General features: G+C 62.3%; 53 protein-coding genes and 2 pseudogenes (1 of these 55 running past the window's edge). 31 read left to right on the plus strand and 24 right to left on the minus strand.

Annotated features, from left to right (window positions below; all coding sequences use genetic code 11):
* Positions 1-49: 49 nt before the first annotated feature.
* Positions 50-2,047, minus strand: coding sequence for a methyl-accepting chemotaxis protein (locus AC13QO_RS00005; RefSeq protein ID WP_285191864.1), 1,998 nt, complete (start codon positions 2,045-2,047; stop codon positions 50-52).
* Positions 2,048-2,464: 417 nt separating this feature from the next.
* Between AC13QO_RS00005 and rpmH the strand changes: the two genes are divergently transcribed.
* From rpmH to yihA, 4 genes are all read left to right on the plus strand, one after another.
* Positions 2,465-2,599, plus strand: coding sequence for a 50S ribosomal protein L34 (gene rpmH, locus AC13QO_RS00010; protein ID WP_008524438.1), 135 nt, complete (start codon positions 2,465-2,467; stop codon positions 2,597-2,599).
* A 21-nt stretch (positions 2,600-2,620) separates the two neighbouring features.
* Positions 2,621-3,022, plus strand: a complete 402-nt coding sequence (gene rnpA / locus AC13QO_RS00015; RefSeq protein ID WP_285191866.1) for a ribonuclease P protein component — start codon at positions 2,621-2,623, stop codon at positions 3,020-3,022.
* Positions 3,022-4,815, plus strand: a complete 1,794-nt coding sequence (gene yidC, locus AC13QO_RS00020) for a membrane protein insertase YidC (RefSeq protein WP_285191867.1) — start codon at positions 3,022-3,024, stop codon at positions 4,813-4,815. Before rnpA ends, yidC begins: the two co-directional genes overlap by 1 nt.
* Positions 4,816-4,955: 140 nt before the next feature.
* Entirely contained in the window at positions 4,956-5,609 is a 654-nt protein-coding gene (gene yihA, locus AC13QO_RS00025; protein WP_085776766.1) for a ribosome biogenesis GTP-binding protein YihA/YsxC, read from the plus strand.
* A 163-nt stretch (positions 5,610-5,772) separates the two neighbouring features.
* Here the strand turns inward: yihA and AC13QO_RS00030 are convergent, their stop codons facing one another.
* Both AC13QO_RS00030 and AC13QO_RS00035 read right to left on the minus strand, forming a co-directional pair.
* Complete coding sequence (locus AC13QO_RS00030) at positions 5,773-6,492, minus strand: anti-sigma factor (RefSeq protein ID WP_285192125.1); 720 nt, start codon at positions 6,490-6,492, stop codon at positions 5,773-5,775.
* Positions 6,493-6,816: 324 nt separating this feature from the next.
* A pseudogene (locus AC13QO_RS00035) lies at positions 6,817-7,227 on the minus strand (hypothetical protein); the annotation flags it as partial.
* Here AC13QO_RS00035 and argB point away from each other — a divergent pair.
* The gene (gene argB, locus AC13QO_RS00040) at positions 7,169-8,056 is read left to right on the plus strand and encodes an acetylglutamate kinase (protein ID WP_011423809.1); all 888 of its coding nucleotides are present in this window, start codon (positions 7,169-7,171) and stop codon (positions 8,054-8,056) included. The pseudogene AC13QO_RS00035 and the gene argB sit on opposite strands and share 59 nt — an antisense overlap.
* 30 nt (positions 8,057-8,086) lie before the next feature.
* Here the strand turns inward: argB and AC13QO_RS00045 are convergent, their stop codons facing one another.
* Complete coding sequence (locus AC13QO_RS00045) at positions 8,087-8,932, minus strand: oxidoreductase (RefSeq protein WP_488539618.1); 846 nt, start codon at positions 8,930-8,932, stop codon at positions 8,087-8,089.
* A gap of 123 nt (positions 8,933-9,055) precedes the next feature.
* On the opposite strand from AC13QO_RS00045, the gene AC13QO_RS00050 reads away from it, so the two are divergent.
* From AC13QO_RS00050 to AC13QO_RS00065, 4 genes and pseudogenes are all read left to right on the plus strand, one after another.
* Positions 9,056-9,952: a LysR family transcriptional regulator gene (locus AC13QO_RS00050; RefSeq protein WP_488539619.1), complete on the plus strand. Its 897-nt coding sequence runs from the start codon at positions 9,056-9,058 to the stop codon at positions 9,950-9,952.
* Between the two features lie 68 nt (positions 9,953-10,020).
* Positions 10,021-10,125 (plus strand): annotated as a pseudogene (locus AC13QO_RS00055) (acetylglutamate kinase); the annotation flags it as partial.
* Positions 10,126-10,772: 647 nt separating this feature from the next.
* Positions 10,773-11,042 carry a VOC family protein gene (locus AC13QO_RS00060; protein WP_488539620.1) on the plus strand — a complete coding sequence of 90 codons (270 nt, stop codon included), beginning with the start codon at positions 10,773-10,775 and terminating at the stop codon, positions 11,040-11,042.
* A 207-nt stretch (positions 11,043-11,249) separates the two neighbouring features.
* On the plus strand, positions 11,250-12,398 hold the full coding sequence (locus AC13QO_RS00065) for an alpha-hydroxy acid oxidase (protein ID WP_488539621.1): 1,149 nt from the start codon (positions 11,250-11,252) through the stop codon (positions 12,396-12,398).
* 64 nt (positions 12,399-12,462) lie between these two features.
* On the opposite strand, the gene AC13QO_RS00070 is transcribed toward AC13QO_RS00065, so the two are convergent.
* Positions 12,463-13,233, minus strand: coding sequence for an isocitrate lyase/PEP mutase family protein (locus AC13QO_RS00070; RefSeq protein WP_488539622.1), 771 nt, complete (start codon positions 13,231-13,233; stop codon positions 12,463-12,465).
* Positions 13,230-14,303, minus strand: a complete 1,074-nt coding sequence (locus AC13QO_RS00075) for a bifunctional transcriptional activator/DNA repair enzyme AdaA (protein WP_488539623.1) — start codon at positions 14,301-14,303, stop codon at positions 13,230-13,232. The genes AC13QO_RS00070 and AC13QO_RS00075 overlap by 4 nt, the downstream gene beginning before the upstream one ends.
* A 104-nt stretch (positions 14,304-14,407) precedes the next feature.
* Between AC13QO_RS00075 and AC13QO_RS00080 the strand changes: the two genes are divergently transcribed.
* Together AC13QO_RS00080 and AC13QO_RS00085 are read left to right on the plus strand one after the other, a co-directional pair.
* Complete coding sequence (locus AC13QO_RS00080) at positions 14,408-15,124, plus strand: pyrimidine 5'-nucleotidase (protein WP_285191873.1); 717 nt, start codon at positions 14,408-14,410, stop codon at positions 15,122-15,124.
* Between the two features lie 106 nt (positions 15,125-15,230).
* On the plus strand, positions 15,231-15,848 hold the full coding sequence (locus AC13QO_RS00085) for an EF-hand domain-containing protein (RefSeq protein WP_085776757.1): 618 nt from the start codon (positions 15,231-15,233) through the stop codon (positions 15,846-15,848).
* 56 nt (positions 15,849-15,904) lie between these two features.
* On the opposite strand, the gene AC13QO_RS00090 is transcribed toward AC13QO_RS00085, so the two are convergent.
* Complete coding sequence (locus AC13QO_RS00090; RefSeq protein WP_285191874.1) at positions 15,905-16,786, minus strand: LOG family protein; 882 nt, start codon at positions 16,784-16,786, stop codon at positions 15,905-15,907.
* Between the two features lie 194 nt (positions 16,787-16,980).
* Here AC13QO_RS00090 and dapD point away from each other — a divergent pair, with 194 nt between their 5' ends.
* The 3 genes from dapD (at position 16,981) to AC13QO_RS00105 (ending at position 19,719) form a co-directional block, all read left to right on the plus strand.
* A complete protein-coding gene (gene dapD, locus AC13QO_RS00095) occupies positions 16,981-17,841 on the plus strand; it encodes a 2,3,4,5-tetrahydropyridine-2,6-dicarboxylate N-succinyltransferase (RefSeq protein ID WP_085776755.1) in 861 nt (286 codons plus the stop codon).
* Between the two features lie 101 nt (positions 17,842-17,942).
* Positions 17,943-19,136 carry a succinyl-diaminopimelate desuccinylase gene (gene dapE, locus AC13QO_RS00100; protein ID WP_488539745.1) on the plus strand — a complete coding sequence of 398 codons (1,194 nt, stop codon included), beginning with the start codon at positions 17,943-17,945 and terminating at the stop codon, positions 19,134-19,136.
* Positions 19,123-19,719, plus strand: coding sequence for a hypothetical protein (locus tag AC13QO_RS00105; protein ID WP_210629418.1), 597 nt, complete (start codon positions 19,123-19,125; stop codon positions 19,717-19,719). The genes dapE and AC13QO_RS00105 overlap by 14 nt, the downstream gene beginning before the upstream one ends.
* A 21-nt stretch (positions 19,720-19,740) precedes the next feature.
* Here AC13QO_RS00105 and truA read toward each other — a convergent pair whose 3' ends face one another.
* The 6 genes from truA to AC13QO_RS00135 all read right to left on the minus strand — a co-directional run bounded on the left by truA (position 19,741) and on the right by AC13QO_RS00135 (position 24,371).
* On the minus strand, positions 19,741-20,538 hold the full coding sequence (gene truA, locus AC13QO_RS00110; protein ID WP_488539624.1) for a tRNA pseudouridine(38-40) synthase TruA: 798 nt from the start codon (positions 20,536-20,538) through the stop codon (positions 19,741-19,743).
* Complete coding sequence (fmt, locus tag AC13QO_RS00115; protein ID WP_488539625.1) at positions 20,538-21,473, minus strand: methionyl-tRNA formyltransferase; 936 nt, start codon at positions 21,471-21,473, stop codon at positions 20,538-20,540. The genes truA and fmt overlap by 1 nt, the downstream gene beginning before the upstream one ends.
* 20 nt (positions 21,474-21,493) lie before the next feature.
* Complete coding sequence (locus AC13QO_RS00120) at positions 21,494-21,916, minus strand: PIN domain-containing protein (protein WP_488539626.1); 423 nt, start codon at positions 21,914-21,916, stop codon at positions 21,494-21,496.
* Positions 21,913-22,197, minus strand: coding sequence for a FitA-like ribbon-helix-helix domain-containing protein (locus tag AC13QO_RS00125; protein WP_085776750.1), 285 nt, complete (start codon positions 22,195-22,197; stop codon positions 21,913-21,915). Before AC13QO_RS00125 ends, AC13QO_RS00120 begins: the two co-directional genes overlap by 4 nt.
* Positions 22,198-22,260: 63 nt before the next feature.
* Positions 22,261-22,776: a peptide deformylase gene (gene def, locus AC13QO_RS00130; protein WP_488539627.1), complete on the minus strand. Its 516-nt coding sequence runs from the start codon at positions 22,774-22,776 to the stop codon at positions 22,261-22,263.
* 98 nt (positions 22,777-22,874) lie between these two features.
* Positions 22,875-24,371, minus strand: coding sequence for a methyl-accepting chemotaxis protein (locus tag AC13QO_RS00135; RefSeq protein WP_488539628.1), 1,497 nt, complete (start codon positions 24,369-24,371; stop codon positions 22,875-22,877).
* Between the two features lie 181 nt (positions 24,372-24,552).
* Here AC13QO_RS00135 and AC13QO_RS00140 point away from each other — a divergent pair, with 181 nt between their 5' ends.
* From AC13QO_RS00140 to AC13QO_RS00150, 3 genes are all read left to right on the plus strand, one after another.
* Complete coding sequence (locus tag AC13QO_RS00140; RefSeq protein ID WP_488539629.1) at positions 24,553-25,776, plus strand: DNA recombination protein RmuC; 1,224 nt, start codon at positions 24,553-24,555, stop codon at positions 25,774-25,776.
* 79 nt (positions 25,777-25,855) lie between these two features.
* A complete protein-coding gene (locus AC13QO_RS00145) occupies positions 25,856-26,755 on the plus strand; it encodes a ribokinase (protein ID WP_085779939.1) in 900 nt (299 codons plus the stop codon).
* A gap of 240 nt (positions 26,756-26,995) precedes the next feature.
* Positions 26,996-29,350, plus strand: a complete 2,355-nt coding sequence (locus AC13QO_RS00150) for a methyl-accepting chemotaxis protein (protein WP_488539630.1) — start codon at positions 26,996-26,998, stop codon at positions 29,348-29,350.
* Between the two features lie 73 nt (positions 29,351-29,423).
* On the opposite strand, the gene ptsN is transcribed toward AC13QO_RS00150, so the two are convergent.
* The 7 genes from ptsN to lptC form a co-directional block, all read right to left on the minus strand.
* Positions 29,424-29,888, minus strand: a complete 465-nt coding sequence (gene ptsN, locus AC13QO_RS00155) for a PTS IIA-like nitrogen regulatory protein PtsN (protein WP_011423788.1) — start codon at positions 29,886-29,888, stop codon at positions 29,424-29,426.
* Between the two features lie 73 nt (positions 29,889-29,961).
* Positions 29,962-30,537, minus strand: coding sequence for a ribosome hibernation-promoting factor, HPF/YfiA family (gene hpf, locus AC13QO_RS00160; protein WP_085776747.1), 576 nt, complete (start codon positions 30,535-30,537; stop codon positions 29,962-29,964).
* Positions 30,538-30,788: 251 nt separating this feature from the next.
* Complete coding sequence (locus tag AC13QO_RS00165; RefSeq protein ID WP_488539631.1) at positions 30,789-31,733, minus strand: DMT family transporter; 945 nt, start codon at positions 31,731-31,733, stop codon at positions 30,789-30,791.
* An 88-nt stretch (positions 31,734-31,821) separates the two neighbouring features.
* Positions 31,822-33,381 carry an RNA polymerase factor sigma-54 gene (gene rpoN, locus AC13QO_RS00170; protein WP_488539632.1) on the minus strand — a complete coding sequence of 520 codons (1,560 nt, stop codon included), beginning with the start codon at positions 33,379-33,381 and terminating at the stop codon, positions 31,822-31,824.
* A gap of 144 nt (positions 33,382-33,525) precedes the next feature.
* Positions 33,526-34,302, minus strand: a complete 777-nt coding sequence (gene lptB, locus AC13QO_RS00175) for an LPS export ABC transporter ATP-binding protein (protein ID WP_085776744.1) — start codon at positions 34,300-34,302, stop codon at positions 33,526-33,528.
* Positions 34,303-34,339: 37 nt separating this feature from the next.
* Positions 34,340-34,972 carry an LptA/OstA family protein gene (locus AC13QO_RS00180; RefSeq protein WP_085776743.1) on the minus strand — a complete coding sequence of 211 codons (633 nt, stop codon included), beginning with the start codon at positions 34,970-34,972 and terminating at the stop codon, positions 34,340-34,342.
* A gap of 15 nt (positions 34,973-34,987) precedes the next feature.
* Positions 34,988-35,653, minus strand: coding sequence for an LPS export ABC transporter periplasmic protein LptC (gene lptC, locus AC13QO_RS00185; protein WP_097599436.1), 666 nt, complete (start codon positions 35,651-35,653; stop codon positions 34,988-34,990).
* Positions 35,654-35,876: 223 nt separating this feature from the next.
* Here lptC and sppA point away from each other — a divergent pair, with 223 nt between their 5' ends.
* The 3 genes from sppA (at position 35,877) to AC13QO_RS00200 (ending at position 37,618) form a co-directional block, all read left to right on the plus strand.
* Positions 35,877-36,827 carry a signal peptide peptidase SppA gene (gene sppA / locus AC13QO_RS00190; protein WP_097599437.1) on the plus strand — a complete coding sequence of 317 codons (951 nt, stop codon included), beginning with the start codon at positions 35,877-35,879 and terminating at the stop codon, positions 36,825-36,827.
* Positions 36,828-36,856: 29 nt separating this feature from the next.
* The gene (locus AC13QO_RS00195) at positions 36,857-37,156 is read left to right on the plus strand and encodes an integration host factor subunit beta (RefSeq protein ID WP_003544934.1); all 300 of its coding nucleotides are present in this window, start codon (positions 36,857-36,859) and stop codon (positions 37,154-37,156) included.
* A gap of 129 nt (positions 37,157-37,285) precedes the next feature.
* Positions 37,286-37,618, plus strand: a complete 333-nt coding sequence (locus tag AC13QO_RS00200; protein ID WP_488539633.1) for a lipopolysaccharide assembly protein LapA domain-containing protein — start codon at positions 37,286-37,288, stop codon at positions 37,616-37,618.
* Between the two features lie 19 nt (positions 37,619-37,637).
* Here AC13QO_RS00200 and AC13QO_RS00205 read toward each other — a convergent pair whose 3' ends face one another.
* Positions 37,638-38,072 (minus strand): GNAT family N-acetyltransferase, encoded by a 435-nt coding sequence (locus tag AC13QO_RS00205; RefSeq protein ID WP_085779938.1) that lies wholly within the window; start codon positions 38,070-38,072, stop codon positions 37,638-37,640.
* Between the two features lie 58 nt (positions 38,073-38,130).
* Complete coding sequence (locus AC13QO_RS00210) at positions 38,131-38,586, minus strand: SRPBCC family protein (RefSeq protein ID WP_488539634.1); 456 nt, start codon at positions 38,584-38,586, stop codon at positions 38,131-38,133.
* A gap of 104 nt (positions 38,587-38,690) precedes the next feature.
* Here AC13QO_RS00210 and AC13QO_RS00215 point away from each other — a divergent pair, with 104 nt between their 5' ends.
* The 6 genes from AC13QO_RS00215 (at position 38,691) to olsB (ending at position 45,165) form a co-directional block, all read left to right on the plus strand.
* Complete coding sequence (locus tag AC13QO_RS00215; RefSeq protein ID WP_183700505.1) at positions 38,691-39,281, plus strand: NUDIX hydrolase; 591 nt, start codon at positions 38,691-38,693, stop codon at positions 39,279-39,281.
* A gap of 105 nt (positions 39,282-39,386) precedes the next feature.
* On the plus strand, positions 39,387-40,484 hold the full coding sequence (locus tag AC13QO_RS00220; protein WP_488539635.1) for a class I SAM-dependent methyltransferase: 1,098 nt from the start codon (positions 39,387-39,389) through the stop codon (positions 40,482-40,484).
* A complete protein-coding gene (locus AC13QO_RS00225; protein ID WP_488539636.1) occupies positions 40,481-41,341 on the plus strand; it encodes a TrmH family RNA methyltransferase in 861 nt (286 codons plus the stop codon). The genes AC13QO_RS00220 and AC13QO_RS00225 overlap by 4 nt, the downstream gene beginning before the upstream one ends.
* Complete coding sequence (lspA, locus tag AC13QO_RS00230) at positions 41,338-41,841, plus strand: signal peptidase II (RefSeq protein WP_085776735.1); 504 nt, start codon at positions 41,338-41,340, stop codon at positions 41,839-41,841. The genes AC13QO_RS00225 and lspA overlap by 4 nt, the downstream gene beginning before the upstream one ends.
* Positions 41,842-41,896: 55 nt before the next feature.
* Positions 41,897-44,179 (plus strand): hybrid sensor histidine kinase/response regulator, encoded by a 2,283-nt coding sequence (locus tag AC13QO_RS00235; RefSeq protein WP_488539637.1) that lies wholly within the window; start codon positions 41,897-41,899, stop codon positions 44,177-44,179.
* 110 nt (positions 44,180-44,289) lie between these two features.
* Entirely contained in the window at positions 44,290-45,165 is an 876-nt protein-coding gene (gene olsB / locus AC13QO_RS00240; protein WP_285191898.1) for a l-ornithine N(alpha)-acyltransferase, read from the plus strand.
* A gap of 225 nt (positions 45,166-45,390) precedes the next feature.
* On the opposite strand, the gene AC13QO_RS00245 is transcribed toward olsB, so the two are convergent.
* Positions 45,391-47,673: an NADP-dependent malic enzyme gene (locus tag AC13QO_RS00245; protein ID WP_488539638.1), complete on the minus strand. Its 2,283-nt coding sequence runs from the start codon at positions 47,671-47,673 to the stop codon at positions 45,391-45,393.
* A 113-nt stretch (positions 47,674-47,786) separates the two neighbouring features.
* On the opposite strand from AC13QO_RS00245, the gene mutS reads away from it, so the two are divergent.
* The 4 genes from mutS (at position 47,787) to murJ (ending at position 55,426) form a co-directional block, all read left to right on the plus strand.
* Positions 47,787-50,513 carry a DNA mismatch repair protein MutS gene (gene mutS / locus AC13QO_RS00250; protein ID WP_488539639.1) on the plus strand — a complete coding sequence of 909 codons (2,727 nt, stop codon included), beginning with the start codon at positions 47,787-47,789 and terminating at the stop codon, positions 50,511-50,513.
* An 11-nt stretch (positions 50,514-50,524) separates the two neighbouring features.
* Positions 50,525-50,800 carry a hypothetical protein gene (locus AC13QO_RS00255; protein WP_085776730.1) on the plus strand — a complete coding sequence of 92 codons (276 nt, stop codon included), beginning with the start codon at positions 50,525-50,527 and terminating at the stop codon, positions 50,798-50,800.
* A gap of 125 nt (positions 50,801-50,925) precedes the next feature.
* Positions 50,926-53,829 carry a [protein-PII] uridylyltransferase gene (locus tag AC13QO_RS00260; RefSeq protein ID WP_488539640.1) on the plus strand — a complete coding sequence of 968 codons (2,904 nt, stop codon included), beginning with the start codon at positions 50,926-50,928 and terminating at the stop codon, positions 53,827-53,829.
* A 10-nt stretch (positions 53,830-53,839) separates the two neighbouring features.
* Positions 53,840-55,426, plus strand: a complete 1,587-nt coding sequence (murJ, locus tag AC13QO_RS00265) for a murein biosynthesis integral membrane protein MurJ (RefSeq protein WP_285191902.1) — start codon at positions 53,840-53,842, stop codon at positions 55,424-55,426.
* A gap of 213 nt (positions 55,427-55,639) precedes the next feature.
* Here the strand turns inward: murJ and AC13QO_RS00270 are convergent, their stop codons facing one another.
* A complete protein-coding gene (locus AC13QO_RS00270) occupies positions 55,640-56,068 on the minus strand; it encodes a YcbK family protein (RefSeq protein WP_488539641.1) in 429 nt (142 codons plus the stop codon).
* Positions 56,069-56,255: 187 nt separating this feature from the next.
* On the opposite strand from AC13QO_RS00270, the gene AC13QO_RS00275 reads away from it, so the two are divergent.
* Positions 56,256-56,450: the 5' portion of a VOC family protein gene (locus AC13QO_RS00275; RefSeq protein ID WP_285191904.1), read on the plus strand. It continues 213 nt past the right edge of the window; the window shows 195 of its 408 coding nt (coding positions 1-195); the start codon lies at positions 56,256-56,258; the stop codon falls past the right edge of the window.

A 56,450-nucleotide genomic window follows, 5' to 3' on the forward strand; every position in this document is an offset into this window, starting at 1 on the left:
ATGCCGCGCCGGCCTCCTCCATCTCAACGTCGCACCTGTTGGAAAAGTCTCAGAACTCTTCCCAGCTCTGCTCGGCTGCAGCCGCACTGCCGCCGAAGGCGCGGGCGACTTTGGCGATCGCGCGGCGGGCGGGTGAGGCGACCGGCTGCCTGTGCGGCTCGTTGCGCACAAGCGCCACGGGCGCCACCGCATCCGAAAGCTTGAAGCGGGCAATGAGGTGCACCAGCCCGTTGGCTTCGGCTGAAAGCCGGTGCGTGGCGGCAGAGGTTTCTTCCACCATTGCAGCATTCTGCTGGGTCACCTGATCCATCTGGTTGACGGCGGTATTGACCTCCTTGAGACCGGTCGACTGTTCGACCGCGGCCGTGGCGATCGAATGGATATGGTCGTTGATGGCGATGACGCGGGCGCCGATTTCCGACAGTGCCTCACCGGTCGCCTGGACGAGTTTGACGCCGACCTGCACCTCATCACCCGATTTGGTGATCAGTGCCTTGATGTCCTTGGCAGCGGTCGCCGAACGCTGGGCGAGTTCACGCACTTCCTGCGCGACCACCGCGAAGCCCTTGCCGGCCTCGCCGGCGCGGGCGGCCTCGACCCCGGCGTTCAGCGCCAGGAGGTTGGTCTGGAAGGCGATCTCATCGATAACGTTGATAATCTGGCTGATTTCGCGCGAGGCCTGCTCGATGCGGCCCATGGCCTCGACGGCGTTGCGGACGACGACGCCGGAGCGGCCGGCATTTTCTTTGGCTTCTGAGACCATGACGGTCGCTTCATGCGCCCGCTCGGTGGAGTTCTGGACGACGGCTGTGATCTCGTCGAGCGCCGCGGAGGTCTGTTCGAGGGCCGCCGCCTGCTGCTCAGTGCGCTTCGACAGGTCGTCGCTGGCATTGCGCAGCTCGGATGTGTTGCCGTTCATCGCTTCGGTCGTCTCGCGCACTTCGCGCATCGTCGCCTGCAGCGTTACGAAGCTGTTGTTGACGTTCTGCTGCAGCTCGGCGAATGCTCCCTGGAAATTGCCGTTCATCGTCTGGGTCAGATCGCCTTCGGCAAGGCTTGCGATGACGCGGCGGGTCTCGCCGATCCCGGCATCGACGCTCGACAGCAGCGTGTTGATATTGCCGGCGAACCGGTTGAGGTTCTCGTCCTGATAGTCCTTGTCGATGCGATGGCTGAAATCGCCGGCCGCAGCCGCGGCCACGACGACCGACATGCTCGACTGCAGATCGTCGCTCTTGGCGCGCATCGCCGCCTCCTGAGCGTTCAGGCGCTTGACGGCAAGGCCGTTCTCCTTGAAGACCGCGACAGCGGCGGCCATCTCGCCGATTTCGTCCTTGCGGCCGGCAAAGGGAACCTCGGCGTCGAAGTTGCCGTTGGCGACCTCCTTGATCGCGTGGGTGACACGCTTGATCGGGCGGCTCAGATGGCTGGTGCCGATATAAAAGCCCATGCCGATGCCGACCGCGATGCCGATGCCGGTAATGCTGAGCACGAGCATCAGGACCCAGGAGCGGAAACTTTCGATATCGGCGTTGACGGCGTCGAGAGCTGCCTTGTCGGTAGCGACGACCGCGTCGATTTCAGCCTGGAAGGCCTTGCGATTGGCGCGATTGGCCTCGTTGTTGCCCTGCTGGCTGGCGGCCTCGGGCCCGACTTCGGTGCCGAGGCGGGCCGTTTCCGTGCGGAAGGTGCGGAATTCGGCGGCGCGAGAGACGAGCTTGGCGAAGTTGGCCTTCTCGCCTTCGGGAACGAGCGGCGCCCAGCCGGCGATGACCTTGTCGATCTCATCGAGAGCGGCCGTGATGCCCTTGGCGAAGTTCGGCGTATCCTTGATCGTCTTCGCCGCATAGATGCCGCGCGACTCCATGACGACAGCGGTGACGAAACGGTTGAGGCGCTCGCCGGCATAGGCGCGGGCGGCGGCCTGCTCGTAAGCAGTGAGGTTGCGGCTGTATTCGCGCATGGCGGACAATGCCGTTGCGCCGATCAGAAGGGCGACGGCGCCCATTACGCAAACCAGCAGATTAATCTTGCCGCGGATCTTCAATGCAATGCCTCCTAGCTCCCATCACTGCCTGGAAAGCCAGTTCCCGGCTGATGGTGCGAATATCCGCGAAATTCCTTAAAGTTACATTTCTAATGTTTACGATTATGGCCCCTGAATATTAGCCATGCCGGCGTCCGCCCCGGGCGCAAGTCGCTGAAAAGCATGACTTTCCGTCGCGGCGGCGATCAAGCACAACCTTCTGGAGCAGAGAAAACTTATTAACACTTACATGCGAAAACCACGCGCAGGCCAGCATTAGCGGTGAAATGATCTGTTATAATTGACTTTGGCAGGCTTCATCCGTATAAGCCGCCGCACGTCCGGTCACCTAGGCCTTCATGGCTCGCCCGTTCGAAAAACAACGCTCCTTGCATCATGCAAATTCAAGAAGGGCCGCACTCCGCGGTGTTTAAATAAATGAAGCGTACTTACCAACCATCCAAGCTTGTTCGCAAGCGTCGCCACGGCTTCCGTGCGCGCATGTCCACGAAGGGTGGCCGCAAGGTCATCGCTGCCCGCCGCGCGCAGGGCCGCAAGCGTCTCTCGGCTTAAGGCCGGGTTGCCCGATAAGAGATGGCGGGCGAATTGACGACCAGTGAGAAGAAACACGCTGTCGGGCGGCTGAAGAGCCGCCCGCAGTTTCTTGCCGTGCGCGAGGGCGAAAAACGCCGGGGAGGACTCTTCCTTCTCGAAGTGCTCGACCGGAAGGAACCCGACAGCCAGGCGCGTGTCGGTTTTACAGTCACCAAAAAACATGGCAATGCCGTAGAGCGAAACCGCATGCGCCGCCGCCTGAAAGAGGCGGTGCGGCTTCATGCGGGGTTTGCAATGAAGCCCGGACACGACTATGTGGTTGTCGCGCGCAGGGACGTGCTCAACGCGTCCTTCCAGGAATTGGCCGCGGAATTGAAATCCCGCGTGGAAACCAGGCCGAAACACCGGCGCCCCGGAGACGGACGCCCCAGGAACCTATGATGGAAAACAACCGCAATTATTTCATTGCGATCGCTCTCTCGGTGCTGATCGTCCTCGGCTGGCAGTTTCTCTATATGAATCCCCGCATCGAGGCCCAGCGCAAGGCGCAGGAAGCGCAGAAGGCGCAGCAGCAGACCGAGCAGACGCAGCAGCCTGCTGCTGCCGGCGGCGCACCGGCGCAGACGACCGGCGCGGCTCCGTCCGGCCAGGCGGCCGCGACGGCGACGCGCGAGCAGGCGCTCGAAAAGACCCCGCGCATCGCCATCGACACCCCTGCCCTTTCCGGCTCGATCAACCTTGCCGGCGCCCGGCTCGACGATCTGAAGCTCAAGGGCTATCACGAGACCGTCGACGACTCGAGCCCGACCATCACGCTGTTCAGCCCGGCCGAAACCAAGGATGGTTACTTCACTGAGCTCGGCTATATCGGCAGCGACGCAACGGGTGCGGTCCCCGGTCCCTCGACGCTGTGGACGGCGCCGGAGGGCGCCAAGCTCACCGAGAAGACACCGGTGACGCTCTCCTATACCAATGACAAGGGCCTGACCTTCACTCGCACGATTTCCGTCGACGACCGCTACATGTTCACCGTCGCCGACAAGGTTCAGAATTCGAGCCAGGCTCCTGCCTCGCTTTCCTCCTACGGCCGCGTGACGCGTTACAACAAGCCGACGACCCCCTCCGTCTACGTGCTGCACGAAGGGTTTATCGGCGTCATCGGCGACGACGGCCTGATCGAAAGCAAATATAGCGCGGTGGAGAAGGAAGCCGTGGCCCCGGCGAAATCCACCGGCGGCTGGCTCGGCATTACCGACAAATACTGGGCGGCGACGATCGTACCGCCGCAGACGTCAGCCTATGAGGCACACTTCTCGTATTTTTCCGACGGTCAGCCGCGCTATCAGGCAGACTATAAGGACGATGCCTTCACCGTTGCGCCGGGCCAGTCGGTTGAGCTCAAGAACCTCGTCTTTGCCGGCGCCAAGGAAGTGCCCGTCATCGACGGCTACGAGGCCTCCTATTCGATCCCGAAGTTCGACCGGCTGATCGACTGGGGCTGGTTCTATTTCATCACCAAGCCGATGTTCAAGCTGATGGACTTCTTCTATCGCTTCTTCGGCAATTTCGGCGTGGCGATCCTCTGCACGACGATCGTCGTCAAGGCGCTGTTCTTTCCGCTCGCCAGCAAGCAGTACGCCTCCATGGCGAACATGAAGCGCATGCAGCCGAAGATGGAGGAGCTGAAGGCGAAATTCGGCGACGACCGCATGGCGCTGCAGCAGGCGACGATGCAGCTCTACAAGGACGAGAAGATCAACCCGATCGCCGGCTGCTGGCCGGTGGCGCTGCAGATCCCGATCTTCTTCTCGCTCTACAAGGTGATCTACATCACCATCGAGATGCGGCACGCGCCGTTCTTCGGCTGGATCAAGGACCTTTCGGCGCCCGATCCGACGACGATCGTCAACCTGTTCGGCCTGCTGCCCTTTGAAGCGCCGACCTTCCTGCATCTCGGCGTCTGGCCGCTGATCATGGGCGTCACCATGTTCCTGCAGATGCGCATGAACCCGACGCCACCCGATCCGACGCAGGCGATGATCTTCAACTGGATGCCGCTGGTGTTCATGTTCATGCTGGCAAGCTTCCCGGCCGGCCTCGTCATCTACTGGGCCTGGAACAACACGCTCTCGGTGATCCAGCAGTCGGTGATCATGAAGCGCCACGGCGTCAAGGTCGAACTCTTCGACAATCTGAAGGGCCTGTTCCGACGAAAGACGGCACCGTCGAAATGATGCTTTCAAGCCCCGCTTCGGCGGGGCTTTTCATTTCCGGCCAGCTTGTGAAGCAAGACGCTGGCCGTCTGAAAGCTTGACATCCGCCGCCAAAACCACGAAGCCGACAGAAGACTGAACCCGGAGATTGCCGAGCCCGCATGCCCGAACACGAAAAGCCACTCTTCGGCCACCCATGGATTTTTATCCGCGGCGTCCCGTCGCTCAACTTCCTGCCGCCGGAAGGACCGCCGGAAGTGGCCTTCGCCGGGCGTTCGAACGTCGGAAAATCGTCCCTCATCAATGCGCTGGTCGGTCAGAAAGGTCTGGCGCGTACCTCGAACACACCGGGGCGCACGCAGGAACTCAACTACTTTGTACCGGACGGATATTCCGGCGAAGCGGGCGACCTGCCGCCGACGGCGATCGTCGACATGCCGGGTTATGGCTATGCGCAGGCGCCGAAGGAACAGGTCGACAAGTGGACGAAGCTCGTCTTCGATTACCTGCGCGGCCGCGCGACGCTGAAGCGCGTCTACGTGCTGATCGACAGCCGCCATGGCATCAAGAAGAACGACGAGGAGGTTCTGACCCTGCTCGACAAGGCGGCCGTCTCGTACCAGGTGGTGCTGACCAAGACCGACAAGATCAAGGCGCCGGCCGTGCCGAAGCTTCTGGCCGACACGGCGGAAAAGATCCGCAAGCGCCCGGCCGCCTATCCCTACGTGCTGTCCACCTCGTCCGAAAAAGGCGACGGGCTCGATGACCTGCGCCAGGCGATCGCCGAAACCGTCGGCATTGCAGGTTGGAAATAAAAGCGGCGCTGCGCAGAGCCCCCGATGCCTCTGCCATACGGATAGTTTTACATCGTCGGCAACAGCACCTTATCGACGACGTGGACGACGCCCTCGTCCTTGCCCTTCCTTGTCCTTGATTATCTTGGCGACGGTCCTGGCCATCGCATCGCGCGAGGCATCGTTATGGCCGGTGCACCTTGCCGCTCGCAATGACCGGACCGGTCACCTGTCCGCTCGGGGAGCCGCCGAAAGGCTCTAGGCTGACGGCAAGGGTTGCGCCATCGGCGACATTATTGCGCAGATCGGCGGGAATGACGAGTTCGCCGCTTTCGCCGGGCTGGAAGATGCCGAGCGATTTCGGCGCGCCGCTGCCCGGCACCAGCCAGAGTTCGAGCGATTTCTCCTCCGGCTTGCCGGCGGCGACAGGCACGATCTTCAGCCGGCCGCTCTGGATCTCATAGGAGGCGCGGAGATTGATCGCGTTGTTTTGGCCCGAAAGTTCGGCTGCCAGCGGTGCCGGCCCCTGCGGCTGCGGCACAAGGCCGGAGGCGAAGATGACGGCACTGACGGCAACGACGATGCAGGCGAACGCCAATGAGCGCCAGAAGATCGCCGAATTCCACAGCCCCTGCGAAAAGGATGCGGGTTTTCCGGCCTCGCCGAACAGCCGGGACTCGATCTGCTTGAAGGTTTCCCGGCTCGGCGCGACGCCGTCATATTCGTCGTTGAAGGCGGAAAGGTTGGTTTCCCAACGGCTGACGATCGCCGCAAATATCCGATCGCGGCGCATGCGCTCTTCCACCACCCGGCGATCCTGCTGCGATAGGACGCCCAAGACATATTCACCGGCGAGGACCTCGTCGCGGGAGCGGTTTCCCTTGCTTTTGTCGGGCGATGTCATCGTTCCATGCACTCTCTCAGTTTCAAGAGGCTGCGCCTGAGCCAGGTCCGCATCGTGTTCAGCGGAACGCCGAAGTGATCCGCCAGTTCCTGATAGCTCCAGCCCTTCGACATAAGCCCGTTTCATGGCGACCGCACGATCAGCTTCCAACTCTTCCATGCAGGTGTCAATCCGCCTTCCTCCATCCTTCGTCACCGTCTGTCTTTCCGGGTCGGGTTCGGAAGCGGCAAGGTCGTAAACGCTCTCGAGTTCGTCGGTGACGGGCTTGCGCGCACGCCGCAGATCGATCGACCGGTTGCGGGCAATTGCGGCCAGCCACGCCGAGGACGATCGCGGCTGCCTGGAAGCTTCGAGCGCGTTGCCAGATGCTGATATAGACTTCCTGCAGGCATCCTCGGCCTCCGTGCGGTCCTTCAAGATGCGCAGGCAGATTGCGAAAAGTTTCGGTGCAGTCTGGTTGTGGAGGGCAGCGAATGCCAGGCGATCGAGCGCGACGCGGCCGATCAGGTCCTTGATCTCATCGCCTTGCATGAGTTCCCCATATCGTGCTTCGCTCAGCCGGCGGGTCCAACTCCTTTGGCTCCGTGCCACATACGAAAAACTATTGCGGTCTGGATTATTCCCTCTGTCAGAAACTTGCGATAAAAGGCCCGCGATCAACTCCTGCGGGGTCCCCATGAACGAGTCCGAAAGCGAAATCCAGGCACGTCTTCTCGCCCAGGCGCTGCCTTTCATGCAGCGTTATGAAAACAAGACGATCGTGGTGAAGTACGGCGGCCATGCGATGGGCAATCCCGAGCTCGGCAAGGCCTTTGCCAGCGATATCGCGCTTCTGAAGCAGTCGGGCGTCAACCCGATCGTCGTCCACGGCGGCGGCCCGCAGATCGGCGCGATGCTGACCAAGATGGGCATCGAATCGAAATTCGAAGGCGGGCTTCGCGTCACCGACCAGAAGACGGTCGAGATCGTCGAGATGGTGCTCGCCGGCTCGATCAACAAGGAGATCGTCGCTCTGATCAATCAGACCGGCGAATGGGCGATCGGCCTTTGCGGCAAGGACGGCAACATGGTGTTCGCCGAAAAGGCGCGCAAGACCATCAAAGACCCGGATTCCAACATCGAGCGGGTGCTCGATCTAGGCTTCGTCGGCGAAGTGGTCGAAGTCGACCGCACGCTGCTCGATCTGCTCGCCCGCTCCGAGATGATACCGGTTATCGCGCCGGTGGCGCCGGGCCGTGACGGCGCGACCTACAATATCAACGCCGACACTTTCGCCGGCGCCATAGCCGGCGCGCTCAACGCCACCCGCCTGCTGTTTTTGACCGACGTCCCCGGCGTGCTCGACAAGAAGGGTCAGCTCATCAAGGAACTTTCCGTCGCCGAAGCGCATGCGCTGATCGCCGACGGCACGATCTCGGGCGGCATGATCCCCAAGGTCGAGACCTGCATCGATGCGATCAAGGCCGGCGTGCAGGGCGTCGTCATCCTGAACGGCAAGACCGCCCATTCCGTCCTGCTCGAGATCTTCACCGAGCACGGCATCGGAACGCTGATCGTGCCCTAATCGAACAGGGCGCCTGCAGGCGCCCCTTTCTCATGCTTCGGCAAAATCCGTCGAAAGCGTGAGGTTTTCCCAGGCGTCGATTTCCGCGCTCAAGCTTTTCAGCTTGTCGCGGATGAGCGAAAGGGCATCGGCTCCAAGCACCAAATGGACAGGTGGTTTTTCTGCCTCGACCAGCGCCATCACGGCTGCTGCTGCCTTACGAGGATCGCCCGGCTGTGTGCCGTTCTTTTCCTCACGTGCCCTGCGGATCGGATCGAATAGCGCATCGTAATCGGCAATGTTCCTGCCGCTGCGCACCATGGAGCGGCCCGCCCAATCGGTTCGGAACGAGCCAGGAGCCACCGCTGTGACCGAGATGCCGAAGTCTTTCACTTCTTTTGCAAGAACCTCGCTCACGCCTTCCAGCGCAAATTTGCTGCCGCAATAATATGCGATGCCCGGCATGGTGATGAAACCGCCCATGGAGGTGATGTTGATGATATGGCCTGCCCGTCGCCGGCGCATAAACGGCAGGACAGCCTTCATCATTCCGACAGCCCCGAAGACATTAACTTCGAATTGCCGGCGCATCTCCTCGATGAGCGATTCCTCCAATGTTCCCTCATGTCCGTAGCCGGCATTGTTGATGAGAACGTCCACGGGACCGACTGATTTCTCGATATGCATAACAACCGGTTCAATCGCCTCGACATCGGCGACGTCGAGCTGAACGGCGATGGCACGACCGGGCGCCAGATTTTCGAACCGTCTCGCGGCTTCGATGTTGCGCACCGTGCCAACGACTCTGTACCCCTTTGCGAGTGCGGCTTCCGCGAAGGCTCGGCCAAGGCCCGAGCTGACACCGGTAATCAGCCACTGCTTTCCAATTGCACGCATGTTGAACTCCTGAATCGCTATAATCGCGCACCGGCAAGGCGAGTGCGCTGCGGTTATGTGGACAGGCGAAAGGAGTATTTCCAATATATTGCACAGGCGATGTTGATATCTTAAAGGTATGACATGGAGCTGCGTCACCTTCGTTATTTCATTGCCGTCGCTGAAGAACTGAACTTTACGCGGGCGGCGCGCAGGGTTGGCATCGGACAGCCCCCACTGAGCAACCAGATTCGCGATCTTGAAAATGAGGTTGGCACGTCGCTTTTCCGGCGCCTTCCGAGCGGCGCCGAACTGACCGAGGCGGGTAAGGCTTTTCTGCCTGAAGTTCGCGCCATCCTGTTGCAGGCGGAACAAGCAAGGCAAAGCGCTCTGCGGGCAGCGCACGGCCAGCAGGGTCGGCTGCGGGTGGGGTTTACCAGTTCAGCGGTTTTCAATCCGATCGTGCCTGCCGCGATCAACGTCTTTCGCGAGAAATATGCAGCGGTCGGGTTCAGCCTGGAGGAAGCGCCCACTGCGCGATTGCTGGAACGGCTGAATGCGGCCGAACTCGACGCCGTCTTCATCCGTCCGGGCAGTGGCGACCCGGCGCAAGCCAGGTCTCAGCTTCTGGCCGAAGAGCCGATGGTCATCGCCCTGCCGTCCGGACATGCCAAGTCAAAAGCGCAGGCATTGCGGCTCGACGAACTTGCGGAAGAAAGCTTCGTCCTCTTTCCGCGCGAGGCAGGCGCCGGTTTTTTCGACGACATTCTCGCCGCCTGCCGACGAGCGGGATTTGAACCGGTTCTTGGCCAGCCGGCGCCACAAATCACGGCGATTCCCAGCTTGATCGCCGTCGGCCTCGGCATCTCGATCGTACCGGCGGAGATGACCAAGATCAATGTCCCCGGCGTTCGTTACATTGCGATCGCCGGCGACGCGCCAAAGGCACGATTGGCCCTCTCGACCCGGCGTGACGAGCGCTCGCCTGTCGTTCGAAATTTCGTCGCACAAGCCATCAGCATGCAGCGGAGCTTCGCCTAGCAAAAGCCAGCTGCGGCGCAAGTTCGCCGCCGTCAACGACCTCAGGCCGCACGATCCGAAGGTCAGTCAAGGCCGGCGTGCAGGGCGTTTTCATCCTGAACGGCAAGAGCGCCCATTCCGTCCTGCTCGAGATCTTCACCGCGCACGGCATCGGGACGCTGATGGTTCCCTGATCGAGGCTGCGCCCCTTGCCGCACGAGAGGCGCATCTTTCTACACGGGCACAGCGCCTGCCCAACTGGTCCCTCCTGTCGCGCTTTTATCCGGCGATCAGACCGGCATGGGATCCCCGCCTATCAAGGCGACTCTTCGCGCGGGCGAGCGCCTGGCTTTCCTTTTTAATCGGCCGACCGACCGGGCAGACCTCCTGAACGAAACCGTTGAGCGTATTGACCAGATTGTTCTCGATGAGCACAGGGAGCAGCGCTGCGGCGTGTCCTTCGAAGCTTCGCCCTGTGGGCTGCGCGCCTCAGAGGGACGTCGGTGGATGCCGCGCCGAAGCACGGAGGAGCGCGGTGGCACAGCATGAGCCGCGTCAGAGGATAAGCGCAATACCCCAAGAGAGCCTCACCCTCAGGTGCCCCGCAGGGGTCTCGAAGGGCGGGGCGGGTGCGCTGCCAATCGATGAATGCAGGAGCAGCGCTGGCGCATGTCCTTCGAGGCTCCGGCCTTCGGCCTGCGCGCCTCAGGACGAGGTCGTTGAAGGATGCCCCGCGCCGAAGCAAAGAGGTGTTGAAGGATCGCATCCCATGCAATAACTGGCATTGAAGCGCGGCAAGGCAGAGCCAATGCGGGTGCGCCCTCAGCAGAGGATATGGATCATGCGCCTCAATCAGGTGACCGTTACGATGCCTGACCTCGATGCGGGCTGGCATTTCTACTGCGTCCTCGGTCTTCGCCCCGTTGTCGATGCGCGTCCCCGGTATGCGCGTCGTCTGCCCCGATGGGGACAGCACTTTTTCGCTTCACCAGGGCGAGAAAGGCGGCGGCGGGACGACGGTCTATTCGAGTGCGAGGATCTGGACGAAACGGTCGCCAAGCTTAGCGCAGCCGGACTTCGGTTCGCAAGCGGGCCGGAGGACAAGAGCTAGCTGTGGCATGAGGCGGAGCTGTTCGATCCCGGCGGCAACCGCGTCGTTCTCTATTTCGCCGGATCCAACCGCGTAGATCCGACATGACGGGTGGGATGAGCGGCCAATCTTCGCGCCGAGAGGTCGCAAATCGTACAATGAAGCCTTGGCAAGATTTCGAATCGTGCTTTAGGTTGCGCCCCGAAAATCAACGGCTCGAGCAAAAAGATGCGCCTTACAGACTGCTATAACTTCCACGATTTCCGGCGCATGGCCAAGCGGCGTCTTCCAGGGCCGATCTTCGACTATATCGACGGCGCCGCCGATGACGAGGTGACGTATCGGCGCAATACCGCAGCCTTCGACAATTGTGATCTGGTGCCCGATGTTCTCAAAGGGGTGGCCGAGGTCGATATGTCGGTGACGGTCATGGGGCAGAAGCTCGCCATGCCGGTCTATTGCTCGCCGACGGCGTTGCAGCGGCTGTTTCACCACAAGGGGGAACGGGCGGTCGCGGCGGCGGCGGCGAAATACGGCACGATGTTCGGCGTCTCCTCACTCGGCACGATCAGCCTGGAGGAGGCCAGGCAGATCAGCGACGGACCTCAGGTCTATCAGTTCTATTTCCATAAGGACCGCGGGTTGAACCGCGAGATGATGGCGCGGGCGAAAACGGCGGGCGTGCAGGCGATGATGCTGACGGTCGACAGCATCACCGGCGGCAACCGCGAGCGCGACAAGCGCACCGGTTTTTCCATTCCCTTCAAGCTCAATCTCGCCGGCATGATGCAGTTTGCGATCAAGCCCTCCTGGGCGATCGGCTGGCTGACGCATGAGGGTTTCCGGCTGCCGCAGCTCGAAAACCATGTCAAGATGGATGGCGGCGCGCTGTCGATCAGCCGCTATTTCACCGAAATGCTCGATTCCTCCATGTCGTGGAACGACGTGGCCGACATGGTGCAGGCCTGGGGTGGGCAATTCTGCCTGAAGGGCATTATGTCGGTGGAGGACGCCAAGCGCGCGGTCGAGATCGGCTGCACCGGCATCGTGCTGTCCAACCATGGCGGCCGCCAGCTCGACGGCTCGCGCAGCGCCTTTGATCAGCTGGCCGAGATCGTCGATGCGGTCGGCGACCGGATCGACGTGATGATGGATGGCGGCGTGCAGCGGGGAACCCACGTTCTGAAGGCGCTGTCGCTAGGGGCGAAAGCGGTCGGGCTCGGCCGTTACTACCTCTTCCCGCTTGCTGCCGCCGGCCAGCCGGGCGTGGAGCGGGCGCTGGAGACGATGCGCACCGAGCTCGAGCGTGACATGAAGCTGATGGGCTGCACCTCGGTCGATCAGCTGACGCGGCGCAATCTGCGCTTCCGTTCCTGAGCGGCGCAGCATGTGATTACGGGCCGCAGCCTTTCATGCGGATGCGGCCCCCGCAGCAGCCCGCTCAGAGTAGGCTGTAGATCGCCGCGGCCTCCTGCTTCAGCTTTTCCATCATCGACCGGTATGGTCCCGGGCCGTAGCTGATGCGGCCGACGCCGAGCTTTGCCAATGTTTTCACGTCAGGCGCGCCCGTCCGCATCATGATGTTGACCGGCAGCGACGAGGCTGCGCAGATCTTTTCGATCAAGGCGGGATCGATCAGGCCCGGAACGAAGAAGCCGCTGCCGCCGGCCGCGGCGTAGGCCCTGCCCCGCTCGATCGCCTCATCCACCAGGCCGGTATGTTTGGAGAGGTCGCTCTCGGCCAGGAAGAGGTCGGTACGGGCATTGATGAAGAAAGGCATGTCTTTGCTGTCGGCCATGGCGCGAATGGCGCGGATGCGGGCCGCCTGGTTTTCGACCGGATAGAGCCCCTCGCCCGCAACCACCCGATCCTCGAAATTGATGCCGATGACGCCGACCTCCATCAGCTTGGCGACATTGGCGGCCGCACCCTGAGGGTCTGCCGAATAAGCCCCTTCGAAATCGACCGAAAGCGGCAGATCGACGGCATCGGTGATGGATTTCGCCGTCTCTACAAGCACCGACATCGGCAGTTTCTCGCCGTCGGCAAAGCCATGAGCTGCGGCAACCGACCAGCTTCCGGTGGCAAGCGCCTTGGCGCCGGCATCGGCGACGGCCTTCGCCGTCCCCGCATCCCAGATATTGTAGAGGACGATCGGGTCGCCCTTCTTATGAAGCGCGCCGAATGCCTTGGCCTTTTCAGTCCAGTTCATGCTGTCTCCTCCATCCTTGTCTCCATGCTGATCTTCTCTTCGTGGCGCAGCAGCCATTGCTTGCGCCAGAGGCCGCCGCCATAACCGGTCAGAGAACCATCGGCGCCGAGGATGCGATGACAGGGCACGATGATGGCAAGCTGGTTGGCGCCATTGGCGCGGCCGACCGCACGCACGACCTCCGGCCTTTCCATCTCCCTGGCGAGATCGCCATAGGCGCGCGTCTGCCCGACCGGGATCTCCATCAGCTTTCCCCAGACATGCTTTTCGAAGGGCGTGCCACCGAGCGCCAGAGGGGTCCTGAAGACGGTCAGCCGGCCTTCGAAATAATCGCGGATTTCCGCCTCGATCTGATCTATCGCGGGGGTGCGGCCGATTGCGACGGAGGAGCGAACGCGCTTCTGCAGCGCTTCGAGTTCGCTCAGCAGCGCCTTGCGATCGTGAAATTCGAGAAGATGCAGATGCGTCTTGTCGGCGACCGCGATCATCGGCCCGAGCGGCGTATCGAACCAGTCGGCAAAAAGCAGTTCGCGATTCTGCGAGAGTGCCGGCGCCTTGCCGACGAGCCGCTGGAACGCCGCCCGGAAACCGCTCGGAGATTCGTAACCCGCGTCGAGCTGGGCATCGATGACGCGCGCCCCGTCGGCGAGCTGCCGGGCCGCTTCTCCGAGCCTGATATGACGGACGATGTCATGGAAGGTTATGCCGAGCGCCCGCTTGAAGGCGCGCCGCACGGTCGAGGGATCATGGCCGCGGCGCACGAGCTCATCCTCGCTCCAGCGAACCTCCGGCTCGTCGTCGAGCGCGGCAAGCAACAGATCGACGACCGGCTCCCTGCCCGGCTGCTCCAGCGGCCTGCAGCGCCGGCAGGGGCGGAAGCCGGAATGCATGCAGGCGGCGATCGTCTCGAAGAACAGCGTATTTTCCCGCTTCGGCTTGCGCGCCGGACAGGTCAGACGGCAGAAGATGCCTGTCGTCTTGACGCAGACATAGGCCTGGCCCTCATACTCGGCGCTGCGCGCGATCAGGGCATCATAGAGCGTGTCATCGTCGGGGCGTTCGAAAAGCATGACCGCTTTCTAACATCCCAGGCCTGCCGCGTCCGCCGAAAATCGGGCGTCTATTTTTTCTCTGTCGATTTCCTTGGGCGACCAGCCGTGCCATAAGGGCGGCCATGACCAAGATCGACCGTACGCCTGAAAAAGCCGATTTCGAACACGTGACAGACTGGGTGTTCGATCTCGACAACACGCTCTATCCCCATCACATCAATCTTTTCGCGCAGATCGACAAAAACATGACCGCCTATGTCGCGGCGCTGTTGCAGATGGAGCGGGAAGAAGCGCGCAAGCTGCAGAAGCAGTATTATCTCGACCACGGCACGACGCTGCAGGGCCTGATGATCCATCACGGCATCGATCCGAACGATTTCCTCGAAAAGGCGCATGCGATCGACTATTCGGCGCTGACGCCGCAGCCGGAACTCGGCGAAGCGATCAAGGCGCTGCCGGGGCGCAAGTTCATCTTCACCAACGGCAGCGTCAAACATGCCGAAATGACTGCCGGGGCGCTCGGCATCCTCGAACATTTCGACGATATTTTCGACATCGTCGCCGCCGAGTACGTGCCGAAGCCGGCGCAGGCGACCTATGACAAGTTTGCGGCGCTGAAGCGGGTCGAAACGAACAAGGCGGCGATGTTCGAGGATCTGCCGCGCAATCTGACGGTACCGAAGGCGCTCGGTATGCAAACCGTGCTGCTTGTGCCGCGCAACCTGGAAGAGACCGTCGTCGAATGGTGGGAAAAGACCAGCGGCGACGAGGATCACATCGATTTCGTCACCGACGACCTCGTCGCGTTTCTCGGCAAGGTGACCAGATCCGGCAGCTAAAGCCACGTTACCAAAGTTTCACCCAGCTTACCGATGTTTAACTGGGTCTTTCAGGCCCGCTGCCATAGCTTCTTTCGTGAGGGGACACCTTACGAAGGGAAACACGATGTACCGCAACAAGCTGATACTGGCAGCGCTCTCCTCCGTCCTAATCTTCGGCGCTGCAGCCGGGGCAAGCTTTGCCGCGCCGGGCGACGGGCCGCGCCCGCATCATACCGGCATGGACCGCCCGGGCCGCGACGCCTTCCTCGAAATCACCTATGTCCGCATGCTCAAGCAGTTCGACGCAAACAAGGATGGAAAGGTCTCCAAGGAGGAGGCGACGAGCGGCCTCGACAAGATTTTCGCGGCGATCGACACCAACAATGACGGGTCGCTGACGCCCGGCGAAATCCGGCAGTACCGGCAGACGCAGCTGCAGGCGATGAGAGATCAGCACAAACAGGACGCCGGCGACGAGAAGGACGCGAATGCCGCGCCCGACATGCCGGACAGCGACTCCGGGCAGCCGCCGCGCGACGGCCATGACGGTCATCGCTGGATGCGCCATGGCGGCAACATCATGCGCGCTTCGATGATCATGCATCGGATCGACACCGACGAGAACGGGCAGATTTCCAAACAGGAGGCCGTGGCCGCGTTCGACAAGCTGTTCACGCGCATGGACCGCAACAAGGATGGCGTCATCTCGATCGACGACATGCCGGATCGGCCGCTGCTGTAAGCGCGGACTTACCGTTGCCCCTGCTCTTTCCCCGTCCGACGGGGAAAGAGCATATCTCAGAGACTCTGGCCCGGTTCGCGGTGTTCGTAGAAATCCTGGACGATCTTCCACGCGGCGTCGGCCGTGTCGACGAAGCTGATCAGCTTGACGTCATCCGGCGCGATCGTGCCGAATTCCGCCAGGGCGTCGAAATTGATGATGCGGCGCCAGAAGGCCTCGCCGAAAAGGATCAGCGGCAGACGCTCCATGCGGCCGGTCTGGATCAGCGTCAGACATTCGAAGAATTCATCGAGCGTTCCGAAGCCGCCGGGGAAGACCGCGATCGCCTTGGCGCGCACCATGAAATGCATCTTGCGAATGGCGAAATAGTGAAAATTGAAGCTGAGTTCGGGCGTGACATAGACGTTCGGAGCCTGCTCGTGCGGCAGCACGATGTTGAGACCGATTGACGGCGCGCCTTCGTCGGCCGCGCCGCGATTGCCGGCCTCCATGACGCCGGGGCCGCCGCCGGTCACGATGACATATTCCTGAAAGTCGAAGCCCGCCGAATATTTCGAGCAGAGACGGGCAAATTTGCGCGCCTCGTCATAATAGACGGAGGCCGCCTCCAGATTGGCGCGCTGGATCTCGTTGCGCGCCGCCCAGGCACTCTGGCCGGGGGCGGGAATGCGGGCGCCGCCGAACATGACGACGGTCGACCGGATGCCGCGCTCGGTCAGCATCATCTCCGTCTTCAGCAGTTCGAGTTGCAGCCGGATCGGCCGCAACTCCTCACGGCAGAGGAAATCCTCGTCGACATAGGCTAGGCGATAGGCCGGCGACAGCGTCTGCGGCGTCTTCGGCACGGCCTCGGCGCGCTGCCTGTCGGTCGAGCTGCTCTTCAACGGGTCCCATACGCCGTCCTTGCGCCTAGAACCGCCGTTTCGTCCCTTCGCCATGTCGAAATGCCTTTCAGTATTGCCGGCCGTGAAACCGGATATGTCGCTATAACGCCTTGAATCCAGGTATGATCTTGTTCGAAAAATCATTCCGTTCTACGCGTGCATGCTGTAGAGCAGGACAAACCCACGCCGATCGCATGTCCGGAGACTCCGCCGTCTCCACGATAAAGATCGAAGTTTAAGGAATTCTCATGAGCGCCACCGACCTCGCATCCCTGGAAAAGACCATCGAAGCCGCCTTCGACAATCGCGATAATGTGAACGTCTCGACGAAGGGCGAGGTCCGCGATGCGGTCGAAGCGGCGCTCGATCTGCTCGATTCCGGCAAGGCCCGCGTGGCGACCCGCGGCGCCGACGGCGCCTGGACGGTCAATCAGTGGCTGAAGAAGGCGGTGCTCTTGTCCTTCCGCCTCAACGACATGGAAGTGGTCAAGGGCGGCTCGGGCAATTCCACCTGGTGGGACAAGGTCCCCTCGAAGTTCGAGAACTGGGGCGAAAATCAGTTTCGCGCCGCGGGCTTCCGCGCCGTTCCGAACTGCGTCGTGCGCCGCTCGGCTTATATCGCCCCGAATGCGATCCTGATGCCCTCCTTCGTCAATCTCGGCGCCTATGTCGGCGAAGGCACGATGGTCGACACCTGGGCAACAGTCGGCTCCTGCGCGCAGATCGGCAAACATGTGCATCTGTCCGGCGGCGTCGGCATCGGCGGCGTGCTCGAACCGATGCAGGCCGGCCCGACCATCATCGAAGACAATTGCTTCATCGGCGCCCGTTCCGAAGTGGTCGAAGGCTGCATCATCCGCGAAGGCTCGGTGCTCGGCATGGGCGTCTATATCGGCAAGTCGACCAAAATTGTCGACCGCGCCACCGGCGAGGTGATGTACGGCGAAGTGCCGCCCTATTCCGTCGTCGTCGCCGGCTCGATGGCCTCGGCCAATGCGACGATGGCAAACGGCCAGCCGGCGCCGCATCTTTACTGCGCCGTCATCGTCAAGCGCGTCGACGAACAGACCCGCTCCAAGACTGGTATCAACGAGCTGCTTCGCGATTGATGACATCGGGAGATTGATCCGGTAAACAGACGGCGTCTTTTTGCGCGAGGCGGCCCCGCCTTGCCATGTCTTTGCCATTGCCGCTGGATAATTCGACCGCCATGACCGTTACCGATCCCGTCGCCAATCTGCAGACGCTGATTCGCTGCCCCTCCGTCACACCAGCCGAAGGCGGCGCGCTGACGGCCCTCGCGGCGATGCTTGCGCCGCTTGGCTTCAAAGTCGACAAAGTGAGAGCGAGCGAAGAGGGAACGCCCGATGTCGAGAACCTTTATGCCCGCCTCGGCAGCAACGCCCCGCACTTGATGTTTGCCGGCCATACCGATGTCGTGCCCGTTGGCGATGAAGCCGCCTGGACGCACCCGCCTTTTGCCGCGGAGATATCAAAGGGCGAACTCTTCGGCCGCGGCGCCGTCGACATGAAGGGCGGCATCGCCTGTTTCGTCGCCGCCGTTGCCCGCCACATCGAAAAGAACGGGCCGCCTGCCGGCTCGATCTCTTTCCTGATTACCGGCGACGAAGAGGGCCCGGCGATCAACGGCACGATCAAACTGCTGCAATGGGCGGCGGAGCGCGGCGAATGCTGGGATGCCTGCCTTGTCGGAGAACCGACCAATCCGGACCGGCTCGGTGACATGATCAAGATCGGCCGGCGCGGCTCGCTGTCGGGCAGGATCATCGTACACGGCGTTCAGGGCCATGCCGCTTACCCGCACCTCGCCGACAATCCGGTGCGCGGTATGCTGCAGCTGACGCAGGCGCTGATGGATCCGCCTTTCGACGGCGGCACCGACGATTTCCAGCCGTCGAACCTCGAAGTGACGACGGTTGATGTCGGCAATCCTGCGACGAACGTCATTCCGGCCAAGGCATCGGCAAGCTTCAATATCCGCTTCAACGACAGCTGGACCGTCGAAACGCTGCGCGCCGAAATCCTGCGCCGGCTCGAAGCCGCCGCCGGCAATGGCCAGCTGCGTCCGGGCCGCGAGCCAGTCAAATACGATATCGTCTGGGCGGACCGGCCGAGCCATGTCTTCCTGACCCGCAACAACGCCCTGATTGCTTCACTATCGTCTGCCGTCGAAAGCGTGGCCGCCCGGTCTCCGGCGCTTTCGACGACCGGCGGCACGTCGGATGCGCGCTTCATCAAGGACTATTGCCCGGTCGTCGAGTTCGGCCTGGTCGGCCAGACGATGCATATGGTCGACGAGCGCGTTACTCTTGCCGATCTGGAGACGCTGACGGCGATCTACGAGACCTTCATCGACCGCTGGTTCGCCCATGCCGGGTCTTAGGGAAGTGCAATATTACTTGGCCGGCCTCTGGCTGCTGATCCGGATGGATCCGCGCGGCTTCCGCTTCCTCGATCTGTCGGAGCGCGGCGTCAACCGGTCGTTCTGGGCGATGGCCTGGTGCCTGCCGCCGATGGGAATTTCCTGGCTCTGGTGGCGACAGGCCTTCCTGCGGTCGATGCCGCCGGAGGCCGATGTCGACTTTGCCTTCTACATCAGGCTCGGCCTTGTCGAGGTCGCCAACTGGTTCGTGCCGCTGGTCTTTGCCGGGCTGCTGCTGCTTGCCTTCCGCATGGGCGAGCGCTTCGCCCCCGTCGTCGTCAGCGTCAACTGGCTCGGCGTGCCGCTCTCCTATATCAACGGTCTACTGCTGGCGCTGGTGTTCTTCCTGCCCGGCACGGTCGGCCTCGTCTCGCTGCTGCTGCTCGCCTTCATGCTGGCGCAGGTCTTCGCTTTGGCGCGCATTCTCAGAATGATCTGCCACGATCACGCGCTGATGGTCGGGGCGCTGACGCTGGTGCTGCTGGTGCCATCGATGATCCTTTCGGAATATCTGCAGCACTTTCTCGGCATCTACCCCGCCTGACCAGCCTCGGCGGCGGCGGAGTTACGACGGATCGTCGTTTTCGTCGCTTGGCCTTCGCCGGTCGGTGATCACCTCGGGATAATCCACCTGCATGAAATAGAGGCCTTCGGGCGGCGCCACCGGACCGCAGGCCTTGCGGTCCTTTGCCTCCAGCGCTGCCTGGACATCTTCAGGCGTCCATTTGCCTTCACCGGCGAGCTTCAGCGTGCCGGCGAAGGAACGGATCTGGTTGTGCAGGAAGCTCTGCGCCGTGGCGCGGATCTCGATCAATTCGCCGGTACGTGTCACGTCAAGCCGGTCGAGCGTGCGCACCGGGCTGTTTGCCTGGCAATGGGCGGAGCGGAAGGTGGAGAAATCGTGCCGGCCGACCAGCCGCTGGGCGGCGGCGTGCATGACCTCGTGATCGAGCGTCTTCGGCACCCACCAGGCCTTGCCAGCTTCGAGCGCCAGCGGCGCCCGGCGGCTGACGATGCGGTAGAGGTAATGGCGCCTCAGCGCCGAGAAGCGGGCATCGAAGAAGTCGGGAACGGCCTCGACGTCGAGAATGGAGACACGCTCGCCGGCAAGCCGCAGATGCGCGTTCAAGGCATTTTGCAGCTTGTAGGGCGACCAACTCTTGGAAAGATCGGCATGGATCACCTGTCCCATGGCGTGGACGCCGGAATCGGTGCGGCCGGCGCCGCGGATCGACACGGTCTCGCCGGTCAGCGACAATACCGCCGCCTCGATCGCGCCCTGCACCGAGGGTCCGTTCTCCTGCCGCTGCCAGCCGACATAGGGCCCGCCGTCATATTCGACTGTCATGCGGAAACGCGGCATCAGGAAAGCCTCGTGCCGGCCGCAAGCGGCGTGCCTCGGAGGAAATCCGCCGCGGCCATCGGCTTGCCGCCGGCCTTCTGCAGCCGTGTCAACCGCACCGCACCCGAAGCGCAGGCGACGACGAGATCGTCGGTCAGCAGCTCTCCGGCAGCGCCCTGCCCGTCGGCCAGTTCGGATCCCAGCACCTTGACCCGCTCCGGCCCGCCGCCGATCTCTAGCTCGAACCAGGCGCCGGGAAACGGCGCCAGGCCGCGGATATGGTTGTGCACATCACGGGCGTTTCTTGCAAAATCGATGCGCGTCTCAGCCTTGTCGATCTTGGCGGCGTACAGCACGCCCTCCTCCCGCTGCGGCGTCAGCGGCAGGTCGTTCATCTCCAGCTTCACCATGGCTTCCGCTATAGCCTTGGCGCCAACGAGCATCAGCTGGTCGTGCAATTCGCCCGCCGTCATGTCCGGACCAATCTCGACTTCGCGGGTCATTGCGACCGCGCCGGTGTCGAGCCCCTTGTCCATCTTCATCACCATCATGCCGGTCTTGTCGTCGCCGGCCATGATCGCCCGCTGGATCGGCGCAGCACCGCGCCAGCGCGGCAGCAGCGAAGCATGACCGTTGTAACAGCCCTCGCGGGTGCCGTTCAAAACGGCCTCCGGCAACAGCAGTCCGTAGGCGACGACGACGCCGACATCGGCCTTGAAGGCGGCAAACCGCTCGCGCTCCTCGGCATCTTTGAAATTGACCGGCGTGAAGACGGGAAGACCGAGCAGTTCGGCCGCCTGATGCACCGGCGATTTCTGCAGATCGAGCCCGCGGCGTCCGCCCGGCCGCGGCGGCTGTGTGTAGACGGCGACGATTTTGTGGCCGGCGTCGACGAGCAAGCGCAAGGTCGGAACCGAGAACTCAGGCGTTCCCATAAAGATGATGCGAAGAGACATTTTATCTCGCCAGTTGAGGATCAGCCGTCTTCAAACGGGTTTACGAGCTTGAGATCAAGCCCCTCGAAATCTCTGGTGTTACGGGTGGCAAGCGTCGCACCGTTTACAAGGCAAATGGCGGCAATCATGGCATCCTGAACCGAAATTGGCCGTCCCACGCTTTCGCGTCTTGCGCGCAGACGGCCCGTTGCCATTGCCGCTTCCAAATCCCAACCGACGATACGGTCACGAAATTGGCCCTTCACCAAATTCTCTATGGCACGGAAGAATCGGTCCGATCCTGTCTTCAACAGAACCCTTTCAGCGCCATAAATCTGCTCCATCAACCCGACGGCGCAAAGCCAGATCCGCGAACCATCCTGCCGCTGCAACCAGGTCTTCACTTTTTCATCTGGCAGTAACTTTGCGAATTCTGATACTACATTCGTATCCAGAACGATCATTCGATATCCTCGAACGGCCGACCGAAATCCTTTTTCCGCGCGGCCTCGACTTCTTTCATGACCGCGACAAATTCGTCGTCCACCGCGTTTTCGCTTACGAACGCGGCGCGTATTGCTTCATATGCCGACATAGGCTCAGGCTTGGCCTCGGCTTTTCTTTGAAGCGCTTCCCGCAAAAGCTCCTTGGCCTCATCAGAAAGGCTGTTCCCACTCCGTTGGGCCGCTTCCGCGATGTCTCGCTTCATTGCGTCGGAAATATTTCGGATCAGAAGGTCGCCCACTTAAAGCCTCCACTATGATATCAATGATATCATAGTGCCGTTGAAGCCCATTTTCAATCGTCGTCAGAGGGCCTTGGACTTTGCCGCCTTGGTGAACTTCTTGATCACCATCTCCCGCTTCAGCCGCGAGATATGGTCGATGAAGAGCACGCCGTTCAAGTGATCGATCTCGTGCTGCAGGCAGGTGGCAAGCAGCCCGTCGGCTTCCACCATCTGTTCCCTGCCGTCGCGGTCGAGGTATTTCACCGAGACGACAGCCGGGCGCTCGACCTCGGCATAATAGTCCGGAATCGACAAGCAGCCTTCCTCATAGACCGAGCGCTCGTCGGACGATTTGACGGTCTCGGGATTGATGAAGACCTGCGGCTGCTTTTCCTCGCCCTCGCGGGAGACGTCAATGACCAGCATGCGGCGCGGCACGCCGATCTGGATTGCGGCGAGGCCGATGCCCGGCGCGTCGTACATGGTTTCCAGCATGTCGTCGGCAAGGCGCTGCAGGTCGGCATCCACACGCTCGATCGGCTTGGAGAGCTGACGGAGAACGGGGTCGGGAAGAATGATGAGTGGCTTGATGGTCATGGGCGTTCCCATAACCCATCTTTTCCCGCTATGGAATTATCCGGCGGGCGGGGAAGACGCTTTTTTGCGTCCCCGCCCGGAATTTCGCCATATTTGGGTCAGGCCGCCCGGCGGGCACCGACGACGGCGTGGGCTTCCGGACGGGCGCGGAAGCGGCGCAACAGCTCGATCAACTGGTCCACCTCGTCCTTGAGGCGGCAGGTTTCCGCCGACGTGCGCTCGACCATGCCGGAATTCTGCTGGGTGATTTCGCCCATGCTGCGGATCGCCACGCTGACCTCGTTGACGCCGGTCGCCTGATCGCGGGCGGCGGCGGCGATATCGGCGACGAAGCGGTTGATGATGTCGATGCGGCTGATCATATCGTTCAGTGCCTCGCCGGTGCTCGAGACGATGCCGACACCCTCGTTAACCTGACTCGAACTCTGCGAGATCAGGTTCTTGATCTCCTTGGCAGCATCGGCCGTGCGCTGGGCGAGCTGGCGGACTTCCTGCGCGACGACCGCAAAACCCTTGCCGGCATCACCGGCGCGCGCCGCCTCGACGCCGGCGTTCAGCGCCAGAAGATTGGTCTGGAAGGCGATTTCGTCGATGACGCCGATAATTTTGGAAATCTCCGTCGAGGATTTCTCGATACCGGCCATCGCCGACACGGCGCTGGTGACGAGTTCGCCCGAATTCTTCGCCTTCTGCTGCGTCTCGCGTACGGCGTCCGAAGCCTTCTCGGCGTTGGCGGCGGTCTGGCCGACGCTGACGGAAAGCTGTTGCAGGGCAGCCGAACTCTCCTCGACGCCGGCCGCCTGCTGGGCAGTGCGCAATGCGAGATCGTTGGTCGCATTGGAGATGACGTCGGCGCCATTCATGATATGGCCCGACGTGTCGCGCACCGATGCGAAGGAATGGCGCAGCGCCTTGACGGCACGGTTGTAATCCTCGGCCATCTGCCGAAAATTACCGGGCAGGTCGGATGGCAGAGTGGCCTCGAGATCGCCGCTCGACAGCGCCTCCAGACCGCGGCGCAGCTGCTCCAGCGCCATCGCCTGATCGGCCTCGGCCTGGGCACGCTGCTCTTCCAGAGCCTGGCGCTTGGCTTCAAGCGTCTCGAGGTAGACCGAGATCGAATAATCCATGTCGAGCATGCCGGCCTTGATGACCGCCGACAGCCTTTCGGCGAGCAATTTGCCCTGCTGGCGCGCAAAGACCGACGGCCACTGCTTCTCCATGATGCCCTTGACGAGCTCGGACAGAACCAGGGCATAGCCGCCGACATACCAGCGCGGCTCCAGCCCGATGCGGGCGTGCGTGCGCCCGACCGCGGTCACGCCGTCGACGTAGGTTTCGTCGAAGGCGCCGCCTGCAAGCTTGCCCCAATGATCCTGCTGCCGCTTCTTGGCATGAGCGACATGGTTCTTGTCGGCGAAAAAGCCTGAGACGGCGGGGGTCTTGGCGATCTTGGCATAGAACGTGTCGAGGGCACCGCCGATTAGCTCTGATATGACGGGGCTGAGATCCCGTATCGACCGGCGCGCCGCCTCGTCCAGTTCGATGAAATCGAGGCGCTGCCTGAGTGCACTGTCGGTCTGCTGGGATGTCATGGAAATCTCTGTACTTGGCGCAACGGCGCTGGAGGGAATTCTGCGGCACAGATTTTGGCGAATATGGTTGAGCAATGGTTAAATCGGCGGCGATTTTCTGCATCGGTGAGGAAAAAGGCGACAGAGGATTTCGTTCACGTTTTGATCTATGTATTGCCGCAGCTTCTGTTATGGTTGCGGCATGACCGTTCATTCCGAATCGCTCGCCCTCTCCAACGCCTCTCTGAGCCCGGCCATGCTGGCGCTTGCCGGCGGCGTTTTTGTCGCCTTCGTGCTTCTGGTGATCATCCTTCTCTTGCGCAGCGCCAGCCTCCGCCGCGAGCAGGCGGAGGAGGCGAGCCTCCGGGCTGGCGAAAGCGAGGCGCGCATGGCCGAGCTTTTGAAGATCCAGGCGGAGATGCAGGGCCGCATCACGGCCATGGCCGAGGTTTTCGGCGCGCGCCAGAGCGAGCTCAATCAGGCAATCAGCCAACGCCTCGACGGCATGTCGCAGCGCGTCAGCTCGACGATCACCGAGCAGACGAAATCGACGCATGAGAACCTGCAGCGGCTGCAGGAGCGGCTGGCGGTCATCGATGCGGCGCAGAACAATATCCAGACGCTCGCCAAGGACGTCGTCGGACTGCAGGCGATTCTCTCGAACAAGCAGACGCGCGGCGCCTTCGGCCAGTCGCGGATGGAGACGATCGTCGCCGACGGCCTGCCGATGGGGGCCTATGCCTTCCAGCAAACGCTCTCAAACGGGTCGCGGCCCGACTGCACCATCCGCATGCCTAACGGCGCGCCGCCGCTTGTCATCGATGCGAAGTTCCCGCTCGAAGCCTGGAACGCCATCCGTGACGCCGGCAGCCCCGAGGCCGCCAAAATCGCCGGCCAGCAGTTCCGCCGCGACCTGGAGATCCATATCCGGGATATTTCCGAGAAATATCTGATTCAGGGGGAAACCCAGGAGACGGCCTTTCTCTTCGTGCCGTCGGAATCGATCTTCGCGGAGATCCACGAGAACTTCGAGGCCCTGGTGCAGAAAGCACACCGGGCGCGCATCGTCATCGTCTCGCCGTCACTGCTGATGCTGTCGATCCAGGTCATCCAGGCGGTGCTGAAAGACCAGCGCATGCGGGCGCAGGCGCATCTGATCCAGGGCGAGGTGGCGATCCTGATGGACGATCTCGGCCGTCTCGACGAGCGGGTGCGCAAGCTGCAGGGCCATTTCGCCATGGCGCAGAAGGATATCGACATGGTCGTCACGTCAGCCGACAAGCTCACCAGGCGCGGCGCCAAGATCGAGGCGCTGGAATTCGAGGCAGGCGGCGACGCCAGGCCAGCCCGCGACGACGAGACTCCGGCCAAATCCGTGGAAAGCCGTACCGGCCTTCTCAAGCTTCGGGTGGTTGACGAGGAGTGACCGCTTCGGGCAGTGTCTCGCCCCATGAAATAGCAGGAGCATGATGTCATTGGCATGCTCCAAAAGACGGGACAGCCTGATGATCACAGTTTTCGGATCCATCAACATGGATCTCATCGCCACGACCGAGCGACTGCCGAAGCCCGGCGAAACGGTGGCCGGCAACGGTTTTGCCACGGCCGCCGGCGGCAAGGGCGCCAACCAGGCGCTGGCAGCCCGCCGCGCCGGCCGCTATGTGCATATGGCCGGCGCCGTCGGCAAGGATGCTTTTGCTGCCGATGCTCTTTCTCTGCTCGATGAGGCAGGAACCGATCTCTCCCTCGTCAAGCATATCGACGGTCCCACAGGAACGGCGCTGATCCTGGTCGGCGGCGACGGCGAGAACATGATTGCCGTGGTGCCGGGCGCCAACGGCCTGGTCGCGCCCGCCGATGCGGAAACCGCGATCGGCCGCATGCACGAAGGCGACATACTGATGTTGCAGCTTGAGGTGCCGGTCGCGGCCGTCGAACGCGCGCTCTCGGCCGCACGCGCCAAGGGCATCACCAGCATCCTCAACCTCGCCCCACTGATTCCCGATGCGCCGCGTCTCGGACGCCTCGCCGATATCGTCATTGCCAATGAGACTGAGTTCGAGCGACTTGCCGGACAGGACGGCATGGACGCAGGAGCGCGCGAGGCAGCGCTTGTCCGCCTGCATCATGAAACCGGCCAGACCCTGATCGTGACGCTCGGCGGCGATGGCGTCATCGCCATTCGTGACGGGGTCCTCTCAAGAGCGCAGGGGCTGGCGATCGATCCTGTCGATACGGTCGGAGCGGGAGACACCTTCTGCGGCTATTTCGCCGCCAGCCTCGATGACGGGCTTGATTTTCCGACAGCGCTGCGCCGCGCGGCGGTCGCCGGTTCGCTCGCATGCCTCAAATCAGGCGCGCAACCGTCGATTCCTTTGAGTGGGGAAGTCGCAGACAGAATATAGCCTGGCCTGCCTGCGAAACGTCGGCAGATGTCCTTCAATTTTAAAGGAGATTTCTGCGGTTTTGCTCATATAACCACTCAAGTTTCATTTAAATTTAACAGGTCTCCGGCGATCTTCCCAGCGATCGCCGGATCGTCGCATGTGCGGATCCGCGGCTGATGCGGCGGCTCCATGACGGAGCCATGCCTTCGCTCCTGCGCCGAAGAATGCCCGTTCGGCGCATCCTTGCCTGAGGAACCCATGTTCATTTTTCGCATGAAATCGCTTGCGGCGAAACTTATCGCCATCACCGGCATTGCCATCGCGCTTGTTCTCATCGCTTCGAACTTTTTCCTCATCGGCCAGACCAGGGATCGCGTTCAGATGCTGACGATGGATCAAGCCAATCTCGAGGCAAAGTCGATCGCCAATGAGATCGCCGCCAATGTCGGCGAACTCGCCAGCGCTGCCCGCAGCATGTCAGGCGTCATCGGCCGAGCCCACGATGGAAAGTCGCTCGATCGCAAGGGCATGATCAACGTGCTGAAAGCCAATCTGGAACAGAATGCCTTCGCCTTCGGCAGCTGGTTCTGCGAGCAGCTTGGTGCGCTGGACGGAAAGACGACCGAGATTGCCAACAACAATGACGAAGGCACCAACAAGAACGGCGCCTTCACGCCCTATTGGTCGAAAACCAAGGATGGCGGCATCCAGTATTCGACCTTCGACAATGATTATACCGCTGAGTGGTGGAAGCTTGCTGCCGACAGCGGCAAGGGCGCGATCACCACGCCTTACATGGCCGAGGGAACCGACGTACCGACGCTGCTGACTTCCATTGCCTATCCTGTCATGTCGGGCGGCAAGATGATCGGCGTCGGCGGCGTCGACATCTCGCTGAAGTCGCTGACCGATAAGCTTCAGGCGCTGCACCCCTTCGGCTCCGGCCGCGTGACGCTGCTGTCGCAGGCCGGCAACTGGATCGTCGCGCCGGTCCCCGACCTGATGACCAAGCAATATGACGGCGAAGGCGCCGACGTCGTCAAGGCGGCGCTGTCGAACAAGCAGCCCGGCCTCGTCCGAAACCTCACCTATGACGGCCTCGATCCTTTCGACCGCGTCGTCTATCCATTCGAAGTCCCCGGCGTCAACGCCACCTGGGTCGTGCTTGTCGACGTCCCGCACACCGCGATCAACGCGCCGGTGCAGGATCAGACCTACATGATGATCGCCACCGGCCTGATCGTGCTCGGCGCGGTGATGCTGGCGCTCTATTTCGCCGTCCGCTCGCTCGTGCAGAGGCCGCTCGGCAGCCTTGTCGCCAGCGTCAAAACGCTCAGCGACGGCGAATATGCCGAACCCGTCGCGGCCCAGGACCGTACCGACGAAGTCGGTTCGGTCGCAAAGGCACTCGAAGGCTTCCGCTTCAAGCTCGCCGACTCCAGGCGCCTCGAAGACGAGGCCACCCACCAGCGACAGGCCGCAGAGGCCGAGCGCGGCCGTTCGGAATCGGAACGGCAGCAATCGGTGTCGCTGCAGCGTCGCATCGTCTCGGTCGTCGGCGCCGGCCTCTCGGAACTGTCTCAGGGCAATCTGGGTTACCGCATCACCGAAGATTTCCCCGGCGAATACGGCAAACTGAAGCAGGATTTCAATGCCGCGCTTGCAAGCCTCGAAGAGACCATCAACACGATGAATCTCAGCGTCGTCAATATCGGCGCCGGCACCGGCGAGATCAGCAACAGCGCTTCCGATCTCGCCAAACGTACCGAGCAGCAGGCAGCAAGCCTGGAAGAGACGGCGGCAGCGCTCAACGAGCTCACCGCCCAGGTCGATTCCAGTGCCGAGAATGCCCGCACGGCTGCCGACAACGTCAATCTCGCCTGCCAGGATGCCGAGAAATCAGGCGAAGTGGTGCAGAAGGCCATCGCCTCCATGCAAGGGATCGAGCAGTCTTCGACGGAGGTATCGCGGATCATCGGCGTCATCGATGAGATCGCCTTCCAGACGAACCTGCTGGCGCTGAACGCCGGCGTCGAAGCGGCTCGCGCCGGCGAAGCCGGCAAGGGTTTTGCCGTCGTCGCCCAGGAAGTGCGTGAACTCGCGCAGCGTTCGGCCACTGCCGCCAAGGAGATCAAGACGCTGATCAACACCTCGGCCGTCCAGGTCAAGGAAGGCGTCGATCTCGTCGGGCGCGCCGGCGGGACGCTGCACAAGATCGCAGAACAGGTGATGGGCATCAACAGCCTCATCCGGCAGATCTCGGCATCGGCCAGCGAACAGGCGGTGGGGCTGAAGGAAATCAACCAGGCCATGAACCAGATGGATCAGGTGACGCAGCAAAATGCGGCGATGGTGGAGGAAGCGACCGCCGCCAGCGTGGCGCTCAACGACGAGGCGCAGACGCTGAAGACGCTCGCCACGCGCTTCAGGGTGTCCGGCTCCGCCAACGCAACCGCGCTCGCCTCCGTGGCGAGGCAGATGCGTGCGCCGGCTGCGGCCCCCTCGCACTTGGCAACCGCTCCTGTGGTCCGCCACGCGCCGGCGACCCGCCGCACCACACCTCAATCGCATGGCTCGGCCGCCGTGGCTGGGGATAACTGGGAAGAGTTCTGACCGTTCAGCCCTGGGTAAATAAAAAATGCGCCTGCGAAATCAGGCGCCTTTTTTCATTTAGGGATTATGCAGCTCAAGCAGCGTTCGACGTCTGCTCTTCGTTGAGGAAGGCGTAGATCGCCGAGGCGGAATCGGTGGCCCGCAGCTTTGCAACCAGGTCTTGATCGCGCAGGACGCGGGCGATGCGCGACAGGGCTTTGAGATGGTCGGCGCCGGCGCCCTCCGGCGCAAGTAGCAGGAAAACGAGGTCGACGGGCTGGTCGTCCAGCGCTTCGAAATCGACAGGCTGCTCCAGCCGGGCAAAGATGCCGACGATGGAATGAATGTTCACCAGCTTGCCGTGGGGAATGGCGATACCGTTGCCGACGCCGGTCGAACCCAGGCGTTCGCGCTGCAGGATGACGTCGAAGATCTCCCGTTCGGAGAGCCCGGTGATCCTCGCGGCTCTTGCCGCCAATTCCTGAAGCAACTGTTTCTTGGAATTTACTCTGAGGGCGGGAATGATCGCATCCTGATGGAGCAAATCTGCCAATGCCATTTCTTTTTCCTTCTGTCGCCGGGATCAGTTGATGCGAGGAGCGGCGGCGATACCGCCGCTCACCACTCTGATCTCAGCCTTTGATATTGGCCGAATCGATCCAGCCAATATTTCCGTCGTGCCGACGATAAACGATGTTCAGATGTTCCTTGCCGGGACTGCGGAACAGGAGAAGCGGCTCGTCGGTCATGTCGAGCGCCATCACGGCGGTGGCGACGGACATGGTCTTCAACTGCTTCGTGCTTTCAGCGACGATTGCCGGGGCGAAATCGTCGGGAATTTCATCCTCGTGATCAGGAACGGAGTCCATGACCGTATAGGAGACTTCTGCAAAGCCATTCAGGTGGTTTCCGGCATGGTGGTCCTTCAGCTTGCGCTTGTAGCGACGCAGGCGTTTCTCGATGCGTTCGGAAGCGGCGTCGAAAGCAAGCTGCGGATCCGTCGCTTCGCCGGCGGCATGAAGCACCACCCCGCTGTCGAGATGAAGCTTGCAGTCTGCCGAGAAACGAGAACTCGCCTTTTCGACGGTCACCTGGCCGGAATACCCCCCATCGAAGTATTTCGTGATGGCCGTTCCAATTTGGTCCTCGATCTTTTGGCGGAAGGATTCACCAATTTCCATATGTTTCCCGGATACACGCACACTCATGGAGTTTCCCTTCTTATGGTCGTTTGCGGGTATCAGTTTACGCCAAGCCTCGGGTTCATCCAAGCACTTCGCGCAATCTCAAGCAAGATCGGCGTAGGCCTGCGGTCCTCGGTGCCCTTGGGATGATGGGGATAACTTCAAAACGCCGTTCACGGCGACGATTGCGGCGGGCTTCTAGCCAGAGGTTGCCGGAAAGTCAATAGGGCGCCGAATCAGCTCCGGGCGCGCTCGCAGAAGGTGTAGCAAATCTCCTACGGAAGGAGCCTTCCGGCGACTTTCCCTTCATCAGCTCCCGCGCTTCGTGCCTGCGTTGCGCGCGGCATCGTCATGGCGATGACACCGAGAATGACGCAGACCAGTCCGATCCACGCCGTCGGGCTCAGCCTCTCGCCGAGAAAGACGATACCGATCGCCACACCGATCGGCACACGGAGATAGGCTTGCGATGTGGTTCCGACCGAACCCAGCGTCTGAACGAGGCGGAAATAGATCGTAAAGGCAAGCGCCGTCGAAAAGGCGGAAAGGGCAAGCAGCGCCAGCACCGATGCGGCCGAGGGATCGAGCCCCCAGGGCCGGTCGACGAGCAGGCTCACAGGCATCAGAATGACCGCGCCCGAGATCAGCGAACCGGCCGCCGGCACGGCAGGATCGAGGCCTCTAAAGTTCTTGCTGAAAATCGCGGCCCCTGCGTAACAGAAGGTTGCCAGGATGATGGCGAGCTGCGCCATCAGGCTTTCACCTAGACCGCCGAGCGCTTCGACGCCGATGACGAGGCAGATGCCGGCAAGCCCGGAGACGACGCCGAAAAGCTTTCGCGCCGTCGCCGGCTCATGGCGGGTTATCGACACGGTCAGCAGGAAGGTGAAAATCGGCGTCGCCGAATTCAGGATCACCGCCAGTCCGGCATCGACGGACTGCTCCGCCCAGGCGATCAGCGTGAAAGGAAAGACGCTGTTCAGGCAGGCCTGAACGACGAACAGGCGCCATGTCGCGCGATCGCGCGGCAGGCGGACATGCCGATGGCGAAGCACGGCCAGCAGAATGGCGCCGGCGATCAGTGTGCGCACCGCGATCAAGGTCACCGGCGGGATCGTTTCGACCCCGATCTTGATAAAGGTGTAGGAAGAACCCCAGAGGGTCGCAAGCACCAGAAGCAGGACAAGTTCTCTGGTAAGGTTCGGCTTTTGCGGCGTCATAGGCACATCGATCTTCGTTCAAGACGCGGGAGAAATAGGCCAATTTGGAAGGTGGATGCTTCGATCCAGATCGAAGCGTGCTGCTGCGTCAGAAGCCCGCGACTTTGGCGAGCGCCCGCTTCTCGCGGCGGCGCTGCACCGAGGAAGCGATGTTCATCGCTTCCCGGTATTTGGCGACCGTGCGACGGGCGAGATCGACACCGCCCTTCTTCAGCATGTCGACGATATCGTCATCGGAGAGCACCGCGTCGGGGCTCTCCTGCATGATCAGCGCGCGGATCTTGTGACGCACGGCCTCGGCCGAATGGCTGTCGCCGCCCTCGACCGCGCCGATCGATACGGTGAAGAAATATTTGAGTTCGAAGAGGCCGCGCGGCGTCAGCATATATTTGTTCGAGGTGACCCGGCTGACGGTGGATTCATGCATTTTGATCGCCTCGGCCACCGTCTTCAGGTTCAGCGGCCGCAAGTGGTCGACACCGTGCAGCAGGAAGGCATCCTGCTGGCGAACGATCTCGCTTGCCACCTTCATGATGGTCTTTGCCCGCTGGTCGAGGCTGCGGGTCAGCCAGTTGGCGCTCTGCAGGCACTCGGAAAGGAAGGCATGATCTTCGCCGTTCCGGCTCACGCGGGAAAAATAGGACTGATTGACGAGCACGCGCGGCAGCGTATCCGGGTTGAGCTCGACCAGCCATCCACCCTCAGCGGAGGGCCTGACGACGACATCGGGCATGATCGCTTCGGAAACGCCCGTCTCGAAACCGCTGCCGGGTTTCGGATTGAGCTGGCGGATCTCGCCGAGCATGTCGAGAAGATCTTCCTCATCGACGCCGCAGAGCCGCTTCAGCGTGGCGAAGTCGCGCCGCGCCAGGAGTTCGAGATTTTCAACCAGCGCCTGCATGGCAGGGTCGTAACGGTCTTTATGCCGGAGCTGGATCGCCAGGCATTCGGCGAGGCTGCGGGCGAAAACACCCGGAGGATCGAGCGTCTGTAGGGCGGCGAGCACGTGTTCGACCTGCGTGAGGTTCGTGCCGAGCCGCTCGCCGGTTTCGACGAGATCGACCTGAATGTAACCGGCATCGTCGAGTTGATCGATGAAATTCTGCGCGATCAGCCGGTCGCTCATATCAGGCAGGACGAAGGGGATCTGCTGCGCGAGATGATCGCGCAGGGAGACCTGACCGGCGACAAAATCGTCAAGATCGTAATCGGCGGCGTCGGCGCTGCCCGGCATCGACTTCCACTGACCGACGAGTTCCGGTGCGTCGAGGCGCTGCGGACCACCATCATCGGGAAAGACATTGGTGTAATTGGCGTCGAGCTCGTCGTTCAGCCGGCCGGTGCTTTCGCTGCCGCCGTTGTCGTACCAGTCACTGGAAAGCGCCTCGGCGCGATTGTCGGCGCCGTCGTCCGCGCCGGCGTCCTCCGGCGAATGAGCGAACTGCTCGTCCTCGCCTGCCGCCCGTTCGTCGCCCGCCTCGCCATCATTCGACGGAAATTCGAGCAGCGGGTTCTTCTCCACTTCCTGAGCGATGAACTGGGCGAGCTCAAAATGGGTCATCTGCAGCAACTGGATGGATTGCATCAGTTGCGGCGTCATGACCAGGGACTGGCTCTGGCGCAGAAATAGATTGGCGGACAGTGCCATGACGGACGCGAAACTCCCTCGACTCCTCCGGGAAACCACGGCCGATCCACGCTTCAGGCCACGGAAATCCGAGTTGGCCCAAAAATTGCTTTTTTATCTCATTTGGTCAAGCGGAACTACGCGGCAAGGTGAATCAGCGTGGGATCAAAGGCTGAAATTGTCGCCGAGATAGAGCCGGCGTACTTCCGGATTGTTGACAATGTCATTCGCACGGCCGTGGGTCAGCACTTCGCCGGCATGGATGATATAGGCGCGGTCGATGAGGCCGAGCGTCTCACGCACATTGTGGTCGGTAATGAGAACGCCGATGCCGCGGGCCGTCAGATGGTGGACGAGGTTCTGGATGTCGGCGACCGAAATCGGGTCGACACCGGCGAAGGGCTCGTCGAGCAGCATGAAGGTCGGGTCGGTTGCAAGCGCTCGGGCGATTTCGAGACGGCGGCGTTCGCCGCCGGAAAGGGCGACAGCGGCACTCTTACGCAGCTTCTGGATATGAAATTCCTCCAGCAGCTCGTTCAGCTTCTGCTCGCGCTCGGCCTTGTCCTTCACATGCACTTCGAGGACGGCACGGATATTTTCTTCCACCGTCAGTCCGCGAAAGATCGAGGCTTCCTGCGGCAGGTAACCGACGCCGAGGCGCGAACGGCGGTACATCGGCATGGTCGTGACATCGTTTCCATCGATCTCGATCGTGCCTTCATCGACCGGCACCAGACCGGTGATCATGTAAAAGCAGGTCGTCTTGCCGGCGCCGTTCGGACCGAGCAAGCCGACGGCTTCGCCGCGACGCACCACAAGGGAGACGCCGTTGACGACACGCCGCGTCGCATAGGTCTTCGTCAGACCACGGGCGATCAGCGTTCCCTGATAGCGGCTCTTGTCGGCGGCACCTGCAGCTTGCGGCTCAGGCCGGCCGAACATGGTGGATAGCGATGATAATTTCACGGGGGAGGCCGGTTCAGTTCTGCTTCTGCGCGTTCGGCTGCGATTTCGGATCGAGCTGAATCTGGACACGACCGCCGCAGCTTTCAAGCTCCGCCTGGCCGGTTTGCATGTGAACGGTCAGCTTGCAGCCGGTGAAGACGTTCGGTCCGTCCGACAGAATGACCTTGTTTCCCTGATCCGCGGTCAGGATGAATGTCTGCGAGGCCATGTCGAAATTGCCGTCGTCGGCAGTCGCCGTCTGCGTGCCTGAAACCAGGTAGACCTTGTCCGTCACCAGGATCTTGTCGATATCGGCACTTCCCGATGCCAGCGAGGCCGACTGCTCGGGCTTCGCCTCCGGTTGAGCCGGCGCGCCGGCGCCCGGCTTTGCCGCCTTGTCCTTGTAATAGACGGTCATCTTGCCGGACTGCATCGTCGTCGTGCCCTGGACGACCTTGACGTTGCCGGTGAAGAGCGCCGTGTGCTCCTGATCATGGATCTCCAGCTTGTCGCTTTCGATTTGGATCGGCTGATCGTTGGAAAGCTTCATGCCCGACATGGTGGTCGACTGCGCACCCGCGCCCGAGACCGTCAGAATAAGGGCAAATGCGCCGGCAACGAATGCGATGCCTGTCTTGCAAGCTGAAATGCGACAATCTTTTGTCATGGGTGACCCGGCTGGTTAAGTGCCCTGTTTATGAATGGTGGATGGATCGACATTCATGCGAACATTCCCCTCGAATGTGATCACGCGCCCCTTATCGGTTATCTCCAGCGTCTTCGCAACAATGGAAGCATTGTCCTTTGTGATGGTGACGGGATCGTCGCTGCGCATGTTGCCGCCCTTGATGTCGAGCCGGGCGGACTGGAATTGCGCGTTGAGGCCGCTGCTCAGCACCAGGGTGAAGGGAGCCGTCATATGCAGGTTGTCGGTGGCGCGATTATAATCCGCAGTCGAAGCGATGACGCGGGCAATCAGCCCGTCATTCATCGGCACGGCGGCCTTGATGGTCTCGAGGGTGATGAGATCAGGATTGCGGATATCCTGCAGCGCCCTTTCCGCAAGCATGGAATAATTGACACCGTCGGAGTTGCGTCCGGCAATTGCCGGCTTTTCCATCACGACCTTGCCGTTCTCGATCTTGGCGCCTTCCATCTTGATATTCTCGGGCAGATATATCTTGACCAGTGCAACCGCCGTGAGGCCGGCCGCGATGACGAGGGCGGCCAACGGCAGCAAGATCTTCAGCCGCCGCACGCGGGCGGAATGGAACAACGCATCGCCATAGGGGCTCCGACCGGAGCCCGCATAAGCGGCATTTCCGTTGTTCTTCAGGGTATCGAGCATAGGTCTCGTTCCATGTGCGATGATTGCCCCGCCTGCGTAACAAAGCGGCCGGCAATCACAGTTCGTTTCGCATTATTACATTGGCTTGCCAATATGGAATTTTTTCTGCAACAAGCAACAAAACGGAAAAACATACAAAAGTGGCATTCGTACGCGCCGCTGCGATCAATTTCACCGGACCCATCGGCGCCATGCCGACCCCGGGCCAGCGCTGGAGGTTTCTATGGACAGTTCGATCATCGCGGATCGCCGGCGGCTGCGCCGCAAACTCGGCTTCTGGCGCATCGTCGCGGTCGCCCTCATCGTGGCGCTTGGTTTTGCCTTTTACCGCTTCGCCCTCGGCGGAGCCGGCACGGCAAGCCCGCATATCGCCCATGTGACAATATCGGGGCTGATCGTCGATGACGACGAGCTGCTGGAGCGGCTGAAGAAGGTCGAGACCAGCGATCAGGTGAAGGCCGCGGTGATTTCGATCTCCTCGCCCGGCGGCACGACCTATGGCGGCGAAAAAATCTTCAATGCGATCCGGGCGATATCAGCCAAGAAGCCTGTTGTCTCGGACGTGCGCACGCTGGCCGCCTCCGCGGGCTATATGATCGCCACCGCGGGCGACACGATCATTGCCGGCGACAGCTCGATCACCGGCTCGATCGGCGTCATCTTCCAGTATCCGCAGATCCAGCCGCTGCTCGACAAGATCGGCGTATCGCTGCAGGAGATCAAATCCTCGCCCCTGAAGGCCGAGCCCTCGCCCTTCCACGAGGCGAGCGAGGAAGCCAAGGCGATGATCCGCAACATGGTGGTCGACAGCTATAACTGGTTCGTCGACCTGGTCGCCGACCGGCGCAAGCTGCCGCGCGATGAGGTGCTGAAACTCGCCGACGGCACGATCTATACCGGCCGGCAGGCGCTGAAGGCGAAGCTCGTCGATACGATCGGGGGCGAGGCGGAAATCCGCGCCTATCTCAAGTCGCGCGGCGTCGACACCGATCTGCCGATGGTGGATTGGGACAAGAAGAGCAACACGCCTTTTCTGCTCGCAGGAGCTGTTTCGCGGCTGGTCACTATCTTGGGTTATGATGATCTGGTCAAAGGCCAGGATATCAATGGAATCCTGCCCCCAAAGTTGCTTCTTGACGGGCTGCTTTCAGTTTGGCAGGTTGGCCGGGATTGATAAGAAATCAATAATTTAAGGGGGCGACTGTGATCAAGTCCGAATTGGTGCAGATTGTTGCGGCACGCAACCCGCATCTCTATCATCGCGACGTCGAAAATATCGTCAACGCGGTTCTCGACGAGATCACCGATGCACTGGCTGCGGGCAACCGCGTCGAATTGCGCGGCTTCGGCGCGTTTTCGGTCAAGAACCGCCCTTCCCGCTCCGGCCGTAATCCGCGCACCGGCGATACCGTCTTCGTCGAGGAGAAGTGGGTTCCCTTCTTCAAGACGGGCAAGGAACTGCGGGAGCGGCTCAATCCCGGCCAGGCCGACGAAGAGGATTGAGCGGCGCGAGCCGCCTGCGGCGAAACCGCACTTGAACTTGAACACCGTTTTCCTATTCTGCTAGCGCATCGGCCCGAAAGTCGGAATCGATTTTCGGGCCGATGCATCTAAGACGCATGGAGAGCTTAAATGGCCAAGAAGATCGTCAACCTGTTGATTCTGCTGCCGCTCGGAGTCATCCTCATCGTCTTCTGCGTCGCCAACCGGCAGAGCGTCACGCTGGCCTTCAATCCCTTCAGGCCCGAAGACCAGGTGCTTGCGGTTTCCGCACCCTTGTTCGTCTTCCTGTTCATCGCATTGATAGCAGGCATGCTGATCGGATCGGCCGCCACCTGGTTCAGCCAGGGCAAACACCGCAAGCGCGCCCGCACCGAGGCCAAGGAAGCCATTCGCTGGCAGGGCGAGGCCGATCGTCACAGGTCCCGCGCGGAGGAGATCGCCGGACAGCTGCCGTCGCGATAAGATCGGCTCTCGCCCCGAGTCAAACCGGAGAAAAGCTCAGCTCCTCGTAGTCGCCTTCCGGCGACGCGCCGTTGCCGGTCACCGCGAAACCATGGGAAAGGTAGAAGGCCTTCGCCCGCCGGTTGTTCACAAGGCATTTCAGCCGGTACTTATGTCGCGGCCATTCCGGCAGCGCCCGGAGCAGCGCGGTGCCGGCGCCGAGCCCCTGGAACTCGGGCCTTATATAAAGCATGTGAATGAAATCGTCCTCCGGCCAGAGCGACAGGAAGCCGGCGACGCTCCGGTCGGCATGCTCGCAGACGAAGATCGTCTCGCCATTGGTATGGGCGGAGAAATCCTCGCGGTGAAACTTGCCGGGATCGACCCAGACGAATGTCTGGCGGCGCACGGAAAGATAGATGTCCGCAAGCAATTCCTGGTCTTCTGCCCGTGGCGGCCTGATGGTCCATGTCATCATGTCGCAATAGCTCAGGCGCAGGTCCGCGCCAAGCCGCAGCGAAAGCCTTCGGCGCTCAATCCGCAGTCATTTTTGCAACGATCGCAGCATTGAAATCCGAGAAGAAACCTTCGGCCAGCCGCTGCGAGGTCGAATCGAGCAGGCGTGCGCCGAGCTGGGCGAGCCTGCCGCCGAGTTCGGCTCTTGCCCGGTAGTGCAGGATCGTCTCCTCGCCCCTCGCCTCGAGCACGACATCGGCGCTGCCCCTGGCGAAGCCGGCAAGGCCGCCCTTGCCTTCGGCCGATAGCGTATAGCTTCTCGGCGCATCGATATTGGAAAGCGTCAGCAACCCATGGAAGGTGGCGGAGAACAGGCTGAACTTCACCTTGATCGTCGCCTCGAAAGCGCTTGGCGACAGCCGCTCGATGCCCTGGCAGCCGGGAATGCAGCCGCGCATGATATCCGGATCGTTGAGCGCTGCCCAGACCATGTCCCGCGGCGCGGCGATGCGTTCTTCGCCGGTGAAATCCATTCGACAGCCCCATCTGCGATTCGCCCCATCTTATCCCAGCAGCAAAGCCCTTTGCCACGGCGGATGGGAATGTTACCTGGTGGCTTCTATCGGAAAGAATTACGATGAGCGACGAATTGAAACCCTGGAGCGTGACGGCGAGCCGGATCACCTACGAGGATCGCTGGATCCGGCTTCGCAGCGACGATTGCGTTACCGCCGAGGGGATCGTCGTCGCTCCGTTCCATGTGCTCGATTATCCCGATTGGATCAACGTCATCCCGCTGATGCCCGACGGACGCGTGCTGTTGACGCGGGAGTACCGGCATGGCCGGGCCGAAATCGTCCTCGGTCTAGTCGCCGGCGGCGTCGAACCCGCTGACATCGAAGCCGGCGATGCGGCGATGGCGGCAGCGCGGCGCGAACTGCGGGAAGAGACCGGCTATGACGCCTCGACCTTCGTCAAGCTGCTCACCTCCTATCCGAATGCCGCCAACCACAGCAATATAGTCACGAGCTGGCTGGCGTTTGGCTTGAACAGATCGGGCGAACCCCGTTTCGACCCTGGTGAGAAAGTCGACATGTTGTTTGCAGATCTTGGCGATATCCTTGCCGACCTGCGGTCCGGCGCCGTTATCATGCAATCGATGCATGTCGCGGCCCTCTATGCGGCGGAAAGCTGGCTTCGCACGCACGCATCCGAGGGCTTGAAATGAGCGCCGCCACAAGAGAACCTGTCCAGGCGTGGTCGGCGCCCAGTTGATCCGCTGCAGTCTTCTAGGCTAGAGGACGAAAAAACCGACAGAGACGCGGAAGAGCACGTGAAACAAAGAGAACGCCGGCCGGGCCAGAAGAAGACATCAGGTCCCGCCGGTGAAAGCCGCAGGGACGATCGGGCCGGCCGAGCACCAAAGCCCGTGGCACGTCCCGCGGCCACACGCGATACGGTTCGCGAGAGTGCGACGCCGGCTGCGGTTTTGCGCCCGCTGATGACGCGCAGCGGCGATCGGCCGGCGGAGCGCGTGCCGGTCATTCTCGAATCGCTCGGCGCCGGCGATTTTCACCTGATCGACAGCGGCGACGGCCAGAAGCTGGAGCAATATGGCCCCTACCGCATCATCCGCCCGGAAGCTCAGGCGCTGTGGCGGCCTGCGCTGGCGCCGCAGATCTGGGAGAAGGTGGATGCCGTGTTCACCGGCGATACCGACGAGGAAGGCACCGGCCGCTGGCGCTTCCCGAGAGAGGCGCTCGGCGAGACCTGGCCGCTCAACCTGCTCGGCGTCGATTTCCTCGGCCGCTTCACCTCGTTCCGTCACGTCGGTGTCTTTCCCGAACAGATCGTCCATTGGAGCTGGATGAAGGAGGCTGTCGAAAAGGCCGGCCGACCGCTGAAGGTGCTGAACCTCTTCGGTTATACCGGGGTCGCGTCGCTGGTCGCCGCCGCTGCCGGCGCCGAGGTCACCCATGTCGACGCGTCGAAGAAGGCGATCGGCTGGGCGCGCGAGAACCAGGCGCTCGGGCGCATGGAGAAGCTGCCGATCCGCTGGATCTGCGAGGATGCGATGAAATTCATCCTGCGCGAGGAACGCCGCGGCAGCCAATACGACATCATCCTCACCGATCCGCCGAAATTCGGCCGCGGCCCCAACGGCGAAGTCTGGCATCTCTTCGAGCATCTGCCGCTGATGCTCGATGTCTGCCGCGAAATCCTCGCCCCGAGGGCAGTCGGCCTGGTGCTGACGGCCTATTCGATCCGCGCCAGCTTCTATTCGATCCACGAACTGATGCGCGAAACGATGCGCGGCGCCGGCGGCGCGGTCGAATCCGGCGAGCTGGTGATCCGCGAGGCAGGCCTCGACGGCAAAACGCCGGGCCGCGCGCTTTCCACCTCCCTCTTTTCGCGCTGGGTGCCGCAATGAGCAAGGACTTCAACTATCACGGGCCACGCAGGGTCGGGCAGGTGAAGGAAGTCACCTCGCTCGCCAATCCGATCATCAAGGACATCAAGGCGCTGACCAACAAGAAGTCGCGGGAGGAAAGCGGGACTTTCCTCGCCGAAGGGCTGAAGCTCGTCATCGATGCAATCGACCTCGGCTGGACGATCCGCACGCTGGTCTATGCCAAGGCCGCCAAGGGTAAGCCGCTGGTCGAGCAGATGGCGGCAAGGACCGTCGCCTCGGGCGGGCTGGTGCTCGAAGTCAGCGAAAAGGTGATTGCCGCGATCACCCGGCGGGACAACCCGCAAATGGTCGTCGGCATCTTCGAGCAGCGCTGGAAGCCGCTCAAGGGCATCCGGCCGCAGGAGGGTGAGACGTGGGTGGCGCTCGACCGCGTGCGCGATCCGGGCAATCTCGGCACCATCATCCGGACGGCCGATGCGGCCGGCGCGGCCGGCATCATACTCATCGGCGAGACGACCGATCCCTTCTCGCTGGAGACCGTGCGGGCAACCATGGGCTCGGTCTTCGCCGTTCCAGTCGCGCGGGCGACGCCGGAGGAGTTCCTGGCCTGGCGGAAATCGGCCGGCGTTTCCATCGTCGCCACCCATCTGGCCGGCGCGGTCGACTATCGCACGATCGACTACCGCAAGAAGCCCACGGTCCTCCTGATGGGCAACGAACAATCCGGCCTGCCGGACCAGCTCGCCAGGGAGGCCGATGCGCTCGCGCGGATCCCGCAGCAGGGCCGCGCCGACTCCCTGAACCTCGCCGTCGCCACTGCCGTCATGCTTTTCGAGGCGCGCCGCCATCTCCTTTCACTTGCCGAGGGCAAATGACCGAACCGACGCATGCACGCCCCGCCCTGTTTTCGCGCCCGGCGCCGATCCTGATTTTCATCCTTCTCGCCGTTCTCATCGACCAGGTCGTCAAGATCGCCGTCGATCATACCCTGCCGCTGCAGGAAGCCGTTCCCGTCATCCCGATGCTGGCGCTCTACCGCACCTATAATCTCGGCGTCGCCTTTTCGATGCTGGAGGGCATGGACGGCTGGATCATCGTCGGCATGCGGCTCGTCATCGTCGCCTTCGTCATCTGGCTGTGGTACCGCACGGCAAAAGACCGCTGGCTCGCGCATCTAGGCTATGCGCTGATCATTGCCGGCGCGATCGGCAATCTTGTCGATCGCTTCGCCTACGGACATGTGATCGACTACATCCTCTTCTACACCGAAAGCTGGTCTTTCGCCGTGTTCAATCTCGCCGACAGTTTCATCACCATCGGCGCCGGCTGCGTTATCCTCGAGGAGCTGCTGCTGCCGAAAAAGGCCGGCCGCTAAAATCTTATCGAATTCCTGAAGGCATTCGGAATAAGCCTCATGTTATCCAGATACCATGCAGAGTCTGGGACAGTTGCAGGAAAGATTGTCCGCCGCCTTCGGCGGAACCGCCGTCAAGCCGCATCAGGAGCGGACGGAGGAAACCTCTTCGCGTCCCGGAGCATCGACAGCGCGCACGGGGGCTGCTTCCCTATCAGGGCCTGCAGCGACGCGGCGCCTGCTGTTCTACTGGCTGAGCGGCGCCGGCTTTCTGGCCGCGATGGTCCTGACGCTGCTCGCCCATGCCGGCGAGCCGTTGCTCCTTTCGGGCGGTCTCGTCGCTCTCGGCCTTGCCGTCATCGCCTGTTACGCCGTCCTGATGGTACGCCGGCAGAGAAACAGGCAGCCCGTCGGTCGATCCGCTCCGAACGGCGATGATGGTGCGAAGCTCTTCGCCGAGGTGCATGACGTGCTCGGCGACATCACCCTCACCCGTGCCATGGACCGTCGCATCATCTCGGCCAACGACACCTTTCGCCGTCTGACCGGCCGGCTGCGCCCGGAAGGGCGGACCTGCGAAGAGATCGGGATTGCCTTCCGTCCCGGCCCGATCCCGCACTGCTACGACGTCGAGATATCGACGCCGGAAGGCCAGCGTATTTTCCTGTGGCGCGACGTCGTCACCCGCGATCCGGGCAGCGGCCACCTGCTGCTGCAGAGTGTTGCCCGTGATGTGACGGAGGAGCGGCTCGTCGCGCAGAGCCGCGAGTCGGCCCGCCAGAAAGCCGAGTATAACAGCGCCGCGAAATCCCGACTGCTTGCAACCGTCAGCCACGAGGTGCGCACGCCGCTTTCCGGCATTCTCGGCATGACGCACCTGCTCGCGGAAACGCGGCTGACGCAGGAACAGCAGAATTATCTCGCCAACATCCGCCAATCCGGCCACGCCTTGACGCAGCTTGTAGAGGATCTGCTCGATTTTTCCACCATTGAAGTCGGCCGTTTCGAGCTTCACCCGCGCTCGGAATCGCTGCGGAAGCTTCTGGAAAGCGTCGTCGAAATGCTCGCCCACCGGGCGCATGAAAAGGGGATCGAGATCGGCGCCACCGTGTCGTCAGACGTTCCGGAGAAAATGAGCTTCGATGCGGCGCGGCTGCGCCAGGTTCTGTTCAACGTCATCGGCAATGCTGTCAAATTCACCCAGGCCGGCGGCGTTTTCATCCGCGTATCGCTCGATGCCGGCAACCTGCTGATCACCGTCACCGACACCGGTCCGGGCATGACGGCGGAGGAGCTGGCGCGCGTCTTCGGCGAATTCGAACAAGGTGGAAACGTTGCCGACAAGAGCGGCGGCACCGGGCTCGGCCTTGCCATCTCCGCCCGCATCATGCGCGAATTCGACGGCGCCTTGACGGTCACCAGCGAAAAGGGCAAAGGCAGCACATTCACCATACGCTTCCCCATTGAACTCGACAGCGAGCGCTCCGAGCGGCGAAACACGCTGCTTGCCGGCAACAGCGTCGTGCTGCTGGCGCCGGCAGGGGCTGCCCGCTCCGCCATTGCCGAAACGATCACCGCGCTCGGCGGCACCTGCCATCTTGTCGACAGCGGCGAGGCTGCGCGCGCGAAGCTGCTCGGAATGGCAAGCGGCAGCCGCCGGCCGACCGATATTATCGTCGATCATCGCATGTCGGCGGAATTTTCAGCGCATCTCGCCGATCGCGCCGAAATCGCTGCCCTTGGCCTGCGCAAGGTCCTGCTCGTCAATCCCGAAGAGCGCAGCGCCCATCCGCTCGACCTGTTCGATGCCTGGCTCATCCGGCCTCTGCGCGAACAGTCGCTGATCGATGTGCTGCGCGGACGCATGCGCGGCATGGAGAAGCGCGACGCGCTGAACGACAACCAGCCGGGTTTCGGCCCGCCGATGGCCGAGACCGTGGTTGCCGCACACGGCCTGCACATCCTGCTCGGTGAGGACGATCCGATCAATGCGATGCTGGTGCGCGTCGTCCTGGAAAAGGGAGGACACAAGGTGCACCATGTCGAGGATTTCGACACACTCCTCGATTGCGCGCTCGGCGAGGCGAGCGCGCGGCCAGACATCATCATCAGCGATCTGTCGATGCCCGGCGGCAACGGCATCGACATGCTGGGGCGGCTGCGCGGCCACGAAAGGCGGCTCGATCTTGACCCGGTGCCGGTGATCGTGCTCACCGCCGACAAGAGCGACGAGTCGCGTCGCCAGGTCTTGCTCAATGGCGCCAACCGCGTCATGGTAAAGCCGGTCGATCCGGTGCGGCTGCTGACGGAAGTTCAGGCGGTCGCCGCCCTTTCCGCCCGAAGGGCAGAAGCGCGGTAGGTCGCTGAATTGACTGCGCAGGCTGCTTGCGCCGGGAAATTCAATATGTCACTTTCCTGTCGCACAGAAGTGTTTTATGGCGTCGATAAGCCGGCAACGGGAGAATCGCCATGTCCTCCATCGACATCCTGAATTGTGACGTTACCGCGGAGGCTGCACGGCCGTCGACGGCTGCGCAGCAAGACGGCGACATCCTCGGCCGGATCGGCAATCTCGAAACCCGCCTTGCCCGCACGGCACGCGAGATCGATGCGGCCCAGGCCGTGCGCTACCGCGTATTCGTCAAAGAAATGAAGGCGCAGCTGCCGCCGGAAGCCATGCGGCGCGAACGCGATTTCGATGCCTATGACGCTGTCTGCGACCATCTTCTCGTTCTCGACCGCTCGCTCGAAGGTGATCCAGAAGATCAGATCGTCGGCACCTACCGGCTGCTGCGCCAGGATGTCGCGATCGCCAATGGCGGTTTTTATTCGGCTTCCGAATTCGAAATCGAGAGCCTCCTCGCCAGGCATCCGGACAAGCGTTTCATGGAACTCGGACGTTCCTGCGTGCTGCCGGAATACCGCACCAAACGCACCGTTGAGCTTCTCTGGCAGGGCAACTGGGCTTATGCATTGAAGCACGGCATGAGCGCCATGTTCGGCTGCGCCTCGTTCCCCGGCGTCTATCTCGAAAGCCACGCACTGGCGCTGTCCTTCCTCTACCACAATGTGCTGGCGAAAGACGAATGGGCCATCGGCGCACTGCCGCATCTCGCCCGCAACATGGATCTGATGCCGGCCGAGGCCGTCAACCCGAAGCGGGCGCTGATGGCCCTGCCGCCGCTGATCAAGGGCTACCTCAGACTCGGCGCAATGGTCGGCTCCAGCGCCGTCATCGATCATGCCTTCAACACGACAGACGTGCTGATCGTGCTGCCGATCTCCAGCATTTCCGACCGCTACCTGAACTACTACGGCGCCGACGCCGGTCGCTTCGCAAGCTGATTGCAGTCAGGCGAAGCGGAGATTGCCAGTGCTGCCCCTCACCCTAACCCTCTCGCCGTTCTGACGGGGAGAGGGGACTTGCCGCACGAGCCGTGGATGGGGCGGAGAGTTCGCGGCATATCCCCTTCGCCCCGCAAGCGGGGAGAAGGTGCCGGCAGGCGGATGAGGGGCTGATCTCGCCGATCTCCCTGGTCACTGAATATCTCGCTGTGCGGGCAGATGGCCTTATGACCCGCCATAGGCGGCGATCGCCGCCATGTTGACGATATCGCTGTCCTTGGCGCCCATCGAAGTGATTTGCACCGGCTTGTCGAGGCCGACGAGGATCGGGCCGATGACGGTGGAGCCGCCGAGTTCCTGCAGCATCTTTGTCGAGATAGAGGCCGAGTGGAAGGCCGGCATGACGAGGACGTTGGCGGGGCCGGAGAGCCGGCAGAAGGGATATTGCTCCATCACCTTGCGGTTCAGCGCCACATCGGCAGCCATCTCGCCGTCATATTCGAAATCGACGCGGCGCCGGTCGAGGATCTTGACCGCTTCGCGCACCCGCTCGGAGCGTTCGCCGGAGGGATGGCCGAAGGTGGAATAGGCAAGCATGGCGACGCGCGGCTGATACCCCATGCGCCGTGCGAGACCGGCAGCCTCTTCGGCGATATCGGCAAGCTCTTCGGCGGTCGGCATGTCATGCACCGCCGTGTCGGCGACGAAGACCGTGCGGCCGCGGCAGAGCGCCAGCGACACGCCGATGACGCGGTGGCCGGGCTTCTCGTCGATGCAGCGGCGCACATCCTCGAGCGCGGTGGAGTAGTTGCGGGTGATGCCCGTCACCATGCCGTCGGCGTCGCCGAGCGCCACCATCGTGGCGGCGAAGTGGTTACGGTCGTTGTGGATCAGGCGCTGGGCATCGCGGTGGAGGTAACCGCGCCGCTGCAGCCGGGCATAGAGGTAATCGATATAGGCTTCGACCCGGGTGGAGATGCGGGCATTGACGATTTCGAAGCCGGGCCGGTTGAGGTCGATGCCGGCGCGCTCCGCCGTCGCCCGGATCAGATCCTCGCGGCCGAGCAGGATGGCGGTGCCGAGCTGCTGGTTGGCGTAGGACATGGCGGCGCGCAGCACCTGTTCTTCCTCGGCCTCGGCAAAGACGATCCGCTTCGGGCGGCGGCGGACACGTTCGTAGAGGCTGGCAAGCGTCGAAGCGATGGGATCGCGGCGCGCCGAAAGCTCGCGTGCGTAACCGGCCATGTCGGTGATGACCTTGCGGGCGACGCCGCTTTCGATCGCGGCTTCCGCGACAGCCACCGGGATGGCCGAGATCAGCCGCGGATCGAAGGGAACGGGAATAATATATTGCGGCCCGAAACGCGGCCGGTTGCCCTGGTAGGCGGCGACCACGTCATCCGGCACGTCCTCACGGGCAAGGTTTGCCAGCGCCTTGACGGCGGCGATCTTCATCGCGTCGTTGATGGTGGAGGCACGCACATCGAGGGCGCCGCGGAAGATATAGGGAAAGCCGAGAACGTTGTTGACCTGGTTGGGGTAGTCCGAGCGGCCCGTTGCCATGATGGCGTCGTCGCGGATGCGGGCGACCTCCTCGGGGGTTATCTCGGGATCGGGATTGGCCATGGCGAAGATGATCGGCCGATCGGCCATCGAGCGGATCATCTCGGCCGAGAAGGCGCCTTTCTGCGACAGGCCGAAAATGACATCGGCGCCGTTCATCGCCTCTTCGAGCGTGCGCGCGTCGGTTTTTGCCGCATGCGCGGATTTCCACTGATTCATGCCCTCGGTGCGGCCCTGGTAGATGACGCCCTTGGTATCGCAGAGGATGATGTTTTCGGGCGCAAAGCCCATCGCCTTGATGAGTTCGACGCAGGCGATCGCCGCAGCGCCGGCGCCATTGCAGACGAGCTTCGTCGTCTTCAGGTCGCGGCCGGTCAGTTCCAGCGCGTTGATCAGGCCGGCGGCGGCGATGATCGCCGTGCCGTGCTGGTCGTCATGGAAGACGGGAATGTCCATCAGCTCGCGTAGCCGGCTCTCGATCACAAAGCAGTCCGGCGCCTTGATATCTTCGAGATTGATGCCTCCGAAGGAGGGGCCGAGGAAGCGGACGCAGTTGATGAACTCGTCGACATTTTCCGTATCGATTTCGAGGTCGATGGAATCGACGTCGGCAAACCGTTTGAAGAGCACCGACTTGCCCTCCATGACCGGCTTGGAGGCAAGCGCACCGAGATTGCCGAGACCGAGAATGGCAGTGCCGTTTGATATGACGGCGACCATGTTGCCGCGCGCCGTATAGTCATAGGCAGTCTGCGGATCGGCGGCGATCGCCTTGACCGGAACGGCGACACCCGGGGAATAGGCAAGCGAGAGGTCGCGCTGGGTCGCCATCGGCTTGGTCGGGTTGATCTCCAGCTTGCCGGGGCGGCCCATGGCGTGAAAATCGAGCGCCTCCTGATCGGTCACCGAGGTCACCGGCCGGTCCTTCTTATTAATATCGGGCATAAATCCTCCAACGTCCTGTGGGCGACGCTTCGCTCTTCCTCAAATGCAGTTGTCATCTATAGCGGCGCGCGGATAGGGTTGGCACCTGTTTTTTTGGGAAAAACTGCGCCTCCGTGAACGCACGAATAGACATTGGGAATGAAGCCTTTTCGGCTGCCGAGCTCGCCACGGCGGAAAGCCGCGCCTCCGCGACGCCGATGATGGAGCAATATATCGAGATCAAGGCGAACAATCCGGGTTCGCTGCTGTTCTATCGCATGGGCGACTTCTACGAGCTCTTCTTCGAGGATGCGCTGGAAGCCTCCCGCGCACTCGGCATCACGCTGACGAAGCGCGGCCAGCACATGGGCCAGGATATCCCGATGTGCGGCGTGCCCGTGCATGCGGCCGACGACTATCTGCAGAAGCTGATTTCGCTCGGCTTCCGGGTGGCCGTCTGCGAACAGATCGAGGATCCGGCCGAAGCGAAAAAACGCGGTGGCAAATCGGTCGTCAAGCGTAACGTGATCCGCCTCGTCACGCCCGGCACGATCACCGAGGAGAAGCTGCTTTCACCCTCGGAATCCAACTATCTGATGGCGCTTGCCCGCATCCGCGGCGGCGCCGAGCCGCAGCTGGCGCTCGCCTGGATCGATATTTCCACCGGCGTCTTCCGGCTTGCCGAGACGGAAGCCTCGCGGCTGCTTGCCGATATCCTGCGCATTGATCCGCGCGAATTGATCCTGCCCGACACGATCTTCCACGATGCCGAGCTCAAGCCGGTCTTCGACGTGCTTGGCCGCACGGCGGTGCCACAGCCTTCCGTGCTCTTCGACAGCGCCAGCGCCGAAGGCCGGATCGCACGCTATTTCGGCGTCTCGACGCTTGACGGCTTCGGCAGCTTCTCGCGCGCCGAGCTGGCGGCGGCCGCAGCCGCCGTCGCCTATGTCGAGAAGACGCAGATCGCCGAGCGGCCCCCGCTTGGCAAGCCGGAGCGGGAAAGCGCCGCTTCAACGCTGTTCATCGACCCGGCCACCCGCGCCAATCTGGAGCTTGCCCGAACTCTGTCGGGAGATCGCAACGGTTCGCTCCTGAAGGCGATCGACCGCACCGTCACCGGCGGCGGCGCACGGCTTCTGGCCGAGCGGCTGATGTCGCCGCTCACCGATCCTGCCCGCATCAATGCGCGACTCGATTCGATCGGCTTCCTGATCGAGGAGCCCTCGCTCTGCGGCAGGCTGCGCGACACGCTGAAACATGTGCCCGATATGCCGCGCGCGCTCTCCCGCCTGGCGCTCGACCGCGGCGGGCCACGCGATCTCGCTGCGATTCGCCAGGGGCTGCAAGCCGCCAAGGGTGTTGCGGAGATGCTCGCAACCGCCATGCTGCCTGATGAGCTCGGCGAGGCGCTGTCCGGCCTGAAAGCGCTTCCCGCGCCGCTGTACGAAGTGCTCGCCGAGACGCTCGCCGATGAATTGCCGCTGTTGAAACGAGACGGCGGTTTCCTGCGCGATGGCGCGAGCGCCGAGCTTGACGAGGTTCGGGCGCTGCGCGACCAGTCACGCCGCGTCATCGCCGGACTGCAACTGCAATATGCCGAGGAAACCGGCATCCGGTCGCTGAAGATCAAGCACAACAATATCCTCGGCTATTTCATCGAGGTGACCGCCGGCAATGCCGCCCCGATGACGGAGACGGCGGAGGCGAAGGCCCGCTTCATCCATCGCCAGACGATGGCGAGCGCCATGCGCTTCACCACCACCGAGCTTGCCGATCTCGAAAGCCGTATCGCCAACGCCGCAGACCGGGCGCTGACGATCGAACTCGACGCCTTCGACAGGATGACTGCCGCCGTAGTGGCGGAAGCCGAGGCGATCAAGGCGGGTGCGCGGGCGCTTGCCGTGATCGACGTCGCCGCAGGCCTGGCGCTGCTTGCCGAAGAGCAGGCCTATTGCCGACCGCAGGTCGACGGCTCGAAAATGTTTGCGATCGAAGGCGGGCGCCATCCGGTCGTCGAGCAGGCGCTGCGCCGGCAGGCGGGCGGCCCCTTCGTCGCCAACAATTGCGATCTGTCGCCGAAGACCGGCGACAAGGATGGGGCGATCTGGCTGCTGACCGGCCCGAACATGGGCGGCAAATCGACCTTCCTGCGCCAGAACGCCTTGATCGCGATCCTGGCGCAGATGGGCTCCTTCGTGCCGGCGACATCGGCCCATATCGGCGTCGTCGACCGTCTGTTCTCGCGCGTCGGCGCCTCCGACGATCTGGCGCGCGGACGCTCCACCTTCATGGTCGAGATGGTGGAAACGGCTGCCATTCTCAACCAGGCGAGCGACCGCTCCCTCGTCATCCTCGACGAAATCGGCCGCGGCACCGCCACCTTCGACGGTCTGTCGATCGCCTGGGCCGCCGTCGAGCACCTGCATGAGGCCAATCGCTGCCGCGGCCTCTTCGCCACGCATTTCCACGAGCTGACCGTGCTGTCGGAAAAGCTTGGCCGGCTATCGAACGCCACGATGCGCGTCAAGGAATGGGACGGCGATGTCATCTTTCTCCACGAGGTCGGGCCGGGTGCGGCCGACCGTTCCTACGGCATCCAGGTCGCCCGCCTCGCCGGGCTTCCGGCCTCGGTCGTGGCGCGGGCCCGCGACGTGCTCACCCGCCTCGAAGATGCCGACCGCAAGAACCCGGCGAGCCAGCTGATCGACGATCTGCCGCTCTTCCAGGTGGCGGTGAGGCGAGAAGACACTTCTCGCGGCCCATCGAAGGTCGAGGAGGCGCTGAAGGCGATGAGCCTCGACGACATGACGCCGCGCGAGGCGCTGGATGCGCTTTACGATCTCAAGAAAAAGCTGAAATAGGAGCGCAGTCCATGTTCATGGAGAAGCTGGTTCGCGAAACCGAGCGCCTCTCGCTCATCTGCTCCATGCTCGACACGATGCGGCGCGCCGACAAAGATCGCAACGCCCGCGGCTGGACATCGCCGATCGGCCTGCTGAAAATCACCCGCTCCTGCGCTATGATATCCGAACTCGGAACGTCGATTGCCAAGGCGGGCTACCGCGAGTGCGACAGGGCGACGCTCGAGGAGATCCAGCGCGAGACCCGGCAGGTGCTGTATTCGCTGCATGCGCAGGCCGCTGACTGAGACTTTACGGAAGGTTTGCGGCAGAGCGTCCCGCATCGCGGTATTGGCAACACCATTTCGCCAAATTTAAAGGTTCTTGCAGTATGAAGGCCCGTGTCAATCGCCGGGCAAAGAGGTTATAGCGCATGCAGACGAAACGTGAGGCGAGCCCCGATCAGGCAGCCCGGCATGAACAGGAAACAGCCCCTGTGAGCGCGACGCGCAACCTCGATTTCTCGGAGATCCTCGACGCCGAACTCCTGCAGAAGCAGTGTGAAGCCGTTGCCGAAGCCAATCGAAACCGGCCCGACATCATGCGCGCCGATCTTCTCGCGGCGCTGAAAAGGGCGAGCACGGACGGCCGGCAGAAGGCGCGCGCGGCCCTTGCCGCCGACGGAAGCGGTCTCAATTGCGCCTATCGGATTTCCTGGCTGCAGGACCAGATCATCACCGTCCTCTATAATTTCGCCACCACCCATATCTTCCCGCTGCAGAAGGACAAATTCGCGGTCACCGCCGTCGGCGGCTATGGCCGCGACACGCTGGCGCCGGGCTCCGATATCGACCTGCTCTTCCTCTTCCCGCCGCGGCCGGCGGAGGAGACGCACAAGGCGGTCGAATTCATGCTCTACGTGCTCTGGGACATGGGCTTCAAGGTTGGCCACGCCACCCGCACGGTGGAGGAATGCATCGCGCTTTCCAGGTCGGACATGACGATCCGTACCGCGATCCTCGAGATGCGTTATATTTGCGGCCTGCAGCGGCTGGAAACCGAGCTCGAAGCCCGTTTCGACAAGGAGATCGTCACTGGAACCGGGCCTGAATTCATCGCCGCCAAACTAGCAGAACGCGACGAGCGCCACCGCAAGGCGGGTGACACGCGGTACCTCGTCGAGCCGAACGTCAAGGAAGGCAAGGGCGGGCTCCGCGACCTGCACACGCTGTTCTGGATCTCGAAATATTACTACCACGTGCGCGACCAGGCGGAGCTGATCAAGCTCGGCGTTCTGTCGAAACACGAATATCGCCTTCTGCAGAAGGCGGATGATTTTCTCTGGGCCGTGCGCTGCCATATGCACTTCCTGACGGGCAAGGCCGAGGAACGTCTGTCCTTCGACATCCAGCGCGAGATCGCCGAGGCATTCGGCTATCACACCCGCCCCGGCCTTTCGGCGGTCGAGCGCTTCATGAAACACTATTTCCTCGTGGCCAAGGATGTCGGCGATCTCACGCGCATTCTGTGCGCCGCACTCGAAGACCAGCAGGCGAAGTCGATCCCGGGTCTCACCGGCGTCATCAGTCGCTTTACCCATCGCACCCGCAAGATTGCCGGCAGCGTAGAATTCGTCGAAGACCGCGGCCGCATCGCTCTTGCCGACGCCGATGTCTTCAAGCGCGATCCGGTCAGCATCCTCAGGCTCTTCCACGTCGCCGACATCACCGGGCTGGAATTCCATCCGGATGCGCTGAAACGCGTCACCCGCTCACTCGCCCTGATCGACAACAGCTTAAGGGAAAACGACGAGGCGAACCGCCTCTTCATGTCGATCCTGACGTCGAAACGTGACCCGGCGCTGATCCTGCGCCGGATGAACGAGGCCGGCGTGCTTGGCCGTTTCATCCCCGATTTCGGCAAGATCGTCGCGATGATGCAGTTCAACATGTATCATCATTATACGGTCGATGAGCATCTGATCCGCACCGTCGAAGTTCTCTCGGAGATCGACAATTCACGAGCGGAGGAACTGCATCCGCTCGCCAACAAGCTGATCTCGGGAATCGAGGACCGCGAGGCGCTCTATCTCGCCGTTCTCCTCCATGACATCGCTAAGGGCCGCCAGGAGGATCATTCGATTGCCGGCGCCCGCGTCGCCCGCAAGCTCTGCGCCCGCTTCGGCCTCTCGCAGAAGCAGACGGAACTCGTGGTCTGGCTGATCGAGGAACATCTGACGATGTCGATGGTGGCGCAGACCCGCGACCTCACCGATCGCAAGACCATTATCGATTTTGCCGACCGCGTACAGTCGCTCGACCGGCTGAAGATGCTTCTGATCCTGACGATCTGCGACATTCGCGCCGTGGGCCCGGGCGTCTGGAACGGCTGGAAGGGCCAGCTTCTGCGCACGCTCTATTACGAGACCGAGCTGCTGCTGGCCGGCGGCTTTTCGGAGGTGTCCCGCAAGGAGCGGGCCCACGCCGCCGCCGAGGCGTTGCGCGGCGCCCTATCCGACTGGAGCCAGAAGGACCGCAACACCTATACCAAGCTGCATTACCAGCCATATCTGCTCTCGGTGCCGTTGGAAGACCAGCTCCGCCACGCCGATTTCATCCGCCAGGCCGACAAGGCGGGCCAGGCGCTAGCCACGATGGTGCGCACCGACAGTTTCCACGCCATCACTGAGATCACCGTGCTGTCGCCCGACCACCCCCGGCTGCTCGCCGTCATTGCCGGCGCCTGTGCTGCGGCCGGCGCCAACATCGTCGACGCGCAGATCTTCACGACCTCGGACGGACGGGCGCTCGATACGATCCATGTCAGCCGCGAATTTGCCGATGATGCCGACGAACTGCGCCGCGCCGGCACGATCGGGCGGATGATCGAGAACGTGCTGTCCGGCCGCAAGCGCCTGCCCGAGGTTATCGCCACGCGCACGCGTAACCGCAAGAAAAGCAAGGCTTTCGACATTCCGCCTTCGGTCAACATTACCAACAGCCTGTCGAACAAGTTCACGGTCATCGAGGTCGAATGCCTCGACCGGCCGGGCCTGCTGTCGGAGATCACTGCCGTGCTCTCCGATCTGTCGCTCGATATCCAGTCGGCGCGCATCACCACCTTCGGCGAGAAGGTAATCGACACCTTCTACGTCACCGACCTCGTGGGTCAGAAGATATCGGGCGACAGCAAGCGCGCCAATATCACCGCCCGCATGAAGGCCGTGATGGCGGAGGAGCAGGACGAGCTGCGCGAGCGCATGCCCTCCGGCATCATCGCGCCCGCCGCCACCCGAACATCGCCCGCAGCCGAAAAGAAAGCCGATTCCCCCGCATGAGCCCCAAAGCATGAGCCTCGTCAAGAAATTCGCGACCGTCGGCGGCGCCACTCTCGGCAGCCGCATCTTCGGCTTCGCCCGTGAAACGCTGATGGCAGCGGCGCTTGGCACCGGGCCGATGGCCGACGTCTTCTACGCCGCCTTCCGTTTTCCGAACCTCTTCCGCCGGCTGTTTGCCGAAGGCGCCTTCAACGCCGCCTTCGTGCCGCTCTTTGCCAAGGAGATCGAGGCGAACGGCACGGATGGCGCCAAGCGCTTTTCGGAAGAAGTCTTCGGCGTGTTGTTTTCGGTGCTGCTCCTCATCACCATCGTGATGGAGCTTGCCATGCCGCTCTTGGTGCGCTTCATCATCGCGCCGGGCTTTGCCGACGATGCCGAGAAATTCTCGATCACGATCCGCATGGCGGCCGTGATGTTTCCCTATCTGATGTGCATGTCGCTGACGGCGATGATGAGCGGCATGCTGAATTCGCTGCATCATTTCTTCGCCGCCGCCATCGCCCCCGTCTTCCTCAACGTGGTGATGATCGGAGCGCTGTTTTATTCGCTCTATACCGGCGCCGATCCGCTCGCGACGGCCTGGTATCTCTCCTGGGGCGTTCTTGCCGCCGGCGTGCTGCAACTCGCCGTCGTCTATGTCGGCGTGCTGGCAGCCGGCATGAGCATCGGCCTGCGCTTCCCGAAGATGACTGCGAATGTCAAGCGGCTGCTAATCCTTGCGGTGCCCGCCGCCGTGACAGGCGGCATCACTCAGATCAACCAGCTGATCGGCCAGGCGATCGCCTCCTCCCGCGACGGCGCGATTGCGGCGCTACAGTATGCCGACCGCATCTATCAGCTGCCGCTCGGCGTCGTCGGCGTCGCCGTCGGCGTGGTGCTGCTGCCGGAGCTTGCCCGGGCGCTGAAGGGCGGAGCGCTGCGCGAAGCGGCAAACCTGCAGAACCGCTCGATCGAATTCGTGCTGTTCCTGACCATCCCCGCCGCTTTCGCGCTCTGGATCCTCTCCGACGAAATCATCCGCGTGCTCTACGAACGTGGCGCCTTTCATCAGGAAAACACCGCCGTCGTCGGCTCGATCCTGGCGATCTACGGCATCGGCCTGCCCGCGTTTGTGTTGATCAAGGCGCTGCAGCCGGGCTTTTATGCCCGCGAGGACACCAAGACGCCGATGCGCTTCTCGGCGATCGCAGTGGGGACCAACTGCGCAACGGCGCTGACCCTCTTCCCCTTTATGGGCGCGCCCGGCATCGCCGTCGCCGAAGCCACCGCCGGCTGGATCAGCACGCTTTTGCTGTTCACCACGCTTTTGCGCCGCGGCCATCTGACCTGGGAATGGGCGCTGGCAAAACGCGCCGCCCTGCTGATCGTCGCCTCGGCCGTCATGGGCGCGGCAATCGTCTTCCTCAAGCAATATTGGGCGCCGTGGCTCGCCTCCGGCGCGCCGCTTTTGACCAAGGTCGGTACGCTGGGGCTGCTGATCGCAATCGCAATGCTCATCTATTTTGCCGCCGCCTTCCTGATCGGCGGAGCCGACCTCGGCATGATTCGGCGCAATCTGAACCGCAAGCCGGTGCCGGCGAAGGATGCACAAAGCTAGTTGATTGCCGAGAAAGCCCCTCATCCGGCTGCCGCCACCTTCGCCCCGTTCTGACGGGGAGAAGGGACTTGCCGCGCCGCCGCGCCTCTCTCAGGCCTCTCGTAGGCACGTCCCCTTGCCCCGTTTAGGGGGAGAGGGCTACGGTGAGGGGCAAAAGTAGCCGGCGCAAACCTGACCGCCGTGGCACACCCCTCGCAAACCTTGCTCTCTCGCTTAGCAATCGACCCATCGCCGTTGCGGGCCGACATCGACATGAATGATGCCGTTGCAATAGCTGCCGATGCCGCCGATGCCTGGAGCTGTCTTGGCGGCAGCAATGATGGTTCGTTCCGAGAGGCCCGGCACCCGGATATCGGCCGCCAGGCATTTTCCATGCAGGGAGCCATGACGGCGGGGATGTGGCCGGAGGCCGGAGGTAACGATCGGGCGGCGTCCGGTCTTTGCGGCGATATGCGAGAGGATCGCTCGCAGGCGCTCTGGAAAACAGCCGGCGCGCACGCTGACGGTCTGAACCGCATAGGCGAGTCGCGTCTCATGCTTGGGAAGATGAACGGCCGGTCTCTTGCTGTCTTGACCGACGCCGTCGGTTGCGGATTGTAGGGCGAAAAGGCCTGCCATGACGAGCAAACGGGTGTTCTGCATGGTCCCCTCCGGGCGGTTGGCCTGGCGACTGACGGGCCGCCAGTGTGCGGAGAGGATTTTCAGTTCAATAAAAGCTTTTCTGTGAAATTTTATACTCAATTTGAACTAAGGACGCTGATCAATTCGGCTTAAAAGTGAGCATCCTTCGCGTTCTAGATGGAATAAACATCCAAACATGGGAGATCACATGACCGTCCAGTCTCTTTTTCTCGTCACGCTCGTCGTCGACGATTACGACCGCGCCAAAGGCTTCTATTGCGGCACCCTCGGTTTCGATTGCCTTCAGGACGAGCCCCAGCCTGAGGGCAAACGCTGGGTGGTCGTGAAGCCGAAAGGCGGGGATGGCGCAGCCTTTCTGCTGGCGCAGGCGGCAAACCAGACG

This window comes from Rhizobium sp. CNPSo 3670 (assembly GCF_057784555.1).

Bases quoted from the DNA above. Each gene is read 5' to 3' on its own strand.
- rpmH (WP_008524438.1), top strand. From the start codon at position 2,465: ATGAAGCGTACTTACCAACCATCCAAGCTTGTTCGCAAGCGTCGCCAC.
- rnpA (WP_285191866.1), top strand. From the start codon at position 2,621: ATGGCGGGCGAATTGACGACCAGTGAGAAGAAACACGCTGTCGGGCGG.
- yidC (WP_285191867.1), top strand. From the start codon at position 3,022: ATGGAAAACAACCGCAATTATTTCATTGCGATCGCTCTCTCGGTGCTG.
- yihA (WP_085776766.1), top strand. From the start codon at position 4,956: ATGCCCGAACACGAAAAGCCACTCTTCGGCCACCCATGGATTTTTATC.
- AC13QO_RS00030 (WP_285192125.1), bottom strand. From the start codon at position 6,492: ATGACATCGCCCGACAAAAGCAAGGGAAACCGCTCCCGCGACGAGGTC.
- argB (WP_011423809.1), top strand. From the start codon at position 7,169: ATGAACGAGTCCGAAAGCGAAATCCAGGCACGTCTTCTCGCCCAGGCG.
- AC13QO_RS00045 (WP_488539618.1), bottom strand. From the start codon at position 8,932: ATGCGTGCAATTGGAAAGCAGTGGCTGATTACCGGTGTCAGCTCGGGC.
- AC13QO_RS00050 (WP_488539619.1), top strand. From the start codon at position 9,056: ATGGAGCTGCGTCACCTTCGTTATTTCATTGCCGTCGCTGAAGAACTG.
- AC13QO_RS00060 (WP_488539620.1), top strand. From the start codon at position 10,773: ATGCGCCTCAATCAGGTGACCGTTACGATGCCTGACCTCGATGCGGGC.
- AC13QO_RS00065 (WP_488539621.1), top strand. From the start codon at position 11,250: ATGCGCCTTACAGACTGCTATAACTTCCACGATTTCCGGCGCATGGCC.
- AC13QO_RS00070 (WP_488539622.1), bottom strand. From the start codon at position 13,233: ATGAACTGGACTGAAAAGGCCAAGGCATTCGGCGCGCTTCATAAGAAG.
- AC13QO_RS00075 (WP_488539623.1), bottom strand. From the start codon at position 14,303: ATGCTTTTCGAACGCCCCGACGATGACACGCTCTATGATGCCCTGATC.
- AC13QO_RS00080 (WP_285191873.1), top strand. From the start codon at position 14,408: ATGACCAAGATCGACCGTACGCCTGAAAAAGCCGATTTCGAACACGTG.
- AC13QO_RS00085 (WP_085776757.1), top strand. From the start codon at position 15,231: ATGTACCGCAACAAGCTGATACTGGCAGCGCTCTCCTCCGTCCTAATC.
- AC13QO_RS00090 (WP_285191874.1), bottom strand. From the start codon at position 16,786: ATGGCGAAGGGACGAAACGGCGGTTCTAGGCGCAAGGACGGCGTATGG.
- dapD (WP_085776755.1), top strand. From the start codon at position 16,981: ATGAGCGCCACCGACCTCGCATCCCTGGAAAAGACCATCGAAGCCGCC.
- dapE (WP_488539745.1), top strand. From the start codon at position 17,943: ATGACCGTTACCGATCCCGTCGCCAATCTGCAGACGCTGATTCGCTGC.
- AC13QO_RS00105 (WP_210629418.1), top strand. From the start codon at position 19,123: ATGCCGGGTCTTAGGGAAGTGCAATATTACTTGGCCGGCCTCTGGCTG.
- truA (WP_488539624.1), bottom strand. From the start codon at position 20,538: ATGCCGCGTTTCCGCATGACAGTCGAATATGACGGCGGGCCCTATGTC.
- fmt (WP_488539625.1), bottom strand. From the start codon at position 21,473: ATGTCTCTTCGCATCATCTTTATGGGAACGCCTGAGTTCTCGGTTCCG.
- AC13QO_RS00120 (WP_488539626.1), bottom strand. From the start codon at position 21,916: ATGATCGTTCTGGATACGAATGTAGTATCAGAATTCGCAAAGTTACTG.
- def (WP_488539627.1), bottom strand. From the start codon at position 22,776: ATGACCATCAAGCCACTCATCATTCTTCCCGACCCCGTTCTCCGTCAG.
- AC13QO_RS00135 (WP_488539628.1), bottom strand. From the start codon at position 24,371: ATGACATCCCAGCAGACCGACAGTGCACTCAGGCAGCGCCTCGATTTC.
- AC13QO_RS00140 (WP_488539629.1), top strand. From the start codon at position 24,553: ATGACCGTTCATTCCGAATCGCTCGCCCTCTCCAACGCCTCTCTGAGC.
- AC13QO_RS00145 (WP_085779939.1), top strand. From the start codon at position 25,856: ATGATCACAGTTTTCGGATCCATCAACATGGATCTCATCGCCACGACC.
- AC13QO_RS00150 (WP_488539630.1), top strand. From the start codon at position 26,996: ATGTTCATTTTTCGCATGAAATCGCTTGCGGCGAAACTTATCGCCATC.
- ptsN (WP_011423788.1), bottom strand. From the start codon at position 29,888: ATGGCATTGGCAGATTTGCTCCATCAGGATGCGATCATTCCCGCCCTC.
- hpf (WP_085776747.1), bottom strand. From the start codon at position 30,537: ATGAGTGTGCGTGTATCCGGGAAACATATGGAAATTGGTGAATCCTTC.
- AC13QO_RS00165 (WP_488539631.1), bottom strand. From the start codon at position 31,733: ATGACGCCGCAAAAGCCGAACCTTACCAGAGAACTTGTCCTGCTTCTG.
- rpoN (WP_488539632.1), bottom strand. From the start codon at position 33,381: ATGGCACTGTCCGCCAATCTATTTCTGCGCCAGAGCCAGTCCCTGGTC.
- lptB (WP_085776744.1), bottom strand. From the start codon at position 34,302: ATGTTCGGCCGGCCTGAGCCGCAAGCTGCAGGTGCCGCCGACAAGAGC.
- AC13QO_RS00180 (WP_085776743.1), bottom strand. From the start codon at position 34,972: ATGACAAAAGATTGTCGCATTTCAGCTTGCAAGACAGGCATCGCATTC.
- lptC (WP_097599436.1), bottom strand. From the start codon at position 35,653: ATGCTCGATACCCTGAAGAACAACGGAAATGCCGCTTATGCGGGCTCC.
- sppA (WP_097599437.1), top strand. From the start codon at position 35,877: ATGGACAGTTCGATCATCGCGGATCGCCGGCGGCTGCGCCGCAAACTC.
- AC13QO_RS00200 (WP_488539633.1), top strand. From the start codon at position 37,286: ATGGCCAAGAAGATCGTCAACCTGTTGATTCTGCTGCCGCTCGGAGTC.
- AC13QO_RS00205 (WP_085779938.1), bottom strand. From the start codon at position 38,072: ATGACATGGACCATCAGGCCGCCACGGGCAGAAGACCAGGAATTGCTT.
- AC13QO_RS00210 (WP_488539634.1), bottom strand. From the start codon at position 38,586: ATGGATTTCACCGGCGAAGAACGCATCGCCGCGCCGCGGGACATGGTC.
- AC13QO_RS00215 (WP_183700505.1), top strand. From the start codon at position 38,691: ATGAGCGACGAATTGAAACCCTGGAGCGTGACGGCGAGCCGGATCACC.
- AC13QO_RS00225 (WP_488539636.1), top strand. From the start codon at position 40,481: ATGAGCAAGGACTTCAACTATCACGGGCCACGCAGGGTCGGGCAGGTG.
- lspA (WP_085776735.1), top strand. From the start codon at position 41,338: ATGACCGAACCGACGCATGCACGCCCCGCCCTGTTTTCGCGCCCGGCG.
- AC13QO_RS00235 (WP_488539637.1), top strand. From the start codon at position 41,897: ATGCAGAGTCTGGGACAGTTGCAGGAAAGATTGTCCGCCGCCTTCGGC.
- olsB (WP_285191898.1), top strand. From the start codon at position 44,290: ATGTCCTCCATCGACATCCTGAATTGTGACGTTACCGCGGAGGCTGCA.
- AC13QO_RS00245 (WP_488539638.1), bottom strand. From the start codon at position 47,673: ATGCCCGATATTAATAAGAAGGACCGGCCGGTGACCTCGGTGACCGAT.
- AC13QO_RS00255 (WP_085776730.1), top strand. From the start codon at position 50,525: ATGTTCATGGAGAAGCTGGTTCGCGAAACCGAGCGCCTCTCGCTCATC.
- AC13QO_RS00260 (WP_488539640.1), top strand. From the start codon at position 50,926: ATGCAGACGAAACGTGAGGCGAGCCCCGATCAGGCAGCCCGGCATGAA.
- murJ (WP_285191902.1), top strand. From the start codon at position 53,840: ATGAGCCTCGTCAAGAAATTCGCGACCGTCGGCGGCGCCACTCTCGGC.
- AC13QO_RS00270 (WP_488539641.1), bottom strand. From the start codon at position 56,068: ATGCAGAACACCCGTTTGCTCGTCATGGCAGGCCTTTTCGCCCTACAA.